The organism is Micromonospora sp. WMMD712, assembly GCF_029581295.1.
GTDB lineage: Bacteria > Actinomycetota > Actinomycetes > Mycobacteriales > Micromonosporaceae > Micromonospora > Micromonospora carbonacea.
The window spans coordinates 1,336,426-1,393,140 of sequence record NZ_CP120743.1 but is presented as its reverse complement, the minus strand read 5'-3'; the positions used below and the strand labels follow the sequence as shown (position 1 = coordinate 1,393,140).

Annotated in this window: 53 protein-coding genes (2 of these 53 cut by a window edge); 31 read left to right on the top strand and 22 right to left on the bottom strand. The window is 75.1% G+C overall.

Annotated elements, in window-relative coordinates; genetic code table 11:
• The 17 genes from O7633_RS05700 to O7633_RS05620 form a co-directional block, all read left to right on the top strand.
• Window positions 1-1,863, top strand: partial view of an FAD-dependent oxidoreductase gene (locus O7633_RS05700; protein ID WP_282326561.1) — the 3' portion only. It extends 147 nt beyond the left edge of the window; 1,863 of the gene's 2,010 nt are visible here — the last part of the coding sequence; its start codon lies off the left edge, out of view; the stop codon is at window positions 1,861-1,863.
• Between the two features lie 94 nt (window positions 1,864-1,957).
• On the top strand, window positions 1,958-3,034 hold the full coding sequence (locus O7633_RS05695) for a class I SAM-dependent methyltransferase (protein ID WP_282326553.1): 1,077 nt from the start codon (window positions 1,958-1,960) through the stop codon (window positions 3,032-3,034).
• Window positions 3,034-3,345, top strand: coding sequence for a hypothetical protein (locus O7633_RS05690; RefSeq protein ID WP_074473163.1), 312 nt, complete (start codon window positions 3,034-3,036; stop codon window positions 3,343-3,345). The genes O7633_RS05695 and O7633_RS05690 overlap by 1 nt, the downstream gene beginning before the upstream one ends.
• Window positions 3,345-3,731 carry a nuclear transport factor 2 family protein gene (locus tag O7633_RS05685; RefSeq protein ID WP_282326550.1) on the top strand — a complete coding sequence of 129 codons (387 nt, stop codon included), beginning with the start codon at window positions 3,345-3,347 and terminating at the stop codon, window positions 3,729-3,731. Before O7633_RS05690 ends, O7633_RS05685 begins: the two co-directional genes overlap by 1 nt.
• A gap of 126 nt (window positions 3,732-3,857) precedes the next feature.
• Window positions 3,858-4,970, top strand: a complete 1,113-nt coding sequence (locus O7633_RS05680; protein WP_282326548.1) for an ABC transporter substrate-binding protein — start codon at window positions 3,858-3,860, stop codon at window positions 4,968-4,970.
• 26 nt (window positions 4,971-4,996) lie between these two features.
• A complete protein-coding gene (locus O7633_RS05675; RefSeq protein WP_282326547.1) occupies window positions 4,997-5,821 on the top strand; it encodes an ABC transporter ATP-binding protein in 825 nt (274 codons plus the stop codon).
• Window positions 5,822-5,833: 12 nt separating this feature from the next.
• The gene (locus tag O7633_RS05670) at window positions 5,834-6,682 is read left to right on the top strand and encodes an ABC transporter permease (protein WP_282326545.1); all 849 of its coding nucleotides are present in this window, start codon (window positions 5,834-5,836) and stop codon (window positions 6,680-6,682) included.
• Window positions 6,679-7,419, top strand: coding sequence for an SDR family NAD(P)-dependent oxidoreductase (locus O7633_RS05665; protein ID WP_282326543.1), 741 nt, complete (start codon window positions 6,679-6,681; stop codon window positions 7,417-7,419). The genes O7633_RS05670 and O7633_RS05665 overlap by 4 nt, the downstream gene beginning before the upstream one ends.
• A gap of 18 nt (window positions 7,420-7,437) precedes the next feature.
• Complete coding sequence (locus O7633_RS05660) at window positions 7,438-8,802, top strand: M20/M25/M40 family metallo-hydrolase (RefSeq protein WP_282326542.1); 1,365 nt, start codon at window positions 7,438-7,440, stop codon at window positions 8,800-8,802.
• Window positions 8,799-9,623 carry an alpha/beta fold hydrolase gene (locus O7633_RS05655; protein ID WP_282326540.1) on the top strand — a complete coding sequence of 275 codons (825 nt, stop codon included), beginning with the start codon at window positions 8,799-8,801 and terminating at the stop codon, window positions 9,621-9,623. The genes O7633_RS05660 and O7633_RS05655 overlap by 4 nt, the downstream gene beginning before the upstream one ends.
• A 51-nt stretch (window positions 9,624-9,674) precedes the next feature.
• Window positions 9,675-10,616 (top strand): EamA family transporter, encoded by a 942-nt coding sequence (locus O7633_RS05650; RefSeq protein WP_282326539.1) that lies wholly within the window; start codon window positions 9,675-9,677, stop codon window positions 10,614-10,616.
• 48 nt (window positions 10,617-10,664) lie between these two features.
• Entirely contained in the window at window positions 10,665-11,477 is an 813-nt protein-coding gene (locus O7633_RS05645; RefSeq protein ID WP_278135923.1) for an IclR family transcriptional regulator, read from the top strand.
• Window positions 11,478-11,482: 5 nt separating this feature from the next.
• Complete coding sequence (locus O7633_RS05640) at window positions 11,483-12,697, top strand: CoA transferase (RefSeq protein ID WP_282326537.1); 1,215 nt, start codon at window positions 11,483-11,485, stop codon at window positions 12,695-12,697.
• A gap of 33 nt (window positions 12,698-12,730) precedes the next feature.
• Complete coding sequence (locus O7633_RS05635; protein ID WP_282326535.1) at window positions 12,731-13,570, top strand: cyclase family protein; 840 nt, start codon at window positions 12,731-12,733, stop codon at window positions 13,568-13,570.
• The gene (locus tag O7633_RS05630) at window positions 13,563-15,011 is read left to right on the top strand and encodes an MmgE/PrpD family protein (RefSeq protein WP_282326533.1); all 1,449 of its coding nucleotides are present in this window, start codon (window positions 13,563-13,565) and stop codon (window positions 15,009-15,011) included. Before O7633_RS05635 ends, O7633_RS05630 begins: the two co-directional genes overlap by 8 nt.
• Complete coding sequence (locus tag O7633_RS05625) at window positions 15,008-16,471, top strand: dihydroorotase family protein (RefSeq protein ID WP_282326530.1); 1,464 nt, start codon at window positions 15,008-15,010, stop codon at window positions 16,469-16,471. The genes O7633_RS05630 and O7633_RS05625 overlap by 4 nt, the downstream gene beginning before the upstream one ends.
• Window positions 16,472-16,475: 4 nt before the next feature.
• Entirely contained in the window at window positions 16,476-17,330 is an 855-nt protein-coding gene (locus O7633_RS05620) for a CoA ester lyase (protein WP_282326528.1), read from the top strand.
• A gap of 13 nt (window positions 17,331-17,343) precedes the next feature.
• On the opposite strand, the gene O7633_RS05615 is transcribed toward O7633_RS05620, so the two are convergent.
• Both O7633_RS05615 and O7633_RS05610 read right to left on the bottom strand, forming a co-directional pair.
• Window positions 17,344-19,668: a glycoside hydrolase family 3 N-terminal domain-containing protein gene (locus O7633_RS05615; protein WP_282326526.1), complete on the bottom strand. Its 2,325-nt coding sequence runs from the start codon at window positions 19,666-19,668 to the stop codon at window positions 17,344-17,346.
• 57 nt (window positions 19,669-19,725) lie between these two features.
• The gene (locus tag O7633_RS05610; protein ID WP_282326524.1) at window positions 19,726-21,765 is read right to left on the bottom strand and encodes a DNA/RNA non-specific endonuclease; all 2,040 of its coding nucleotides are present in this window, start codon (window positions 21,763-21,765) and stop codon (window positions 19,726-19,728) included.
• A 322-nt stretch (window positions 21,766-22,087) separates the two neighbouring features.
• On the opposite strand from O7633_RS05610, the gene O7633_RS05605 reads away from it, so the two are divergent.
• Complete coding sequence (locus tag O7633_RS05605) at window positions 22,088-22,681, top strand: DUF5134 domain-containing protein (RefSeq protein WP_282326521.1); 594 nt, start codon at window positions 22,088-22,090, stop codon at window positions 22,679-22,681.
• A gap of 108 nt (window positions 22,682-22,789) precedes the next feature.
• Here O7633_RS05605 and O7633_RS05600 read toward each other — a convergent pair whose 3' ends face one another.
• Window positions 22,790-22,981: a hypothetical protein gene (locus tag O7633_RS05600; protein ID WP_282326519.1), complete on the bottom strand. Its 192-nt coding sequence runs from the start codon at window positions 22,979-22,981 to the stop codon at window positions 22,790-22,792.
• A 380-nt stretch (window positions 22,982-23,361) separates the two neighbouring features.
• Here O7633_RS05600 and O7633_RS05595 point away from each other — a divergent pair, with 380 nt between their 5' ends.
• Window positions 23,362-23,625, top strand: a complete 264-nt coding sequence (locus O7633_RS05595; RefSeq protein ID WP_282328473.1) for a hypothetical protein — start codon at window positions 23,362-23,364, stop codon at window positions 23,623-23,625.
• A gap of 78 nt (window positions 23,626-23,703) precedes the next feature.
• On the opposite strand, the gene O7633_RS05590 is transcribed toward O7633_RS05595, so the two are convergent.
• Window positions 23,704-24,432 carry a hypothetical protein gene (locus O7633_RS05590; RefSeq protein WP_282326517.1) on the bottom strand — a complete coding sequence of 243 codons (729 nt, stop codon included), beginning with the start codon at window positions 24,430-24,432 and terminating at the stop codon, window positions 23,704-23,706.
• Window positions 24,433-24,776: 344 nt separating this feature from the next.
• Here O7633_RS05590 and O7633_RS05585 point away from each other — a divergent pair, with 344 nt between their 5' ends.
• From O7633_RS05585 to O7633_RS05565, 5 genes are all read left to right on the top strand, one after another.
• Complete coding sequence (locus O7633_RS05585) at window positions 24,777-25,631, top strand: ABC transporter permease subunit (RefSeq protein WP_282326515.1); 855 nt, start codon at window positions 24,777-24,779, stop codon at window positions 25,629-25,631.
• Entirely contained in the window at window positions 25,628-26,350 is a 723-nt protein-coding gene (locus O7633_RS05580; RefSeq protein ID WP_282326514.1) for an ATP-binding cassette domain-containing protein, read from the top strand. The genes O7633_RS05585 and O7633_RS05580 overlap by 4 nt, the downstream gene beginning before the upstream one ends.
• A 115-nt stretch (window positions 26,351-26,465) precedes the next feature.
• A complete protein-coding gene (locus O7633_RS05575; protein ID WP_278135909.1) occupies window positions 26,466-27,488 on the top strand; it encodes an ABC transporter substrate-binding protein in 1,023 nt (340 codons plus the stop codon).
• A gap of 7 nt (window positions 27,489-27,495) precedes the next feature.
• A complete protein-coding gene (locus tag O7633_RS05570) occupies window positions 27,496-28,983 on the top strand; it encodes an MFS transporter (RefSeq protein WP_282326511.1) in 1,488 nt (495 codons plus the stop codon).
• Between the two features lie 32 nt (window positions 28,984-29,015).
• Entirely contained in the window at window positions 29,016-29,918 is a 903-nt protein-coding gene (locus O7633_RS05565; RefSeq protein WP_282326510.1) for an ABC transporter substrate-binding protein, read from the top strand.
• Window positions 29,919-30,010: 92 nt separating this feature from the next.
• Here O7633_RS05565 and O7633_RS05560 read toward each other — a convergent pair whose 3' ends face one another.
• From O7633_RS05560 to O7633_RS05505, 12 genes are all read right to left on the bottom strand, one after another.
• Entirely contained in the window at window positions 30,011-32,077 is a 2,067-nt protein-coding gene (locus tag O7633_RS05560; protein ID WP_282326509.1) for a hypothetical protein, read from the bottom strand.
• A 35-nt stretch (window positions 32,078-32,112) separates the two neighbouring features.
• Window positions 32,113-33,183: a glycosidase gene (locus tag O7633_RS05555; RefSeq protein WP_178065036.1), complete on the bottom strand. Its 1,071-nt coding sequence runs from the start codon at window positions 33,181-33,183 to the stop codon at window positions 32,113-32,115.
• Between the two features lie 2 nt (window positions 33,184-33,185).
• Window positions 33,186-34,031, bottom strand: coding sequence for a carbohydrate ABC transporter permease (locus O7633_RS05550; protein ID WP_282326505.1), 846 nt, complete (start codon window positions 34,029-34,031; stop codon window positions 33,186-33,188).
• A 1-nt stretch (window position 34,032) separates the two neighbouring features.
• Window positions 34,033-34,995, bottom strand: coding sequence for a sugar ABC transporter permease (locus O7633_RS05545; protein WP_074473185.1), 963 nt, complete (start codon window positions 34,993-34,995; stop codon window positions 34,033-34,035).
• Window positions 34,995-36,278, bottom strand: coding sequence for an extracellular solute-binding protein (locus O7633_RS05540; protein ID WP_282326501.1), 1,284 nt, complete (start codon window positions 36,276-36,278; stop codon window positions 34,995-34,997). The genes O7633_RS05545 and O7633_RS05540 overlap by 1 nt, the downstream gene beginning before the upstream one ends.
• A gap of 113 nt (window positions 36,279-36,391) precedes the next feature.
• Entirely contained in the window at window positions 36,392-37,423 is a 1,032-nt protein-coding gene (locus tag O7633_RS05535; protein ID WP_282326500.1) for a LacI family DNA-binding transcriptional regulator, read from the bottom strand.
• A gap of 281 nt (window positions 37,424-37,704) precedes the next feature.
• The gene (locus O7633_RS05530; RefSeq protein ID WP_282326498.1) at window positions 37,705-38,028 is read right to left on the bottom strand and encodes a CU044_2847 family protein; all 324 of its coding nucleotides are present in this window, start codon (window positions 38,026-38,028) and stop codon (window positions 37,705-37,707) included.
• A 20-nt stretch (window positions 38,029-38,048) separates the two neighbouring features.
• Window positions 38,049-39,419, bottom strand: coding sequence for an ABC transporter substrate-binding protein (locus tag O7633_RS05525; RefSeq protein WP_282326496.1), 1,371 nt, complete (start codon window positions 39,417-39,419; stop codon window positions 38,049-38,051).
• On the bottom strand, window positions 39,416-40,531 hold the full coding sequence (locus O7633_RS05520; RefSeq protein ID WP_282326494.1) for a hypothetical protein: 1,116 nt from the start codon (window positions 40,529-40,531) through the stop codon (window positions 39,416-39,418). The genes O7633_RS05525 and O7633_RS05520 overlap by 4 nt, the downstream gene beginning before the upstream one ends.
• A complete protein-coding gene (locus O7633_RS05515) occupies window positions 40,528-41,961 on the bottom strand; it encodes a VWA domain-containing protein (RefSeq protein WP_282326493.1) in 1,434 nt (477 codons plus the stop codon). Before O7633_RS05515 ends, O7633_RS05520 begins: the two co-directional genes overlap by 4 nt.
• Before the next feature lie 11 nt (window positions 41,962-41,972).
• Entirely contained in the window at window positions 41,973-44,189 is a 2,217-nt protein-coding gene (locus O7633_RS05510) for a tetratricopeptide repeat protein (protein ID WP_282326492.1), read from the bottom strand.
• On the bottom strand, window positions 44,189-45,838 hold the full coding sequence (locus O7633_RS05505; protein ID WP_282326491.1) for a serine protease: 1,650 nt from the start codon (window positions 45,836-45,838) through the stop codon (window positions 44,189-44,191). The genes O7633_RS05510 and O7633_RS05505 overlap by 1 nt, the downstream gene beginning before the upstream one ends.
• A 173-nt stretch (window positions 45,839-46,011) precedes the next feature.
• On the opposite strand from O7633_RS05505, the gene O7633_RS05500 reads away from it, so the two are divergent.
• Together O7633_RS05500 and O7633_RS05495 are read left to right on the top strand one after the other, a co-directional pair.
• Entirely contained in the window at window positions 46,012-47,274 is a 1,263-nt protein-coding gene (locus O7633_RS05500) for an MFS transporter (RefSeq protein WP_282326489.1), read from the top strand.
• Window positions 47,275-47,325: 51 nt separating this feature from the next.
• Window positions 47,326-48,273, top strand: coding sequence for an alpha/beta hydrolase (locus O7633_RS05495; protein WP_282326488.1), 948 nt, complete (start codon window positions 47,326-47,328; stop codon window positions 48,271-48,273).
• A gap of 19 nt (window positions 48,274-48,292) precedes the next feature.
• Here O7633_RS05495 and O7633_RS05490 read toward each other — a convergent pair whose 3' ends face one another.
• The gene (locus O7633_RS05490) at window positions 48,293-49,522 is read right to left on the bottom strand and encodes a PucR family transcriptional regulator (protein ID WP_282326486.1); all 1,230 of its coding nucleotides are present in this window, start codon (window positions 49,520-49,522) and stop codon (window positions 48,293-48,295) included.
• An 84-nt stretch (window positions 49,523-49,606) separates the two neighbouring features.
• On the opposite strand from O7633_RS05490, the gene O7633_RS05485 reads away from it, so the two are divergent.
• The 3 genes from O7633_RS05485 (at window position 49,607) to O7633_RS05475 (ending at window position 52,959) form a co-directional block, all read left to right on the top strand.
• Window positions 49,607-50,698 carry a ferredoxin reductase gene (locus tag O7633_RS05485; protein WP_282326484.1) on the top strand — a complete coding sequence of 364 codons (1,092 nt, stop codon included), beginning with the start codon at window positions 49,607-49,609 and terminating at the stop codon, window positions 50,696-50,698.
• 14 nt (window positions 50,699-50,712) lie between these two features.
• Window positions 50,713-51,876 carry an acyl-CoA desaturase gene (locus O7633_RS05480; RefSeq protein ID WP_278135892.1) on the top strand — a complete coding sequence of 388 codons (1,164 nt, stop codon included), beginning with the start codon at window positions 50,713-50,715 and terminating at the stop codon, window positions 51,874-51,876.
• A gap of 333 nt (window positions 51,877-52,209) precedes the next feature.
• Window positions 52,210-52,959 carry a methyltransferase domain-containing protein gene (locus O7633_RS05475; RefSeq protein ID WP_282326481.1) on the top strand — a complete coding sequence of 250 codons (750 nt, stop codon included), beginning with the start codon at window positions 52,210-52,212 and terminating at the stop codon, window positions 52,957-52,959.
• A 17-nt stretch (window positions 52,960-52,976) separates the two neighbouring features.
• On the opposite strand, the gene O7633_RS05470 is transcribed toward O7633_RS05475, so the two are convergent.
• From O7633_RS05470 to O7633_RS05455, 4 genes are all read right to left on the bottom strand, one after another.
• Entirely contained in the window at window positions 52,977-53,156 is a 180-nt protein-coding gene (locus O7633_RS05470) for a hypothetical protein (protein ID WP_074473522.1), read from the bottom strand.
• 268 nt (window positions 53,157-53,424) lie between these two features.
• Window positions 53,425-54,132, bottom strand: coding sequence for a spermidine synthase (locus O7633_RS05465; protein WP_246383886.1), 708 nt, complete (start codon window positions 54,130-54,132; stop codon window positions 53,425-53,427).
• 130 nt (window positions 54,133-54,262) lie between these two features.
• A complete protein-coding gene (locus tag O7633_RS05460; RefSeq protein ID WP_074473198.1) occupies window positions 54,263-54,631 on the bottom strand; it encodes a DUF4180 domain-containing protein in 369 nt (122 codons plus the stop codon).
• A complete protein-coding gene (locus O7633_RS05455; RefSeq protein WP_282326476.1) occupies window positions 54,624-55,085 on the bottom strand; it encodes a helix-turn-helix domain-containing protein in 462 nt (153 codons plus the stop codon). Before O7633_RS05455 ends, O7633_RS05460 begins: the two co-directional genes overlap by 8 nt.
• A 128-nt stretch (window positions 55,086-55,213) precedes the next feature.
• Between O7633_RS05455 and O7633_RS05450 the strand changes: the two genes are divergently transcribed.
• Window positions 55,214-55,771: a histidine phosphatase family protein gene (locus O7633_RS05450; protein ID WP_282326474.1), complete on the top strand. Its 558-nt coding sequence runs from the start codon at window positions 55,214-55,216 to the stop codon at window positions 55,769-55,771.
• Window positions 55,772-55,830: 59 nt separating this feature from the next.
• Here the strand turns inward: O7633_RS05450 and O7633_RS05445 are convergent, their stop codons facing one another.
• The gene (locus O7633_RS05445; protein WP_043968569.1) at window positions 55,831-56,100 is read right to left on the bottom strand and encodes a metal-sensitive transcriptional regulator; all 270 of its coding nucleotides are present in this window, start codon (window positions 56,098-56,100) and stop codon (window positions 55,831-55,833) included.
• Window positions 56,101-56,268: 168 nt separating this feature from the next.
• Here O7633_RS05445 and eccB point away from each other — a divergent pair, with 168 nt between their 5' ends.
• Window positions 56,269-56,715 carry the 5' portion of a type VII secretion protein EccB gene (gene eccB / locus O7633_RS05440; RefSeq protein ID WP_282326469.1) on the top strand. 963 nt of this gene lie beyond the right edge of the window, so 447 of the gene's 1,410 nt are visible here — the first part of the coding sequence; it begins with the start codon at window positions 56,269-56,271; its stop codon lies off the right edge, out of view.

Sequence of the window (56,715 nt, the reverse complement as noted above, 5' to 3'; positions counted from 1 at the left end):
CGGGCCCGCGGCGGCGCCGGGCTGATCATCACCGAGGCGATCCGGGTGCACCCCACCAGCGCCGGACGCAGCATCAGCCTCGGCAGCTTCACCGACGCGAGCGTCCCGGCGTACCAGCGGGTCACCGACGCCGTGCACGAGCACGGCGCACGGATCTTCGCCCAGATCATGCACGCCGGCCGGCAGGCCAACGGCGACGCCACCCGCACCGCCGCCTGGTCGTCCTCGCCGGTGGCCTGGGCCGCCGGGGCGCACGTGCCGCACGCGATGGGCCGCCGCGACCTCGCCACCGTCGTCGACGCGTTCGCCGCCGCCGCCCGCCGGATGCGGCGGGCCGGCTTCGACGGGCTGGAGGTCCACGCCGGACACGGGCACCTGCTCCAGCAGTTCCTCTCCCCGCACACCAACCGCCGCGCCGACGACTACGGCGGCAGCCTGGCCAACCGGATGCGGCTGACCCACGAGGTGCTCGCCGCCGTGCACGCCGCCGTCGCCGACCTGCCGGTCGGGCTGCGGATCAGCGCCGACGAGTTCCTCCCCGGCGGACTCGACCCCGACGCGATGGTGGAGATCGTCGCCCGGCTGCGCGCGGAGCACCCGCTGGCCTACGTCCACGTCAGCCACTCCGCCTACCACGGCAGCTGGTCGCTGGCCACCCAGATGGCCGACATGAGCTTCGGGCACGCGCCCTTCCGCCACCACGCCGCCCGGTTCTCCCGGGAGTTCCCCGACCTGCCGGTGCTGGCCGTCTGCCGGCTCGACAGCCTGCCCGAGGCGGCCGAGCTGATCGCGGCGGGGGAGGCCGACCTGGTCGGCCTGGCCCGCCCGCACATCGCCGACCCGCACCTGGTCCGCAAGGCCGCCGCGGGCCGGCAGCACGAGACGCGCTCCTGCCTGGCCTGCAACCAGGGCTGCATTGCCCGCGTCGAGGCCAGCCTGCCGATCACCTGCGTGGTCAACCCCGAGGTCGGCGTCGAGCGGGAGTGGGCCTCGGCCTGGCGGCGGCCCACCGCGCCCCGCCGGGTCCTGGTGGTCGGCGGCGGACCGGCCGGCCTGGCCGCCGCCACCGCCGCCCGCCGCGCCGGTCACCGGGTCACCCTCGCCGAGGCCGCCGACGACCTCGGCGGCCAGGTCCGCGTCGCGGCCCGGGTGCCCGGCCGGGAGCGGCTCGGCCTGCTCACCCGCGACCTCGCCGCCGAGGCCCGCGCCACCGGCGTCGAGCTCCTCCTCGGCCACCGGGTCACCGCCGCCGGGGCACGCGACGGCGGCTACGACGACGTGGTGGTGGCCACCGGCTCCCGCCCCGCCCGCCGCGCCCTGCCCGGCGGGCCGCCCGTGCTCGACCTGTGGCAGGCGGTCGACCTGCTCGCCGCGCCCGACGCTGGCGCGTACGTCGTCCTCGACGACGACGGCACCTGGGCCGCGTCCTCCGTCGCCGAGGCGCTGGCCCGGCGGGGCGCCCGGGTGCACCTGGTCTCCCCGACGGCGAGCCTCGCCGCCCGGATCACCACCTACTCCCGACTGGCGCTGCTGCGGCGCTTCACCGAACTCGGTGTCGTCGTCCATCCACTGCGGACCGTCCGCGTGGTGGACGGCGGCACGGTCGCCCTGACCGGCCCCCTGGCCGGCGTCGACGTGCCCGTCGACGACGTCACCGCCGTCGTCGACGCCGGCCCGCCGGCCGCCGACGACACCCTGTTCCGCCACCTGGACGCGGCACCCGACGGACCCCGGATCCACCTCGTCGGTGACGCCAACGCACCCCGCACCACGCTGGAAGCGGTCTACGAGGGCCGGTACGCCGGCGCGTTCCTCGGCCGCCACGACAGCCCCGACGCCGCCGCGGTGGCCCTCGCCTACTGACCACGTCGGTGGCGGACCCCCGCCGGCACCGACCCGAGCATCCCCTCACCGAGCCGCCCGCCTCACCGGGCCGGCGCGACGCAAGGAGATCCCCATGCTGGACATCGAGGATCGACTCACCCTCGACGAACGCTCCGCCGTGGACTTCGTCCTCGGCCTGCGCAAGCGCTGGGCGGACACCGTCTACCCCGCCCTGACCCGGGAGTACGCCGCCACCGGCGAACCGGCGGCCACCATCGCCGACGCCGGCGCGACCCTGCGCGACCTGCCGCTCTACCCGTGGTTCAGCCACCTGGAGCGAGTGCAGCAGAAGATGCTGTGGAAGACCGCCGGGGAGGCCGTCCTGGGCCGCCGCGACGAGCTGGCCGCCCAGCTCGCCGAGGTGCCGGCGCAGCCGCTCGGCGCGCTCACCCTCGACCCCGACCTGGACCTGCCCGCCTGGTACACCGACTACGACATCCACATCCAGCCGGGCGGCTTCTTCTCCGACGACATGTCCGCCTACGTCTACGAGTTCGGCGCGCGCATCGTCATGCTGCGCGACAACGACGGCTACAAGTTCCACCGGCTGTTCACCGAGACCGCGCTGCCGGACCTGCCGGCGGCCACCCGGGTCGTCGACATCGGCTGCGGGTTCGGCAAGAGCACCCGCCCGCTGGTCGGCCGCTACCCGTCGGCGCAGGTCGTCGGCGTCGACCTGGCCGCGCCCGGGCTGCGCCTGGCGCACGCCGAGGCCGAGGCGCAGGGGCTGGCCATCGACTACCGGCAGGCCGACGGGCGGGCCACCGGCCTCGACGACGCCTCCTGCGACGTGGTCACCGGCACGATGGTGCTGCACGAGATGCCCGCCGAGGCGATCCGGGAGACGATCGTCGAGGCGGCCCGCCTGCTCAAGCCCGGCGGCGCGCTGCGCTTCCTGGAGTTCCAGCTCACCGGCGACCCGCTGCGCGACGCCACCGTCTACGAGCACGCCGAGCGCAACAACGAGCCGTTCTTCCACGCGCTGTTCGGCTCCGACCTGCTCGCCGTCTGCGCCGAGGCGGGCCTGGTCGACGCGAGCTGGACCCCGTTCGACGAGCGCCGCGACGGCGTACGCCCCGAGGGCTGGGGCGACCGGGTCGAGTGGCACTTCCCCTGGGCCGTGCTGGCCGCGACGAAGCCGGAGGCGTGATGAGCACCGAGTTCGACTACTTCGGCGACCCCCGCCTCGGCAAGCTGCTCGACCTGGTGCTGCAACTCTCCACCGAGCTGCACGTCGACCGGCAGCGGCTGCGGGCGCTGGAACAGCTGCTCGTCCGCCGCGCCGTGCTCGGTCCCGGCGACCTCGACGGCTTCACCGCCGACGCCGACGGGCAGGCCGTGCTCGACCGGGAGCGCGACCTGCTGCTGACCCGGCTGATGCGCATCCTCACCGAGCAGGGCCCGGCCGAGCACCCGCTGCGCGACCAGTGGGAAGCGGCGCTGAGCGGCAAGAGCGGCTGATGGACGCCGCCCGGCTGGTCGACCACTACCTGCAACTCTGCGAGGACCGCGACCTCGACCGGGCCGGCCGGCTGCTCGCCCCGGGGGCGCTGATCGTCTTCCCCGGCGGGCGTCGCTTCGCCTCCCTGCCCGAGCTGGCGTCGGCGGCGACCGGCACCTACCGGTGGGTGCGCAAGCACCGCGACCGGTACCTGGTCGGCGTCGCCGCCGACGACGGCGTCTCGGTGACCTCCCTCGGCCGGCTGTACGGGCAGTGGCCCGACGGCGAGCCGTTCGACGGGATCCGCTACGCCGACGTGTTCGTCCTGCGCGACGGGCTGATCGTCGAACAGCACGTCTACAACGACCTCGCCACCGCCGTGGCGCGGCGGGACCCGTCCCGCTGAACCTCCCCGGGCCGCCCGGCCCACCCGGCCGTGCCACGGCCGGCCCCACCGAACCGTCCCACCCGCCGCGTGGATCCCGCGCGGTCGATCTTCCCTACCCGAAAACCCTGAGGACGAGGTGTCGATATGAAGCAGAAGTGGGGTGTGCTGCCGGCGGTGTTGGTCGCCGCGCTGGCCCTGGCCGGATGTGGGGGCTCCGGCGACGACGCGGCCGCCAAGGACGGGGAACCGGCGAAGCTGACCTTCGCCATCGCCTCCGCGGTCATCGGTCCCAAGGAGGAGGTGGCCGTCTACGCGGTCGCCAAGGAGCTCGGCTACTTCGCCGAGGAGAAGCTCACCGTCGAGACGATCAACACCGACGGCTCCGTCGCCGCCCTCCAGGCGGTCGCCTCCGGCAGCGCCGACCTGACCGCCGCCGACAGCGGTTCCATCCTCGGCGCGGTCGAGAAGAACGTGCCGGTCAAGGCCATCGGCGGCCTGGTGCAGAACTGGCCGTGGGTGATGGCGGTGAAGCCGGACAGCACGCTCACCGGCGGCGCCGACCTCAAGGGCAAGAAGATCGGCGTGATCAGCCTGGCCTCCGGCTCCGCGCCGTACGCCCGGGCCTTCGTCGCCGCCGCCGGCCTCGACCCTGCCAAGGACGTGGAGCTGCTGCCGGTCGGCGTCGGCGCGCCGGCCGCCGCCGCGCTCAACGACGGCAAGGTCGACATGCTGGCCCTCTACACCCAGGCGTACGCGGTGATCGAGAACTCCGGGATCAGCCTGAAGTATCTCGACAACCCCGACGCCTTCGACGGCATCCGGTCGCTGAGCTTCGCCGTCGGCGCCCGCAAGCTCGACGACAACAAGGACGTCTACACCCGGTTCATGCGGGCGGCGTACAAGGCGATGCTGTTCTCCGCGAAGAACCCGGAGGCCGCCATGCGGATCGGCTACCAGGTGTTCCCGCAGATCCTCGCCGGCAAGCAGGCCGCCGACCAGCTGCCGGCCGACACCCGCAGCCTCACCGCCTGGCTCAAGACGGCCACCCCGGCCTCGGGCACGCCCGACCAGTTCGGCGACTGGGGCGCGATCAGCGACCAGGAGTGGACCAAGACCCAGGCGTACACCAAGGAGGCCGGCCAGATCACCGGGGACGTGCAGCTCGGCGACGTGTGGGAGCCGGGCCTGCTCGCCGGGGCCAACGACTTCGACAAGGCCGCGGTGCTCGACAAGGCCGCCAACTACCCCGCCAAGTAGCGGCAGCGGACGCGGAAGGGAATTCGATGGCCATCAAGGCGATGGGTCGCCGGACGCAGCAGCCGGCAACGGTGTCGGAGGACTCCTGGATCGAGGTCGCCGGCCTGGACAAGCAGTACCGGCCGCGCCGGTCGGCGCCGACCCAGGCCCTGCGCGACATCAACCTGACCGTACGCCGGGGCGAGTTCATCTCGGTCGTTGGCCCGTCGGGTTGCGGCAAGACCACCCTGCTCAAGATCCTCGCCGGGTTGAGCCCGAAGACGGCCGGCACGGTGCGGATCGCCGGCACCGAGGTGGTCCGCCCCCTCCGCGAGGTCGGGATGGTGTTCCAGGCCCCCACGCTGCTGCCCTGGCGCACCATCTTCGACAACGTCATGGTGCCGGCGGAGATCCAGAAGCTGGATCCCGCCCGGCACCGGGCCCGCGCCCAGGAGCTGCTGGACATGGTGGGCCTGACCGGCTTCGAGCGGAAGTACCCGCACGAGCTCAGCGGCGGCATGCAGCAGCGCGCCGGCATCTGCCGGGCGCTGGTGCACGACCCCGCCGTGCTGCTCATGGACGAGCCGTTCGGCGCGCTCGACGCGATGACCCGCGAGTACATGAACGTCGAGCTGCTGCGCATCTGGCGGGAGAGCGGGCAGACCGCGGTGCTGGTCACCCACTCCATCCCGGAGGCGGTCTTCCTCTCCGACCGGGTGGTGGTGCTCAGCCCCCGCCCCGGCCGGATCGCCGAGATCCTCACCATCGACCTGGACCGGCCCCGCGACCTGGGCGTCATGTCCTCGGACCGGGCGGGCGTCTACGTCGACCGCATCCGCCGCCACTTCAACGCCGCCGGCGTCATCGACTGAGGAGGTGCCGCCATGGCAGACACCGAGGTAGTGGAGACCACCGCCGCGGCCCCCGGGCCGACGGCCACCCGGCGACGCCGGGTCGACCTGCGCGAACGTCCCCAGCTCTGGCTCGTCCCCACCGTCTTCGTCGTGGTCGTGCTCGCCTGGGAGTACGGCACCCGGCTGCTGGACGTCGACGAGTACGTGCTGCCCCGCCCGTCCCAGATCGTCGAGGCGCTGCACCGGCAGCTCACCGACGAGCAGTTCTGGGGCCACTTCTGGGTCACCACCCAGGAGGCGCTGCTCGGCTTCGCCATCGGCGTCGGCGCGGCCGTGCTGCTGGGCACCTTCATCTCCCAGATCAAGGTGGTCGAGGCGACCCTGATGCCGTACATCGTGGCGTTCCAGACCGTGCCCAAGGTCGCCCTCGCGCCGCTGTTCGTGCTCTGGTTCGGCTTCGGGCTCACCAGCAAGGTGGTCATGGCCGCCGTCATCTCGTTCTTCCCCATGCTGGTCAACGTCATCGAGGGGCTGCGGGCCGCCGACGCCGACCGGATCCAGATGCTCACCGTCTTCGGCGCCAGCCGGGCGCAGATCTTCCGGATGGTGCGGCTGCCCAGCGCGCTGCCGTTCATCTTCGCCGGCCTGGACATCGGCATCGTCTTCGCCATCCTCGGCGCGGTCGTCGGCGAGTTCATCGGCGCGAAGGAGGGCCTGGGCTACCTGCTGCTGCAGACCAACTACAACTTCGACATCGCCGGCATGTTCGCCGTGCTGGTGGTGCTGTCGGTGATGGGCCTGCTCGCGCACTTCCTCATCCGGCTGTTGCAGCGCCGGCTCGCCTTCTGGGCCGAGGACACCAAGGTGATCGGCGCATGAGCGGCACCGGCGACGCCTTCCGCCTCGACGGCCGGGTCGCCCTGGTCACCGGCGCGGCCCGGGGCATCGGCGCGCGGATCGCCGCCACCCTCGCCGCCCGCGGCGCGGTCGTCGCCCACGCCGACCTGGCCGACGTCGACGACCCCGGCGGGCCGCACAGCCGCCACCGGGTCGACATCCGCCAGGCGCGCTCCTGCGCGGGCCTGGTCGCCGGGGTCCTCGACCGGCACGGCCGGCTCGACCTGCTGGTCAACAACGCCGGCGTGGTCCGCCGGGGACCGGCGGCCACGATGACCGAGGAGGACTTCACCACGGTCCTGGACGTCAACCTCACCGGCACGTTCCGGATGTGCCAGGCGGCGTACCCGGCGCTGCGCGCCGCCCGGGGCGCCGTGGTGAACCTCGGCTCGACCAACGGGCAGATCGCCGTGCTGAACACCGTCGGCTACTGCGTCAGCAAGGCCGGCGTGCTGCACCTGACCCGGGTGCTGGCCCTGGAGTGGGCGCGCGACGCCATCCGGGTCAACGCGGTCGGCCCGACCATCGTCCCCACCGACATGACCACCGACGTGCGCGGCGACGCCGCGTACCTCGCCGAGAAGCTGGCCACCATCCCGCTCGGTCGGATGGCGCACCCCGACGACGTCGCCAACGCCGTCGCCTACCTGCTCAGCGACGCCGCCGCGATGGTCACCGGCCAGACCGTCTTCGTCGACGGCGGCGTCACCATCCACTGAGCCCCGCGGAGGAAACCCATGCCCCACCCGGACACCGCCGCCGCGCTCGCCGCGGTGGACACCCACTTCGACGAGTTCGTCGCCGAGCTCCAGCAGCTCTGCCGCATCCGCAGCCGCCGGCAGGAGCCCGACCAGATGGCGGCCACCGCCCGGTTCATCGCCGACTCCGTGCACCGCTGGGGCGGCCAGGCCGAGATCATCGAGTGGGAGCAGTCCCACCCGTACGTGCTGGCCGAGATCCCCGGCGCGGGGCGGCGCAGGCTGCTGCACTTCACCCACTACGACGTCGAGGTCGAACCGGCCGGCGACGACGCCGACTGGATCAGCCCGCCGTACGCGGCCGAGATCCACGACGGCCGCCTCTACGCCCGGGGCGTCGCCGACGACAAGGGCGCGTTGATGTCGCGCCTCCACGCGGTCGCCGCCTGGCGGCTGGCGGGCCTGACCCCGCCGGTCACCAGCCGGTTCATCTTCGAGGGCAAGCAGTGGCTGCACAGCCCCGGCCTCGGCTCGTTCTGCGCGGCGTACGCCGACCGGCTCGACAGCGACGCGGCGCTGTGGGAGAACTCGTGGCGCGACGGGCAGGACCGGCCGCTGCTCAAGCTCGCCGAGAAGGGCGTGCTCTACCTGCGGCTCACCGTCCGCACCCTGCCCCGCGACCTGACCAGCCAGAACACCGCGCTGCTGCCCGCCGCGACGGCCCGGCTCGCCGCCGCCCTGGCGCAGTTGCAGCGCCCCGACGGCACGGTCACCGTGCCCGGCTTCGCCGACGACGTGCGCCCGCTCACCGACGCCGAACGCGACCTGCTCGCCGAGGTGGAGTTCGACGGCGACTTCCTGCGTGAGCGGGCCGGCGTGCGCGGCTTCACCGGCGGGCTGGACGACCGGCAGGCCGCCGTGGCGATCCGCACCGTGCCGACGCTGACCGTCGCCGGCATCGCCGGCGGCGACATGCGCGACGACGTCACCCTCGGCATCCCCGCCACCGCCGCCGCGAAGGTCGAGATCCGGCTGGTGCCCGGCCAGGACCCGCAGCGGGTGCTCGCCGCCGTCCGCGACCATCTCGCCGCCACCGGCTTCGGCGACGTCGACATCGAGGTGATGGCGACCAGCCGGCCGAACATGACCGACCACCGCGACCCGTTCGTGGCCCTGGTCGCCGACGCCGCCCGCCGGGCCTACGGCACCGAGCCCGTGATCGAGCCGTACACCCAGTGGATCGGCAACCAGGGTGCCCTCGCCGCCCGGCCCATCGTCGGCGTCGGCGTGTCCCGCGCCGACTCCGGGGTGGACGGGCCCAACGAGAACATCCGCCTCGACGACTACCGCGACGGCATCAGGCACGTCATCGAGGTCATGGCCGCCCTGGCGGTGACCGGGTGACCCGGGTGCGGGGCCGCGCCGCGCGCGGCTACGTCGACCTGCCCTGGGGCCAGGTCCACTACCGGCACGCCGGGACGCCGGGACACCCGGCCCTGCTCGTCGTGCACCAGTCGCCGCTGTCGTCGGCGACCTACGACCTGGCGCTGGCCCCGCTGGCCCGGCGCGGGCTGCGCGTCGTCGCCGTGGACACCCCCGGCTTCGGGATGTCCGACGCGCCGCCGCAGCCGTGGACCATCCCGCAGTACGCCGCCGCGCTCTGGCAGACCGCCGACGCCCTCGGCCTGGACCGGGTGCACCTGCTCGGCCAGCACACCGGCGCGGTGATCGCCGCGGAGGCCGCCCTGCGGGACCCGCACCGGGTCCACCGGCTCATCCTCCAGGGCCTGCCGCTCTACGACGACGCCGAACGCGCCCGCAAGAAGGCGACCTACGCCCCCGGCTACACGCCGGACCGCGACGGGTCGCACCTGCGGGTGATCTGGGACCGGGTCTGGGGGCTCTACCCCCGGCTCAGCCCCGACGAGGCGGACCGGCAGGTCGCCGAGTACCTGATGACCGGGCCGGACTACGCCACCGCGTACCGGGCCGTCTTCGACCACCGGCTGGACACGGCCGCCCTGGCCGCCGTGCCGACCGTGCTGCTGCACGGCGCCGACGACCTGGTCGACCGGATGACGCCCGTGGTCCGGGCCGCCCTGCCGCACGCCCCGCTGGTCACCATCCCCGGCGGCACCGACTTCGTCTCCGACGAGCAGCCCGAGGCGTTCGCCGACGCCGTCGCCGCCCAGTGCGACCTCGACGCCCCGGCGGTGACCCCGTGACCCGGTCCCATGTCCGGCGCTGAGCCCACCGCCGCGGTGGCGGTCCCGGCGGTGGCAGCCCCGGCACCGGTGGAACCGGCCGCGCTCGCCGCCGGGCTCGGCGCGGTCTACCTGCTGTGGGGCTCCACCTACCTGGGCAACCGGGTGGCCCTGGAGAGCCTGCCGCCGATGGTCTCCACCGCCGGCCGGTTCCTCGCCGCCGGGGCCCTGGTGCTCGCCGTGGTGGCGGCGCGCAGCGGCCCGGCCCGGGTGCGCCTGCCCCGCGACCGGTGGCCCGGCGTGCTGGCCGGCGGCCTGCTCATGGTCGGGGCGGGCAGCGCGCTGCTCGCCGTCGGCCAGCAGTACGTGTCGTCCGGCCTGGCCTCGCTGCTCGTCGCCGCGATGCCGCTGTGGGTGCTGACGATCCGCGTCGGCGGCGGCCAGCGCCCCCGGCCGGCGGCCGTCGTCGGGGTCCTCGGTGGACTCGCCGGGCTGGCCCTGCTGGTGCTCGCCGGGGACCAGCGCCTGCACCTGGCCGGCATCGCCACGATCGTGGCGTCCACGATGGTCTGGGCGGCGGGCTCGACGCTGACCCAGCGGCTGCCCGCCCCGGCCGACCACCTGGTCGGCACCGGCTGGCAGATGCTCGCCGGCGGCGCGGCCGTGGCGGTGGCCGCGTGGCCGGCCGGGGAGTGGCACCGGCTGCGCCCGGCCGAGGTCACCGGCCGATCCTGGGTCGCCTGGACCTACCTGATGCTGGTCTGCACCGTCGTCGGGTTCAGCGTCTACACCTGGCTGCTGCGCCGCGCGCCCCTGCAACTCGTGGCCACGTACGCCTACGTGAACCCGGTGATCGCGGTGCTGCTGGGCATGGTGGTGCTCGACGAGCGGCTCACCGGCCGGCAGGTGCTCGCCGGCGTCGTCGTGCTCGCCTCGGTGGCGCTCGTCGTCGCCGTGGAACGGCAGCGGCAGTTGCGAGGATTGCCGCCGGGCACCCCCGCAACACCCCCGTGACCGGCGGCCCTGCCCTTCCGCCCGCGTCCGCCCACAGTGAGGACAGACATGACCACCACCCCCCTCGTCGCACCCGATGACCGGCGGGTCCGCTCCGGCCTCGGCCGGGCCCTCGACGTCATCAACATCATCGCCGCCCGGGCGCCGGAGACCCTCGGGGTGTCCACCATCGCCCGCGAGCTGGGGCTGCCGAAGGCGGTCGCGTACCGGATCCTGAAGGAACTGGCCGCCGACGAGTTCCTCGACTTCGACGAGGACACCAAGCGCTACCGGCTCGGCGCCGGGGCGCTCGCGGTGGGCCTGGCCGCCCTGCGCGCGCTGGACGTCCCGGAGATCGCCCGCCGTTACCTGGTCCGGCTGGTCCGCCGTACCGGCGAGACCGCCACCCTGTCGGTGCGGCAGGGCTCGATCCGGGTCTACATCGACCAGGTGCTCTCGCCGCACGAGGTCCGCATGTCGGTGTCCCTGGGCACCAGCCACCCGCTGCACTCCGGCTCGTCGTCCAAGGCGATCCTCGCGGCGCTGCCCGCCGTGGAGCTCGACGAGTACCTGGCCCAGCCGCTGGAGCGGGTCACCCCCTCGACCATCACCGACCCGGCCGTGCTGCGCGCCGAGCTCGCCCACATCCGCCGGCAGGGCTACGCGGTGAGCATCGGGGAGCGGCAGAACGGCGCGGGCAGCGTCGCCGCCGCCATCCGGTACGGCACCGGCCAGGTCTTCGGCTCCATCTCCCTGTGCGGGCCGCAGGACCGGTTCACCCGGCAGGTCTGCGCCGACCACGGGGCGCTGGTGGCCGCCGCGGCCGCCGACATCTCCGCCGAGCTGGGCTACCACCCGCCGGCCGACCGGGCAGAGGGGTGATCGCCGTGACCACACCGACCACGCCCGCCGACGGCCCGCTCGCCGGGCTGCGCGTGCTGGACGCCTCCACGATCCTCGCCGGGCCGCTGTGCTGCCAGATCCTCGGCGACTTCGGCGCCGACGTCGTGAAGATCGAGCACCCGACCGCCGGGGACAGCATGCGCGGGCACGGCAAGGCCAGGGACGGCCATCCCCTGTGGTGGAAGGAGATCTCCCGCAACAAGCGCACCGTCGGGCTGAGCCTGTCCGCCCCGGAGGGCGCGGCGCTGCTGCTGCGCCTGGCCGCCCGCGCCGACGTGCTGGTGGAGAACTTCCGCCCCGGCACGCTGGAGCGCTGGGGGATCGGCCCGGCGCAGTTGCACGCGGTCAACCCCGGCCTGGTCATCGCCCGGATCACCGGCTTCGGCCAGACCGGCCCGTACGCCTCCCGCGCCGGCTTCGGCACCCTCGCCGAGGCGATGAGCGGCTTCGCCCACCTCACCGGCGCGGCCGACGGCCCGCCCACCCTGCCCGCGTTCGGCCTGGCCGACAGCATCTGCGGCATCGCCGCCTCCTCGGCGGTGCTGATGGCGCTGCGTCACCGCGACCGCACCGGCGAGGGGCAGGTCGTCGACCTGAGCCTGCTGGAGCCGATCATGGCGGCGGTCGGCCCCGGCCCGACCGTCTACGACCAGCTCGGCGTCGTCGAGCAGCGCAACGGCAACCGGTCGGTCAACAACGCGCCCCGCAACACCTACCGCACCAGCGACGGGGCGTGGGTCGCCGTCTCCACCAGCGCCCAGGCCATCGCCGAACGGGTGCTGCGCCTGGTCGGCCACCCCGAGGTCATCGACGAGCCCTGGTTCCGCACCGGCGCCGGCCGCGCCGGGCACGCCGACGAGCTCGACGCGTACGTCGGCGGGTGGATCGCCGAGCGCACCCGCGACGAGGTCAGCCGCGCGTTCGCCGAGGCCGGTGCGGCCGTCGCCCCCGTCTACAGCGCCCGCGACATCGTCGAGGACCCGCACGTGCGGGCCACCGAGATGCTCACCACCGTCGACGACGCCGACCTCGGGCCGGTGCGGATGCACAACGTGATGTGGCGGATGTCCGCGACCCCCGGACGGATCCGCTTCACCGGGCGCGCCCTCGGGGCCGACACCGAATCCCTGCTGATCGACGAGCTCGGCTGCGACCCGGCCGAGATCGCCGATCTCCGAGCCCGCCACATCGTCGCCTGACGGCGTGGCCGAACCGCTGAAACGTGAGGAACCGTGACGACCACCGCCCGCCACGCCGACCGGCTGCTCGACGCCGTCCGCGCCGGAGTCGAGATCTACGACCTCGGCCGGCTGCTCTCGATCGGCATGCCCCAGTCGCCGAACCACCCGCCGTTCTGGCTGACCATGCCGCGCCGGCACGGTGACATGGTCCGCGCCGACGGCGGCTCGGCGGCCAACGACCTGCTGGTGATGGGCACCCACGTCGGCACGCACGTCGACGCCCTCGCCCACGTCTCCCACGACGGGCTGCTGCACGGCGGCGCGGACGCCGCCGCCGCCCAGTCCGGCGGGCGGTTCACCGAGCTCGGCGTGCACACCGTCGCGCCGATGGTCCGCCGGGGCGTCCTGCTCGACGTGCCCGCCGCCCTCGGCCGGCCCGACTGCCCGGCCGGCTACGAGATCACCCCCGCCGACCTGGACGCCGCCGTCGACCGGCAGGGCACCCCCGTGGAGCCCGGCGACGTGGTGCTCGTCCGCAGCGGCTGGGGCCGGCACTTCGACGACCCCGACCGCACCCGCTACGTCGGCCACGACTCGGGCGTGCCCGGGGTGGGCGCCGACGGCGCGCGGTGGCTCGCCGCGCACGGCGTGCACGCCGCCGGGGCCGACACCATCGCCTTCGAGTGCCTGCGCCCCGGCCAGGGCCACAGCAGCCTGCCCGCGCACCGGATCCTCCTGGTCGAGCACGGCGTCTACCTGATCGAGGCGATGGCGCTGGAGGAGCTCGCCCGCGACGCGGTGCACGAGTTCACCTTCGTGCTGGCCCCGCTGCCCCTGTACGGGGCCACCGGCTCGCCGGTGCGTCCGCTGGCGGTGGTGGGCCGTGGCTGAGCCGACCCTCGGGCGGGCCCTGGCCGCGTTCGCCGCCGACACGCCCGCCGCCGCGCTGCCCGCCGCCGTCGTCGACAGCGTCCGCCAGCGGGTGCTCGACGTCGTCGGGCTCTGCGTGGCCGCCGTCGACCTGCCGAGCAGCCGGGCCGCCCTGGCGTACGTCCGCGAGCAGGGCGGGCGGGGGCAGGCCCGGGCGATCGGGGTCGCCGACCCGGTGCCCGCCGCGCTGGCCGCGTTCGGCAACGGGGTGCTGGCGCACTCGCTGGACTACGACGACACCCACCTGCCGTCGGTGCTGCACCCGAGCGCGTCGGTGGTGCCGGCCGCGCTCGCCGCCGCCGAGCTCACCGGTGCGTCCGGCCGGGAGACCGTCGCCGCCGTCGCGGTGGGCCTGGAGGTGTGCGTGCGGCTCGGCATGGCCGGCTACGACCGCGCCGCCGGCAACTCGGTCTTCTTCGAGCACGGCCAGCACGCCACCTCCATCTGCGGCACCCTCGGCGGGGCGGTTGCCGCCGCCCGGCTGTTCGGGCTGGACGCCGGGCGCACCCTCGACGCGTTGGGCGTGGCCGCCTCGATGGCGGCCGGGCTGATCGAGGCCAACCGCACCGGCGGCACCGTCAAGCGGATCCACTGCGGCTGGGCGGCGCACTCGGCGGTGAGCGCGGCGGCCCTGGCCCGGCACGGCGTCACCGGCCCGCCCACCGTCCTGGAGGGCCGGTTCGGCTTCTTCGAGGCGTTCCTGCGCGGCGAGTACGACCCGGCGGAGATCACCACGGGGCTGGGCGTCGACTGGGCGGTGCCGGACATCTTCTTCAAGCCCTACCCGGCCAACCACTTCACCCACGCGGCCATCGACGCGGCGTTGGCGCTGCGCCGACGCGGCGTGCGCCCGTCCGACGTGGAGGCGGTGACCCTCGGCGTGCCCACCCCGGTCATCCGCACCATCGGGCAGCCCATCGACCGCAAGCGCCGCCCCACCACCGGCTACGAGGCCCAGTTCAGCGGCCCGTACGCGGTCGCCGCCGGCCTGCACGGCGGCGGGGTGCTCGGCGTCGGTCCGGACGACTTCACCGACGCCCTCGCCGTCGAGGAGTCCCGCCGGGCCGTGATGGCCCGCGTCGACGTGGTCCCCGACGAGCGCTGCGACGCGATCTTCCCGCACCAGTTCCCGGCCGTGCTGCGCGTGGTCACCCGCGACGGCCGGGAGTGGACCGAGGAGGTGCTGGCCAACCGGGGCGGCCCGGCCCGCCCGCTGACCACCGCCGAGCTGGCCCTGAAGTTCCGGCACAACGTCGCCGGCCGGCTGCCCGCCGACGTCGCCGAATCCGTCGAGCGGGAGATCGCCGCCCTCGACACCGCCCCCGACGTCCGGCGGCTGGCCGGCCTGCTCGCCGCCGCCGCGGCACCCGACACCCGACACCCGACAGGAGTGAGCGCATGACGACCTTCGACCTGCTGCTGCGCAACGTGCGCCTGGTCCGGCACGACCGGCCCGACACCGAGACGGTGGACATCGGCGTCACCGCCGGCAGGGTCACCCGGGTCGCGCCGGGCCTCGACCCGGCCGACGCCGCGACCGTGCACGACGGGCAGGGGAAGCTGGCCTTCCCCGGCGTCGTCGACGCCCACCAGCACTGGGGCATCTACAACCCGCTCGCCGAGGACACCGCCTCGGAGAGCCGCGCCAGCGCCCAGGGCGGCGTCACCACCGCCCTGACCTACATGCGCACCGGGCAGTACTACCTCAACCGGGGCGGCCGGTACGAGGACTTCTTCCCCGACGTGCTCGCCGCCAGCGCCGGCCGCTCCCACATCGACTACGGCTTCCACCTGGCCCCGATGATGCGCGAGCACATCGACGAGCTGCCCGACCTGGTCGACCGGTTCGGGGTGACCTCCTTCAAGATCTTCATGTTCTACGGCGGGCACGGCCTGCACGGCCGCTCGGCCGACCAGAACTCGTTCCTGATGATCCCCGAGGGCGAACGCTACGACTACGCCCACTTCGAGTTCGTGATGCGCGGCGTGCAGGCGGCCCGGGAACGCTTCCCCGAGCTGGCCGACCAGATCTCCCTGTCGCTGCACTGCGAGACCGCCGAGATCATGAGCGCCTACACCCGGCAGGTGGAGCAGGAGGGCCGGCTGCGCGGGCTGGAGGCGTACCACGCCTCCCGGCCGCCGCACTCCGAGGGGCTCGCCGTCTCCATCGCCTCGTACCTGGCCCACGAGACGGGCCTGCCCACCATCAACCTGCTGCACCTGTCCTCGGCCAAGGCGCTCGACGCGGCCCTGCGGATGGCCGAGGCGTTCCCGCACATCGACTTCCGCCGCGAGGTGACCATCGGGCACCTGCTGGCCGACATCACCACCGCGCACGGTCTCGGCGGCAAGGTCAACCCGCCCCTGCGTCCCCGCGCCGACGTCGAGGCGCTCTGGGGGCACCTGCTCGACGGGCACGTCGACTGGGTGGTCAGCGACCACGCCTGCTGCAAGGACGAGGTCAAGTTCGGTGAGCCCCGCGACGACGTCTTCGTCGCCAAGTCCGGCTTCGGCGGGGCCGAGTACCTGCTGCCCGGCCTGCTCACCGAGGGCCGCCGCCGGGGCCTGCCGCTGTCCCGGGTCGCGGAGCTGACCTCGTGGAACCCGGCCCGTCGCTTCGGCCTGGCCGGCAAGGGCGCGGTCGCCGAGGGCTACGACGCCGACCTCTGCCTGGTCGACGACGACCACACCTGGACGGTCCGGGCCGCGGACTCCGAGTCCACCCAGGAGTACACGCCGTTCGAGGGCTTCGAGCTGACCGCCCGGGTCACCGACACCTTCGTCCGGGGCGAGCACGTCCTCGTCGACGGCAAGGTCACCGGCAGCCCGCAGGGCCGCTACGTGCCCCGGGCCGGGCGGTAGCGCCGTGTCCCCCGTCGCCCGCAGCTACCTCTACGTCCCCGGGGACCGGGAGGAGCTGCTGCGCAAGGCCCCCGGCCGGGGCGCCGACGCGCTCGTGCTCGACCTGGAGGACGCCGTCACCCCGGCACGCAAGGACGAGGCCCGCCGGGCGGTCGCCGCCGCGCTGGCCGCCCCGGCCACCACCGAGACCTGGGTACGGATCAACAGCGACCAGGTCGACGCCGACGTCGCGGTGCTCTCCGCGGCGGCGGCCGGGGTGTGGGTGCCGAAGGCGGAACCGGAGCTGCTGGCCGAGGTCGACCGGGCGCTGGCCGGGGTGGAACGCCGGCTCGGGCTGCCCGGGGCCACCTTCGCGGTCGTCGCCCTGATCGAGACCGCCCGGGGGGTCCTCACCTGCCCGCAGGTCGCCGCCGCCCCGAGGGTGCTCCGGCTCGGGCTCGGCGAGGCGGACCTGGCGGGGGAGCTGGGCCTGCAACCGGGGCCGGACCGGGCCGAACTCGCCCCGATCCGCTCGCAGGTCGTCGTCGCCTCCGCCGGGGCGCGGATCGTCGCGCCCGTCGGCCCCGTCGAGACGACGCTGCGCGACCCGGACCGGCTGGCGGCCGGCACGCGGACGCTGCTGCGCCAGGGGTTCCGGGCGCGCAGCGCCATCCACCCCGGCCAGCTCGCCACCATCAACGCCGTCTTCACGCCCGGCCCGGCGGAGGTGGCCGCCGCCCGGGAGGTGGTCGAGGCGCTGGACCGGGCCGCCCGCGACGGATCCGGCGTGGCGACCGACGCCCAGGGCCGGCTGCTGGACCGGGCGGTGGTCCGCGCCGCCACGGAGGTGCTGCGCCGCGCCGAGCGGCACGCCGGCTAGGCCGCCCCGGCGGTCAGCCCGCCGCCCGGACGGTGAACGGGGCCCGCAGCAGCGTCTCCGCCCGCGACGACGGGCCGACGAGCAGCGTGAAGTCGCCCGGCTCGACCACCCGCACGCCCCGGCCGTCGACGATGGCGCAGTCGGCGACGGGGACGTCGATCCGCACCGTGGCGGCCTGTCCCGGCTCCAGCGCCACCTGCCGGAACGCCTTGAGCTCCTTGTCCGCCCAGCTCACGGAGGTGACGTCGTCGCTGACGTACGCCTGGACGGTCTCCAGGACCGGCCGGGTCCCGGTGTTGCGGACGGTGACCTCGGCGCGGACGGTGTCCGTCGGCGCGAGCTCGCCCGGGGCGACCCGCAGGTCGGCGTACTCGACGGTCGTGTAGGACAGGCCGTCGCCGAAGGCGAAGGCGGGGCGCTGGGTCAGGTCGGCGTAGCGGGAGCCGTGCTGGCCACGGATCTGGTTGTAGTAGGTGGGCTGCTGCCCGACGTGCCGGGCGAACGAGATGGGCAGCCGCCCGGCGGGCTCGACGAGGCCGAGCAGCAGCTCGGCGACCGCCCGGCCGCCCCGCATGCCCGGGTTGGCCGCCCAGAGCAGGGCGGCGGCGTCGAGCGCCGAGTCGGGCAGCACCAGCGGCTTGGACGCGAGCAGCACGACGACCATCGGCGTGCCGGTCGCGGCGAGGGCGTCCAGCAGGGCGATCTGCCCGCCGACCAGGTTGAGCGTCGCGGTGCTGCACCCCTCGCCGACCAGCTCGATGCGGTCGCCGACGACCGCGACGACGTAGTCGGCCCGCTCGGCGGCGGCGACCGCCTCGGCGATCAGCGCCGCGTCCGGCGGGCAGGGCAGGACGACCTGCGGGCGGGGCTGGCCGTCGGGGAACAGCGTCCCCTCGGGGTCGGGGGCCATGGTGAGGATGTCGGCGCCGCGCGCGTGGGTGACCGCCCAGCCGTCGGGCACGTGGTCGCGCAGCCCGTCGAGGACCGTGGTGATCATGTCGCGGGGCTGGCCGTCGCGCATCCAGTCGGCCTGCCCGGAGGAGCCGGCCCAGTCGCCGAGCTGGGTCTGCGCGTCGTCGGCGAGCGGGCCGACGACCGCGACCGTGCGCGGCGGGCCGCCGTCGCCCCGGGCCCGCCCGGCGGCGTCGGCCGCGAACCCGCCCGCGAGCGGGAGCACCCCGTCGTTGCGCAGCAGCACCAGCGACCGGCGGGCGACCTCCAGGTTGAGCGCGGCGTGCGGCGCGCTGCCGATCACCGCCCGCTGCCGGGCGACGTCCGGGCGGCGGGGGTCCTCGAACAGGCCCAGCTCGAACTTCAGGGCCAGGATGCGGGAGACGGCGTCGTCGAGGTCCGACTCGACCAGCAGGCCCCGCGCGACCGCCTCCTGGGCGCCCTGGAAGAACTGCGGGGTCGTCATGATCATGTTGTTGCCGGCCCGCACGGCCGCGGCGGCGGCGTGCGCGTGGTCGGGCTGCACCCGCTGCTCCCAGACCATCCGGCCCACGTTGTCCCAGTCGGTGACCAGCATGCCCGGCCAGCCCCACTCGCCGCGCAGCACGTCGGTCAGGAGCCAGTCGTTGACGGTGATCGGCACGCCGTCGGTGCTCTGGTAACCGAGCATGAACGTGCGGCACCCCTCGCGCGCCACCCGCTCGAACGGCGGCAGGAACCACGCGCGCAGCTTGCGCCGCGACAGGTCCGCCTCGGTGGCGTCCCGGCCGCCCTGGGTCTCCGAGTAGCCGGCGAAGTGCTTGGCGGTGGCCAGCACGGCGGTCGGGTCGGCCAGGTCCGCGCCCTGGTAGCCGCGCACCATCGCGGCGGCCAGCTCGCCGATCAGGAACGGGTCCTCGCCGAACGTCTCGTCGACCCGGCCCCAGCGCAGGTCCCGCGCGATGCACAGCACGGGGGAGAAGGTCCAGTGCACGCCGGTCGGGGCGACCTCGACGGCGGTGGCGCGGGCGACCCGCTCGACGAGCTCCGGCGACCAGCTGGCGGCCATGCCGAGCTGGGTCGGGAAGATCGTCGCGCCGGGGAAGAACGAGTGCCCGTGGATGCAGTCCTCGCCGACCAGCAGCGGGATGCGCAGCCGGGTGCGGGCGGTCAGCTCGTGCGCCTCGACCACCCGCGCGGGGGAGGTGTGCAGGATGGACCCGACGTGCTTGCCGAGGATGTGGTCGGCCAGGTCACCGTGGGAGTCGAGCTGCATCATCTGGCCGACCTTCTCCGCCAGGCTCATCCGCCCGAGCAGGTGGGCCACCCGCTGCGCGGTCGGCCGGGTCGGGTCGAGGTGCGGCAGGTCGGCGCTGATCGGGTCTGCGATGCTCCGGGACGCGGTCACCGCCCGACCGTACACACCCGCGCGCCGTCCCGGGGTCCGCGCCGGTGGCCGCGCGGCTCAGAGCACGATCTGGCGCGGGTCGTCGATCTCCCGGACACCGGTCCCCTCCAGCCGGGCGAGGGGATCGGCGTCGCGCAGGGCCCCGAACGACAACCGGGTGAGGGCCTCGACGCGGTTCACCGGCACCTGGTACGTCCGGTACGCGCCGTACGAGAACGCCGCCGGCACCAGCTCCAGGCCCGCGATCAGGTCCGCCTGGCTGAGCAGGTACGCGGTGGCGGAGAGCGCGCCGTCCGCCCGGACCATCGCGGCGACCTTCCAGAACTGCCGGGGCAGCTGCACGCCCCGGTACGGGTCGTCGTCGTCGGCCAGGACGGGGCCGGTGAAGACGCTGACCCTCAGGTCGAGGTTGTCGGCGTTCTCCAGCAGGTAGTCCTCCAGCCCGGCCCAGGTCGTCTTGTTCTGGTTGAAGTCCTCGTGCTGCGGCGAGCAGTTGGTGAAGTGGAACGTGTCGTCGTTGGCGGCCTTGGCGACGGCGCGCGACGCGCCCCACGCGGGGTCGAGCCGGCGGACGAGGTGGCCGCGGTCGAGCGGGTTGGCGGCATAGACCTCCTCCCCGGTCTGCTCGTCGGCGGCCACCCGGGGGTCGAGCGTCCACCGGTCGGGCTCCCGCCTGAGGCGGACGCTGGTGTTGCCGTCGATGTTGACGGCGGTGAAGAACGCCAGCCGGCGCAGCCGGTGCAGCACGACGCTGAAGTGGTGGTACGGCAGCACGTACCGGGGCCCGGCGGTGGCCTGCCGGTTGACCGCCGCCAGCGGCACCTGGCCGGCGGCCAGGGCCGGCAGCGGCACCGGATGGCCCCCGCCGAGGAAGAGCGGGTCGTAGCCCGCCCGGTCCGTGTAGCCGGGGTCGACGCCGGCGGCCTCGCGCGCGGCGGGCGGGCCCGCCACCAGGCCGGTCGGCCCGCCCGCCGCCGGGCCGACCGGGCGGCGGGCGGCGTGGCCGTCGAACGGCGCGACCGGGCGGCGGGGCGCGTGGCCGTCGAACGGCGCGACCGGGCCGGGCCGGGCGAGACCGGCCGGGCCGGGAAGCTGCTCCGCCGGGCCGGTCGAGGGCAGGGTGCTGCCGGTGGCGAAGAGCCCGTCCAGCAGGAGCTGCCGCGCCGGGGGCAGGGACTGCCGCCGCAGGAAGGCCAGCAGCCGGCTGACGCGCAGCCCCTCGTTGACGATGCCGCCGAGCTCGTCGTGCCCCGGCGCGGGGGTGCTGGCGTGGTGCAGCGCGACGACCTCCCACTGGTCGTTGAACACGGGCGAGCCCGACGAGCCGGGCTGGGTGTCGGTCTCGTAGTGCAGGAAGCTGTCGACCACGTCGACGACCCGGTTCTCGCGCAGCGCCACCTGCTTCTTGCCCCCGCACGGGTGCTGCACGATGCTCACGAAGTCGCCGACGATGGCCTTGCCCTCGGACTCGATCAGCCGGTTGAAGCCGAACGGGCCCAGCTCGGCCGGTGCCCCCGCGACCGCCACCAGCGCGAAGTCCAGCTCGGCGTCGGCGAGGAAGAAGCGCCCCGGGTCCAGGGCGAACGCCCGCAGCGGCAGCGGGGTCCCGTCGGGGCCGTCCTGGTAGTCGAACTCGATGCCGCTCTGCGCGGCGACGTCCTCGTCGGGCAGCACGTGGTGGTTGGTCAGCAGCAGTTCGGCGGTCACCATCGAGCCGGTGCCGTAGCCCGTGAGCCGCCCCCGCCCGTCGCGGATGTTGACCCGGCCCACCGCGCGGGCGGCGACGACCCCGCCTTCGAGGTAGGCCACGCCGAGCAGGTCGTCGGACTGGATGATGCGTTCGAGGGTGACGCCCGCCGCCGTCACCGCGTCGGTGTCACCCGCCCGGATCGCCGCGGGGTTGATCGGGCACACGTCCGGGTGGTAGCGGCTCAGCCGGTCGATGCGGGTCGCCACCCGCTCCGGCTCGTCGGCGCGGGCCAGCCCGCCGGGGCGGCGCAGGATCTCGATCCGCTCCCCGCGCGCGGGGGTCCTGCCGGCCACCCGCGCCGCGACGGCGTCCTGCTGCCGCCCGGCCTGCCTGGTCCTCAGCTCCATGGTCGACCTCACGTCCCCCGTCACCGCAGCGTCGTGCCGCCGCGGGTCGGAGCAGGGGTGCCGCCGGCCGGCACGGGCCAGACTACGGCCGATCCCGGCCGGCGGCGGCCGTTCGCGCAGATCGGCCGGGCCCGCCCGGCCCGATGCCGACGCCGCGCCCCGGTCAGGTCCGACCCGGTGCCGACGCCGCGCCCGACCCGGCCCGGCGGGTGCCGACGGAGAGGGCAACTTCGCGCACAGACGCCGGCGTCCGCGCCGACTAGCGTCGGCCCTGACCCCCTGCCCACGGGCCCGGGACCGGTCGGACGAGGGGAGCGAGCCCATGGTGTTCCCGGCGCTGCAATGGCCGATGACGCTGGCCCTGGTGGCCGTGACGTCCTACCACGGGTTCCGGTTCGTGGGCCTGGCATCGGCGGGGGCGGGCCGGGCCGTCCGGGGCCGGCTCGCCGAGGGCGTCCACCTGCTCATGGGGGTGGCGATGACCGCGATGGTGTGGGCGCTCGGGGTGCCGTCGGCGGTGTGGGCCGTCCTGTTCGTGCCGGCCGGGCTCTGGTTCGCGGCGTTGACGGCCCGCCGCCCGGCGGCACGCGGCTCGCGGGCAGTCACCTTCTACTTCGCCCTCGCGTCGGCGGCGATGGTGTGGATGACCGGCCTGCCGGGCGGCCACGCCGGGCCGCACGGCCAGCACGGCGGGGCCACGTCGGCGGGCTGGTGGCCGCCGCTGGTCAGCCTGGCCCTGGGCGGTTACCTGCTGCTCGCTGCGGGCTGGTGGGCGGCCCGGGGCGTACGCCTGACCCCGGCCTGGCGCGACCACGTGCCCGCCGGCCGGCCGGTGGCGGCCGGGGCGCGGGCCGAGGGCCTCTGCCACGCCACGATGGGCGTCGTCATGGGGCTCATGCTGCTGGCGACGGTGTAGGCGTGCAGTTCTGCGTGGTGTGGGCCGCGTCGGTCGACTCGACGGCAGGTCACGTACGACGCACCCCGCCTCCGAAGCGGGGGAGGGCGCGGCTGCTGATGGTGCCGGTCAGTCCTCGTCGGCTGGGCTGGGGCGGTTGTGCGCAATCCAGGCCCGGACGGCCGCGCCATCCCAGACGCGGCCCATCTTCAAGGTGACGAGGGGGTCGGGGAACCCCTTGCGGCCAACGATGATCGTGGCGCGCTGCTTGCTGATCCCGCCAAGCAAGTCGCGGATCTCATCCAACCCGAGCAGCTCCACGATCTGACGGTATGGCCCCAGGGTAGTGCATCAAGTAGAACTGGGTGAGGCAACGCCTATGGGGGTTGTCTTCGTGCAACTCCTGTGATGCCATGGATTGATGACCGCTCGCGGACCCGCTTCGCCTGTCCGGACCTGCGCGGGGTGTGGCTCGCCCCGGTCTCGTCCCGTATGCCGGCTCCCGATCTCTGGCAGGCCGTGGCTAGGGGTTCGGTGGTGACCGTGCGTCGGCTGCCCCCGCTGATCGTGGATGCCTGGCGTGCCCTCGACTGGCACAAGCATCGGCGGTGTTCCGCCTGCCGCCCGACCGGCGGGTGCCCCGTGCTGGAGTTGGCCCGGACACGGATCAGGGCGTGGCGACGCTTTGGCCTCCGCCGATGATCGAGCTGAGAGCCGGGGACGTCCTCCACATCACGGCCGCGTGCAGCGTCCAGTTCACGAATCCGATGATGTTCCGCCTGATCAAGGTGCGGCACGACCTGGTGACCTACGACCACTGGATCTGGCTCGACGGCTACCAGCTCGACGCTAAAGGTGAGGCGGTGGCCCGACGGGAGATCTTCGTCCTGTGGGCGGGGCTGACGGTCCAGCGACCAGCCGCCCCGACGCAACCGAGGCGGTCCGTATCGGCTGCGCGGGTCTGAAGCCGGTCTCAGAGCGGGATCCGGTGTGAACCTTGGAAGATTCCGGCCCCCACAGGGGCCCGTTGCTTCCAAGATCTCCTAGCGCCGGCCCGCGCCGGCCTGCGTCGGTGCCGGCGTCGGCACGGCGTCGGGTCGCGCGGTCGTACCGGCCAGGGCGGGGCGGTTCTGCCGTCGCCGCAGCACCAGCCACGTGCCGAGGACGACCAGGGAGATCAGCGGCGCCGGGTGGCCGAGCAGCGCGGCGGCGGCGAGGTCGGCGGCCACGCCGACGACGGTGGCCACGAAGACCCAGCGCGGCGCGGTCCCGGCGGCCTGCCGCCGGTCCGCCGGCATCCAGCGGGTCGTCGACCAGGGCTTGGCCACGGACACCCAGGCCTGGAAGGCGATGGCGCCGGCCATCAGCGCCGACCCGACGGCCAGCGGCACGGCGGGTCCCCGCGCGCCCGTGCTGGCCGCCGCGGCGGAGTCGGCCAGCGCCGAGCCGAGGACGAAGATCCCGAGGTGGAGCTGGGCCAGGGTGATCACGAACTTGACCAGCACCCAGCGGTAGCGGAAGAAGCCCCACGGGGTCGCGGCGGCGAGCATGAACCCGGTGAACGCCGAGGCGTTGGCCAGTGGCGCGAGCAGGCGTCCGTCGAGCACCTGCGCCATGGAGGTGGCGGCGACGGCCACCTCCCGGTCGGGCGTGGTGAGGCTGGTGGTGAGCAGCACGCAGAGCGCGAGGGCCTGCGCCATCCAGCCCACCGAGGTCGTCACGTGCAGCCACAGCGCGAGCTGACGCCAGCGCCGTACGGAGAGCGAAGCCATGGGCCCACGCTCGCAGTGGGCCGCCCGGCCGGCCAGGGGAGAAAACCCGGGACCGGCGGGCCGGCCACCCCGGACCCTTCTCGGGGGATCCCCTACGGACGGGCGAGGGGGCGCAGGTCCGCGCCTGGGCGGACAATCGCCGCCGGGGCGCCCGGTCGACAGGCGGTCACGCCGAGTCAACTGTCGGCTACCCGACATTCGTCATCTCGATGGATGGGACGCGTCTTGCTACCCTACTAAACCTACCTGCAGGATAGGAAATCGAAGGCCGGCGCGTACGCGCTGGTCAACGACCTGCCGCAGTCGGGGACGACGCGGCCCCCGTACCGAAGGATGGGATCCCGATGACCGTCGCGCACTCCGTCGCCGCCGAGGAGGTCGCGCTCGGCGGCGGTCGCCCGCCCGCCCCGCCGGGCCGCCCGCCCGCCCGCGACGTCGTGGGACGCCTCACCCGGCCGCTGCCCGCGCTGCTGCTCGTCGGCCTGCTCGCGGCCGGCTGGCAGCTCATGGCCGACGCCTCCGGCAGCGCGTTGATCCCCGGCCTCGGCGACGTCGCCCGCAACCTGGTCGACATCGCCGCCAGCGGCGCGCTGTGGGAGAACGTGCGCGTCACCCTCACCCGGGTCGCGCTGGGCTTCGCGGCGGCGTTCGTCGTGTCCGTCGCCGCCGGCATCGCGATGGGCCGCAGCGAGTGGCTACGCCGCTTCCTGGAGCCCGCCGTCCTCATCGGACTGGCCACCCCCGGCCTGGTCAAGGCCCTGCTGTGCGTCATCTGGTTCGGGGTGAGCCTGCTCAACCCCATCCTCACCGTGGCGCTCGCGGCGGCCCCCGCGCTGACCATCAACGTCGCGCAGGGCGTCCGCTCGGTCGACCCGGCGCTGGGCGAGATGGCCCACGTCTACCGCCTCGACGCGCTGACCCGGCTGCGGTACGTGTGGCTGCCCGCCATCGTCCCCGACCTGTTCACCGGGGCGCGCCTCGGCATCGCGATGGCGTGGAAGGTCATCGTGCTGGTGGAGATCTTCGGCCTCGCCGACGGCGTCGGCTACCAGCTCAACCTGGAGTTCTCCCAGCACAACGTGGCCGGCGTGCTCGCCTGGACCGTCGCCTTCGCCCTCGTCATGGCCGCCATCGAGTACGGGCTGCTGCAGACCCTGGAGCGCCGCGCGGTGCGCTGGCGGCGGGGTGCGCTGCGATGAGCGTCCGGATCAGCCTCGACGGCGTCGACAAGGCGTTCACCGACCGGCGCACCGGCGAGCGGCAGCAGATCCTCCGCGACTTCTCCCTCACCCTCGCGCCCGACGAGCTGGTCGCCGTCGTCGGCGGCTCCGGCACCGGCAAGACGACCCTGATGCACCTGATCGCCGGCCTGGAACGCCCCGACGCGGGCACCGTCTCCACCGGCGGCGGGCGGCCCCGCCTCGGCATGGTGTTCCAGCAGCCCCGCCTGCTGGACTGGACCTCCGTCGAGACCAACGTGCGGCTCGCCGCGACCGCGGCCGGCGTCGACCCCGCCGAGGTCGCGCCGATCCTCGCCGCCGTCGGCCTGACCGACTACGCCCGCTCGTACCCGTCGGTGCTCTCCGGCGGGCAGCGCCAGCGCGTCGCCGTGGCCCGCGCGTTCGTCGTACGCCCGGAGGTGCTGTTGCTCGACGAGCCGTTCAGCGCGCTGGACGAGCTGACCGCCCGCCGCCTGCGGCTGCTGTTGCAGCAGCTCTGGCTGCGCGCCCCGCGCACCGGCCTGCTGGTCACCCACAACGCGCTGGAGGCGGCCTTCCTCGCCGACCGGGTGGTGGTCCTCGGTGGACGCCCCGCCGAGGTGGTGCGGGAGTACCGCATCGACCGCCCGCGTCCCCGCAGCCCCGAGGACCCCGAGCTGTTCGACGTGCACCGCCGCATCGTCGCCGCCCTCACCTGAGCCGGCCTCGCCCCGAGCCGCCCCACCTGAACCCGCCCCACCCCGGCGCGGCCACCGGCCCGCCGCCCTCACCCCGCGAGCCGGGGCACCCCTGAGTCACCTGGAAGGAACCACCGTGTCCACGACACCCCTCACCCGACGATCCCTGCTGCGCGCCGCCGGGCTCCTCGCCGGCGGCGCCGGCGCGGCCACCCTGCTGACCGCCTGCGGCGTCGACGAGCCGGCCGCCGCCGGTGGCGGCGGCACCCGCGGCGCCAAGGTGCAGCCCCGCAGCCCCGGCACGGCGGGGGCGATCCGCGACTCGGTCGCCGAGCAGTTCGGCCTTGAGGCCAAGCACGGGCTCCGCCTCGACCGCAAGGCCGGCGGCGGCCCCGGCGCGGGGCAGGAGCAGCTGCTCACCGGCGTGCTCGACATCTACGCGTTCGGCCCGCTGGGCGCGACCGAGGTGAACACCAGCGGCCACGACGTGGTCATCGTCGGGCCGTCGCTGTGGAACCACGGCCGCTGGATCGTCCCGGCCGACAGCCCGTACCAGAGCATCGCCGACCTCAAGGGCAGGAAGGTCGGCGTGCAGCCGCCCAGCAGCGACACCTACCGGGCGGCGGCGCTCGCCTCGGCGGTCAACGGCATCCGCTTCGACCGCGAGTTCAAGCTGTTCACCGGGCAGCCCATCGCCAACCTCGCGCTCTACGAGCGCGGCGACCTCGACGCGATCATCGCCATCGAGCCCAACGCCACCCGCCTCGTCGCCGCCGGCAACCGGCAGCTCGCCTCCGTCGGCGAGCTGTGGCAGAAGGGCACCGGCGACAGCAGCCCGCTGTTCCTCAACGGCACCGCCGTGCGCCGCGACTGGCTGGCCGCCAACCGGGAGACCGCGAAGGCGTACGTCGACTTCACCCTGGAGGCGTGGCGGCTGATCAAGCAGGACCCGGCCCTGATCGGGAAGTACCACGCCGACTACGGCGTCCCCGCCGGGGAGAAGAAGGCCATCGAGCTGCTGCCCGGCCGGCTCGCCCCCGTCTACGCCGACGGGTGGGACGACACCGTCTTCGCCAACCTGGAGAAGCAGATCGACCTGGCCATCGAGGTCGGCGTGCTGAAGAAGCGGGCCGACAAGCCGGTGTACGAGAAGCTCTGAGCCGGCGATGACCCTCACCTGGCGCAGCCGCGCCGCCCTGCTGGTCTGCTGCGGGACGCTGTTCCTCGGCGTCCTCGACGGCGCGGCGCTGAACCTGGCCCTGCCGTCGGTGCAGCGCGACCTGCGGCTGAGCACGGTCGAGCTCCAGTGGGTGGCGACCAGCAACGCGCTGGTGCGGGCCAGCCTCACCCTGCTGTGCGGGGCGGTCGCCGACCGGTACGGGCGGCGGCGGATGTTCCGGGTCGGGCTGCTGGTGTTCGTCGCGGGGTCGCTGCTGTGCGGGGCGGCCCCGCACGCGCCCGCCCTGACCGCCGCCCGCGGCGTGCAGGGCGTCGGGGGCGCGCTGATGGCCCCGCCCGCCCTCGCCCTCATCGCCAACCTGTTCCCCGACGCGCTGCGGCGCGGCCGGGCGCTGGGCACCTGGAGCGCGACGGCCGGGGTCTCCGCCGCCTGCGGGCCCCTGGTCGGCGGGGTGCTGGTGCAGGCCGCCGGCTGGCGCAGCCTCTTCGCCGTCAGCGTGGCCGGCGCGGCGGTGCTCTACGCGGGCACCCGGCTGCTGCCGCCGGGCGTCGTCGACGGCCCGCCCCGCCGCCTCGACGGGCTGGGCAACACCCTGGCCGCCCTGGTGCTGGTCGGCTTCACGTTCGCGCTGATCGACGGCCCGAGCCGGGGCTGGCTGACCGGGCCCGTCCTGGTCGCGGTGGCCGTGGCGGTGGCGGCCGCCGTCGGGTACGTTCCGGCGGCCCGCCGCCGCCCCGACCCGGTGCTCGACCCGCGCCACCTGGCGATCCCGGCGCTGCGCGGCGCGGTGCTCACCGCGGTCGTGGCCTACCTGGCGCTGGGCGGGTTCACCTTCGTCAACACGTTCTACCTGCAACAGGTGCGCGGGTTCAGCCCGCTGGCCACCGGCCTGCTCACCCTGCCCACCACCCTCGGCACGCTCGTGCTCGCCAACGTCTCCGGCCGGATCGTCGGCCGGCACGGCGGCCGGCTGCCCGCCACCGTCGGGCACCTGTCGTTCGTGGCGTCGATGACCCTGCTCGCCCTGACCGTCACCGCCGACGCGGGCCTGGCCCCGCTGCTCGTCGGCTACCTCCTGCTCGGGGCGGGCATGGGCCTGGTCAACCCGCCGGCCACCAACACGGCCGTGAACAGCCTGCCCCGCGAGCGGGCCGGGGTGGCCAGCGCCATCACCAGCGCCTCCCGGCAGATCGGCACCAACCTCGGCGTCGCCGTCCTCGGCGCGGTGGTGGTCTCGGTGCTGGCCCTGACCGGCCAGCCGACCGACGACATCGCCCGGGTCGCCGCCGAGGCCGGCGACGACTTCACCACCGCCCTGCGCGTCGCGTACGCGCTGGTGGCGGCGACCGCCGCGTACTGCGCGTACGCGACGTGGCGGCTGTTCCGGCCGCCACCCGACCGGCCGGCCGGAGAGGAGGTGGTGGAGATCGAGGACGCGCCGACGGCACCACCGACCGCGACAACCGCCAGCTAACGCACAACAACCAAGCAGAAGGGACCACCCCGGTGACACTCAAGAAGGTCAGGAGCGTCCGCAGCGGCGCCATCTTCACCCTGCCGTACCTCGTCGGCCTGGAACACGGCTACTTCGCCGAGGAGGGCATCGACCTGGAGCTGGTCGCCCCCGGCTCGTACGACGCGGTGCTCAAGCCGATCGAGGAGCACGAGCTGGTCAGCTCGTTCGGCGGCATCTCCACGCCGTTCGAGAGCGGCGACGTCTCCCTCTACCGGGCCTGCGAGTGGGGGCAGATCCGCCGCTCCCACGACAGCACCCGGGGCGGGCAGATCATCGCCAAGCGCGCCTCCGTGGCCAGCCAGGCGATCTTCGTGCGGCCCGACTCCGACATCAAGCACCCGCAGGGCCTGGCCGGCAGGACCGTCGGCGTCAACTTCCACCACGGCTCGCACTACCTGGCCATCCAGTCCCTCGAAGGGTTCCTGGAGTCCGACGAGATCAAGGTGGTGCACGCCGGCGGGCCGGCCGAGCGGTTCCGCAAGCTGCGCGACGGCGAGGTCGACGCCGTGGCCCTGATGGAGCCGTGGACCACCGCCGCCGAGAAGCTCGGCTACGTGCTGGTCACCGAGGCGTTCTACGTCGGCTCGGAGATCGCCAGCGCCGACGTCGACCCGGAGACCTTCGCCGCCGTCGACCGGGCCGTCCGCCGGGCCGTCAAGAAGATCAACGAGGACATCCGGCCGTACCTGCACCACTTCGTCGCCGAGGTCCCCGAGGACCTGGTGAAGCTGGAGCCGGCGGACTTCCGGCTCGGCCGGCTGCGCTACGTCGACCCCGAGCCCTACCCGGAGGCCGAGTTCGCGCGCACCTACCGGTGGATGGTGAAGTGGGGCCTCATCGCGCCCGAGTCGACGTTCGACTCCATCGTGGACAACCGCGTCGTCACGGTCTGACCCGCGTGCGGGGGCCGGCCCGGCCGACGACGTCCGGGCCGGCCCCGCGCCACGATCAGCAGCGCCGCACGACGGGTCAGCGGCTCCGACGGTCAGCGGCGCACGACCGTGAAGCCGCCGGGCAGCACCACCGCCGGCACGGTCGCGCCGGACACCACCGTCCGCGACCGGCGCGCCCCCGCCGAGTCGTACGCCTCGACGACGGCCCGCCCCGCGCCGGGCAGGGTGACCGTGGCCGTGCGCGGCGTGCGGGCGGCGCTGCGCAGCACCGCCGTGGCGTGGCCGCCCCCGGCGACGACGAACCGGGACAGCAGCGGCTCCAGCATGACCGCGTCGACCACCGCGCCGTCCCCGGCGGCCGTGGCCACCAGCGCCGTCGCCCCCGCCGGCAGCTCGCCCGGCCCGGACGGGGTCACCGGCAGCAGCACCCCCGGCGCGGGGGAGGCGCCCTGCGCGCCGGCCCGCCCGTGCCGCACCTGGCCCAGCGGCAGCTCCCGGCCGTCGCCGGACACGCCCGCCCAGCGGGTGACCGCCGACGCGCCGGGGGTCAGGTCGACCACCGGCAGCACCAGCTCCGGCTGGGCCGACGGCGGCAGCTCCCAGCGCACGGTCGACCCGGCGGGCATCCGCACGAGGCTGCCGCCGCTGATCGACGACTCCCCGGTCCACGACGAGGCCGGGGTCACCATGGCGGCCCCGCCGTCGCGCGCGCCCTGCTCCGCCTCGACCACCCGGGTGCCGACCCGCTCGACGATCCGGCCCTGCCGGGCCGCCTGCGCCACCTGCGGCCGGGCTTCCAGGGCGAGCATGCTGAGCAGGCCGTGGATGGTCGACTCGGCCCCGGAGTTGCGGTTGACCGCCCCGTCGCCGGAGATGCCGTCGATCGTGCGCCCCGTCGCCGGGTCGTACGCCGGCACGCCGGCCGCGTTCGCGCCGAAGTACCAGGCGGCGACCACCCCGGCGAGCTGGTCGAAGCCGCCGCGCCCGGTGGCGTCGGCGACGGCGAGCAGCGACTGTAGGCGGGAGTCCACGCCGTAGGCGATCTGGCTGCGGTCCACCGGCGTGGGGATCCGCCCGTTGTCCGGGCCGCCGGAGGTGAGCAGCCACGGGGTGAACGTGGCGGAGTCGGCCACCGCCGGGTCGAGCAGCCGCCGGTCGCCGAGCGCCCTGCCGGCGGCGGCCAGCGCCGCCGGCATCTGCGAGCCCCAGCCGTGCCACATCGACCGCGACAGCGCCCACGGGCGCACCGCCCCGAACGGCCAGTGCCGGGCGTCGCCGCCGGCCAGGGCGGCGATGCCCTCGGCGAAGCGGCGCAGCGCCCGCCGGGCCGCCGCCGGGCCACCGGCCCGCACGTACGCGGCCAGCCCGAGGACCGCCTCGGCGGTGGCGTCGGCCCCGTCGGCGATCAGCCACGCGGGGGCGCGCTCGCCGTCGACGGTCTGGAACGTGCCGTACCGGGACAGCACCTGCCGCTCCAGCGCCCCGACGGCCAGGTCGAGGCGCTCGCGCAGGAAACCGGCGAACCCGGCGTCGGCGGCGCGCCAGGCCGCGTACCCCTCGCCGAGCGCCCACACGGTGCGGGCCAGCCAGTACGACGGGCCGCTGTCGGACGGGTCCGGCAGCTCCACCGGCTCGGCGCTCGGGTGGAGCGTGCCGTCGGGCTGCGCCCACAGCACCACGTTGCCGGCGTGCGGCCCGGTCGTCGTCTGCAGGTAGGTCAGGCCGCGCAGCAGCTCCCGGGAGGCGTCCCGGCTGCCGGTCGCCCCGGTCTGCGCCCAGTGCCGCAGGTAGACCACGGCGGCCCGGGACACGTCGTCGGCGTTGTACGCGCCCTGCCCCCACGTGTCGGTGGCCGCGTCGTACGCGCCGCCGCCGACGCGGCGCAGGTTCCCGTCCGGCCCCGGCTCCGCGTACGTCCACAGCATGCCGACCTCGGGGGACTCGGCGAGCCGGTAGGTGGTGTGCCCGTCCTGGGCGGGCGGGGCGACGGCCTGGCGCAGGAAGTCCAGGTGCGAAAGGTTCGTCAGCGGCCCGCCGGCCGGGCCCGAGGCGGTGGACGGCCCGGCGGCCGGGGCGGCGGGGGCGGCCCCGGCGGGGGAGCCGGCGAACAGGGGGGTGGTCAGGGCGAGCCCGCCCAGCATCAGGGTGCGGCGCTTCACGGTGGCTCCTCGGCGCGGTCGGGGCAGGGGTGTCGTCACGGCAGCCGGTCCAGCCGGGCCACGCCGATGCGGGAGTCGGCCATGCCGTAGAAGACGTAGCGGACGCCGTCGACCTCCTCGATGGCGGTCGGGAAGACCACGTTCGGCACGGTGCCGCTGCGTTCCTCGGCCAGCTCCGGCACGAGGATCGGCTCGGCGGTGCGGGCCAGCACCCGGGCCGGGTCGGCCGGGTCGAGCAGCATCGCCCCGGCGGCGTACTCGACGCGCTGGGTGGTGGGGTCGAAGCCCTCGGGGATCTCGCCGGTGACCCCGTGGTGGATCAGCAGCCAGCCCTCGGGCACCCGCAGCGGCGGCGGGCCCGCGCCGATCTTCAGCTCCTCGTAGGGAAACTCCGACAGCGCCACGCAGCGGTGCCCGCGCAGCCGCACGAGCGCCCCGACGTCGGCGCGCACCTCGTCGACCGGCACGTAGGAGATCCAGATGCCGGGCCGCTCGTCGGTGACGCCGGCCGGCAGGTGCACCCCCTCGCCGGGGCGGAACCAGCCCAGGTCCCACATCGGCCGGTGCAGCATCGCGAAGCAGTCCCGCCCGTCCGGGCCGGGCACCGGCTCGGGGAAGAACACGGCGTCCTTGTTGGGGAACATGTTCAGGTCGGTGTCCAGGTCGGGCTGGTAGCCGAACTGCACCGGCCCGAGCCGCCGCCAGTGCCGCAGGTCCTCCGACACCGCCAGGGCCAGGCGCGGGCCCAGCGGCCCGTACGCGACGTACGTCATCAGGTGCCTGCCGAGGTCCGGCACCCAGGTCGTGCGGGGGTCCTCGACCCCGGCGTTGTTCGTGCCCCGCTCCCAGCCCTCGTCGGGGGCCAGGACGACGCCCGCGCGGCGGACCCCGGCCGGCACGCCGTCGCGCAACTCGACCTCGGCGAGGCCGACCCGGGACACGTTGCCCTCGGCCACGAGGCGGGGCAGCAGGTGCAGCCGCCCGTCGGGGGTGCGACCGCTGGCCGGGTTGAGCACCCCCTCGGCCTCAAGGGGCTGGCCGGGCTCGGGCGTCATCACGACGCCGACCCTGGTCAGGGTGTAGGGGACGGTGGTGGAGACAGTCATCGTCAACCTTTCACGCCGGAACCGATGTCGGTGGAGACGAAGTGCTTCTGGAAGGCCAGGAACAGCCCGACCGCCGGGGCGGCCAGGACGCACGCCCCGGCCAGCACCGCCCCGTACGGGTTGGCGGCGCGGGCCGCCACGTTGCTGATGTAGTTGGCCAGCGAAACCGCCAGCGGCTGCATGTCCGCCTGCTTGGTGACCAGGAACGGCCAGAGGAACTCGTTCCACGGGCCGATGAACGTCAGCAGGACGACGGTCAGCAGCGCCGGGCGCACCAGCGGCAGCGCCACCGACCAGAGCACCCGCAGCTCGCCCGCGCCGTCGACGCGGGCGGCGGCGAACAGCTCGTCGGGCAGTTGCAGGAAGAACTGCCGGAACACGAACACGGCCGTGGTGTTGATCGCGAACGGCAGGATCATCCCGAGGTACGAGTCGGCCAGCCCGTAGCCGCGCACGATCAGCACGTACAGGGGGATCAGCAGGAGCTGGAACGGGATCACCTGCACCAGCAGCACGAGCGCGAACAGCGTGCCCCGGCCGCGGAAGCGCAGCCGCGCCAGCGCGTAGCCGGCGAGGATGCCGAAGACGACCGTGCAGGCGATCACCCCGCCGGTGAAGATCCCCGAGTTGACCAGGGAGCCGAGCAGGTCCACCCGGGCGTTGATGTCCCGGTAGTTGTCCAGGGTCAGCCCCGAGGTGGGGAACGCCCCGGCCGGGGAGGTGTCCGGTTCGGCCTGCAACGAGCCGACGAACATGTAGTAGAAGGGGAACAGGAAGACCAGCGCGCCGCCGAACAGCGCGACGGCGCGCAGCGCCGTGACGGGTCGCTTCCCGGGTGTGCGTGGCATGTCAGTCCCTCTCCAGCAGCCGCCGGTTGATCGCCGAGACCACCAGTACGCCGATCACCAGCAGCACGCCGATGGCGGCGGCGACGTCGGGCTGGCCCTGCTGGATGCCGCGCTGGTACATCACCAGCACCGGCGACGCCGACGACCCGTTCGGGCCGCCGCCGCCGGTGAGCAGGTACGGCTCGGTGAACAGGTTCGCGCCGGTGATGGTGGCCAGGATGACCACCAGGGCGGTCGCCGGGCGCACCGCCGGCACGGTCACCGAGCGGAACCGGGCCCACGCCGACGCCCCGTCGACGGCCGCCGACTCGTAGAGCTCCTTCGGCACGTTCTGCAGCGCGGCGAGGTAGAGCAGGATGAAGAAGCCGAGCTGCTTCCAGGCCACGAACACCGCGATGACCGGCATCGCGAGGCCCTCGTTGACCAGCCAGGACGGGTCGGGCGCGAGTGGACCGAGCACCCGGTTGACCAGCCCGTCGGAGTTGAACAGGAACAGCCACACCCCGACGACGGCGACGCTCGCGGTGACGTACGGGACGTAGAAGGCGACCCGCAGGAACGTCCGTGCCCGCACCACCCTGTTCAGCGCCACCGCCAGCAGCAGCGCCAGCCCGGCGGTGAGCGGCACGTTGATGACGAGGAAGACGCCGATGTTGCCGAACGCCTGGCGCACCTGCGGGTCGGTCAGCACCGCGCGGTAGTTGTCCAGCCCGACGAAGGGCCGGTCCACCACCGCGCCGGGGGCGGCGAAGAAGTAGTCGTGGAAGCTCATCCAGACCGCGAACCCGAGCGGATAGGCGAAGACCGCGGCGACGAACACGGCGTACGGCGCGGCCAGGAGCAGGCCCACCGGGTGACGGCCGAGCACCGCCGCCACCCGGCCGCGCGGGGCGCGGCGTCCGGCGCCGTCGCCGCCGGCCACCGGCCCGGCCGTGGCGGCGGCTGCGGCGTGGGCGGCGGCCATCAGGAGGCGGCGAGCTGCTCGGCCTTCTCCGCGGCGGCGGAGAGGGCGTCGGGCACCGGCTTCTTGCCGAAGATCACCGATTCGGTGTACGCGTCGCGGAACGCCTGCCAGATGGCCACGGAGTTGGGCACGTTGGGCACCTCGACGGTGCGCGCGGCCTGCTGGGCGAAGCCCTGGTAGGCCGGGTTCTTCGCGAAGTGGTCGGGGTACGCGGCCGGCAGGTCGGCGCGCAGCGGCATCTGGCCGGTGGCGGTGAGCAGCGCGCCGTCCTGTTCCTTGCTGGTGGCGAACTTCAGCACGTCCCAGGCGGTGGCCCGGTTCTGGCAGGCCGAGTACATGGCGACGTTCTTGGCGTCGCTGAACGTCCGCACCTGGTCGGCGGGGACGCCGGTGGAGGTGGGCACCGGCACGGCGCCCCAGGAGACCTTGTCCCGGTAGACCGAGATGGCCCACGGGCCGACGATGGCCATGGCGGCCTTGCCGTCGGCGAAGGAGTCGCCGTTGTACTTCTCCTTGGGGGCCAGGCCCTCGGCGTAGAGGGTCTTCCAGAACTCGGCGACCCGCTGCCCCTCGGGGGAGGCGAACTGCGGCTTGCCGCCGTCGAGGAGCTGCCTGCCGCCGGTCTCGGCGGCGAACAGCGGGTAGAAGTCGAACCAGGACTGGAAGAACTCGCTGGTCGGCGCGGGGTAGATCGCGGCCGGCGCGGCGCCGGACGACTTGATCTTGCGGGCGGCGGCGAGGAACTGGTCGTACGTGGCCAGCTGCGGCTTCTCCGGGTCGAGGCCCGCCCTGGCGAAGACCTTCTTGTTGTAGAAGATCATCACCGGGTTCGACTTCCACGGGAGCTGGTAGAACCTGCCGTCCGGCGACTTGTACTGCTCGGCCGTCGCGCCCGTGCGCGCGGTGATGTAGTCGGTGGCGTCGGCGAAGGAGTCGAGCGCGACGAGGCCGCCCTGCTTCTGGAACTGCGGCACGGCGGCGGGAGCGGTGTTGAAGATCAGGCACGGGGCGTTGCCGGCGGTGATGGCCGCCCCGATGACCTCCTCGGAGCTGGTGCCCGCCGGGATCTCCTGGGCGGTGATCGTCTGGTCGGCGTGCTGGGCGTTCCACGCCTGCACCATCGCCTTGCCCCAGGCGACCTCCTCGGCGTTGTTGGACAGCCAGATCGTGATCGGGCCGCGGGCGGCGTTGGCCTTGCCGGCGTCGCCGCCGCCGGAGCCGCCGCAGCCGGCGGTGGCGGCCAGGGCGACGGTCAGCAGGGCGGCGGGAAGGGTCCGTCTCATGTCTTCTCCGATCCGGGACGGGGTCAGGTTCGTCCGCCCGCCGGGCCGGTGGCCGTCGGCGGTGCGGGTGAGGCGGTGCTGCGGGTGCTGTGGTCGGGTGTGGCGGGCTCGGGTCAGGGGCGTCGGGTGGGTGGTGGCGCCGTCGATCCGCGCACGACCAGTGGCGCGGGTGGGGTGGGGAGGTCCGCGCCGGGCCGGCCGTCGATGAGGTCGAGCAGGGCGTCGGCGGCGGCCCGGCCCCAGCCGAAGGGGTCGGTGCGGACGGTGGTGAGGGTGGGGGTGACGTAGCCGGCGAGCTCCGTGTCGTCGAAGCCGGTGATCGACAACTCGTCGGGCACCTTGATGCCGAGCTGGACGGCGACCGAGAGGCCGGCGATCGCCATCAGGTCGTTGCCGTAGACGATCGCGGTGGGTGGGTCGCCGGTGGCGAGCAGCGCGCGGGTGGCCTGCGCGCCGCCGGCCGCCGAGAAGTCCGACTCGACGCACGGGCCGGGGGTCAGGCCGGCGTCGGCGAGGGCCTGCTCCCACGCCTGGCGGCGCACGGCGCCGTGCAGGAAGTGCAGCGGCCCCGAGACGTGGGCGATGCGGCGGTGCCCGAGCCCCGCCAGGTGGGTCACGGCCGCCGTGACCCCGGGCCGGTCGTCGACCAGCAGCGCGGGATGCTTGCTGGGCACGTCCGGCCGGCCGATGGTGACCGCCGGCAGCCCCAGCTCGGCCAGCAGGGCGATCCGCGGGTCGCCGAGCCGCAGGTCGAGCACGAACACCCCGTCGACCCGTTCGGCCGTGGCGAGCCGGCGGTAGCTGGCCTCCTCCGCGGACAGGTCCGGCACCACCTGGAGCACCAGGGACTGCCCCCGGTCGGACAGGGTCCGCTCCACGCCGGCGATGAACGACGGGTAGAACGGGTCGGCCCCGAGCAGCTCGGGCGGCCGTGCGATCACCATGCCGACGCTGAACGCCCGCGACGCGGACAGGGCCCGGGCCCGGTGGCTCGGGGCCCAGCCCAGCGACGCGGCCACGGCCAGGATGCGGGCCCGGGTCTCCTCGGCCACCCCGGGACGCCCGTTGAGTGCGAAGGACACCGCGCCCTTGGACACCCCGGCCGCCTTCGCGACGTCGGTGATGGTCGGTCGGCTCGGTCCCACGCGCGGCATCCTCTCGGCCCTGTTCCGGCAACGTTCGGTTCACACCGATGCAACAAACGACCCCCGTTGGAGAGGGACGCTAGACCGGTTTAGTAGCCCGCGCAAGCCCAGCGCCGACCCCGTTCGCCCGGTCCCGGCGCGCTCACGCAGCGTGGCGGGGGCGGGGTCCGCGCGCACGAAGGGCCGCCCGGCGGTTCGCCGGGCGGCCCGATGTCGTCGCGTACGAGCAGGTCAGGACAGGGTGCGGGTGCCGGCAGGGCCGGGCGCCCCCGACCGCGTCGTCAGACGCCCGGCTCCCGGTGCCAGCGCACCGTCACCTGGAGTTGCCCCTGCACGCCGGTGCGGGCGATCAGCGCCCCCGCGTCGGCCGTCAGCTGGATCCCGAAGCTGATCTCCACTTCGTCCGGCCGGTCCACCATGGACCGGAACTCGGTGAGCGCGGCCGACGCGGCGTCCCGCGCCTGGCCGATCGCCCTGTTGAAGCTCACGCCGGCCCGGCGGAGCACCTCGTCGGCGGCGGACGCCGGGGCGATCCCCGGCGTCTCGTCCACGGCCACGAGCACGGTCCCCCCGCCGTCGAGGGCGAACTCGACCACCTCGCTCATCCACTGTCCCTTCTCGATGGCTACCCCGGCGGGCTGAGACACGGCAGCCCCAGCCACTCCTGCGGCGGCGTCCGGTCCCGCACGCTATCCAACTCCTTCAACAGGCTGTCCAGCAGCGCGGGATCGGCCAGGTACTGCAGGACGGCCGAGTGGAACGCGGCGGTCATCGCCGCCGGCATCATGTCCGAGGCGTCCCGGCACAGCGTGCCGGTGGCGAGGGTCCGCGCGATGCGGCGCGGCAGACCGTCCGGGTACGCCGCCGCGTCGGTCGCCGCGTTCAGGGTGAACGCCAGGTGGCCGCTCGCCTCCCGCCACACCTGGCGGGCCCGCTCGCCGGCCAGGAAGCGGATCAGCGCCCGCGCCTGCGGCGAGTCGGCGAACATGCCCACCACGTCCTCCGAGACCTCCCGCACTGGCGCGTCCGTCGTGCCGAACGCCGGGGCGGGGAAGAAGTCGAACTCCGGTGGCCGGCCCGGAGCCCACTTCCCGGGGTGCTCGACGAGGAACCTCTGGTAGGACCCGACGATGAACGAGGCTTGATGGTCGAGGAAGCACGTCGGGGGCGAGACGAGCATGCCCGGCCCCGCCACGTCGAAGTTGGTCAGCAACGGGTTGGGCGTGCCCCGCCCGGCCCCCACCAGCGCGCCCCACGCCTGCCAGGCCCCCCGCACCTCCGGCGACGTCCACGCCTGCTGCCCCGCCGCCCACCGCTGGTAGACGGTCTGCCCGGAGCGGTGCAGCAGGATGTCCTCGATCCAGTCGGTGCCCGGCCACCCGGACTGCGGCTGCGACCCCATCCCGAGGCACCACGGCGCGCCGCCCCGGTCGTCGAGCGCGCGGGTCAGCGCCACCAGCTCCGCCCACGTCGCCGGTGGCGACGACACCGTGGGGCCGCCCGGCGCGTTCGTGCGGTGCCAGATCAGGCTCTTGGCGTGCACGGCGACGGAGAGCCCGTACACCCGGGCGGTCGCGGCCCCCGGCGGCGGCAGCCGCAGCAACTGCGGGGCGAGGCCCGCCTCGCCGGCCGGGACGACGTCGTCGAGCGGGAACAGGTCGCCGCTGCGCACGTACGCCTTCAGGTCGTTGAGCCGGGGCAGCACCGCCACGTCGGGCGGCCGGCCCCGGTCGACCCCGGACCGCAGCACCTGGCTGACGTCCCGGGTGCCCTGGTAGGTGTACGTGATCCCGGTCTCCGCCGTGAAGGCGTCCAGCACCGCCAGGAAGGGCCAGGCCTCGCTGTTGCGCCGCCGCTCCTCGTCGGTGGCGCCCCCGCCGTCCTCCGACCAGGACGCGACGACGCTCAGGGCCCGCGGCCGTGGGGGATCGGCGCAGGCGGCCGGACCGATGCCGACGAGCAGGACCGGGATCAGGGCGAGCGCACCGCGTCTCATCGTTGCCGATACCTGTATTCCTCTAGTCGGGGCAGGAAACCGACGACCACCAGCGCGGCGGCGAGCAGGGCCGCCGCCGGCAGGACGACCTCGCCGCCGCGGCTGTTCGCGGCCCGCGCCGCGAGCCCGGTGGCGTCCTGGCCGTGCCGCCACGCCGTGCTGCCGGCCGCGTCGATCTCGTTCGCCGACCCGGCCGACGTCGGATCGCCGTCGCGCTGGTCGAGGACCTGCTCGATCGTGTCCGCGCACGGCGTCGGCGCGCAGGCGGTGCGGAGCAGGGCGGCCAACTGCGTGGCGTTGCGGTCGGCCAGCGCCGTCAGCTGGGCCCTCCGGGCGGCGGCGGCCCGGTCCGTCGCGGCCCGCGCGTCGCCGAGCTGGCCGGTCGAGTGCAGGCTCGTCGCCGTGGTGCCGCCCAGCGCCAGCACCGCGAGCGTGGCCAGCAGCAGCGGCGCGTTCAGGGCCCGCCGGAACCGGCGGCGCAGGAACAGCTGGGCGGCGACCAGCAGCGCGCCGAGGGCGAGCACCGGCAGCAGCCAGAGCAGGATCGTCGCCCGGCCCGTCCAGGCCCCGTCGACCTGCCGGTCCAGCGCCGCGTCCTGCTTCTCCTCCAGCCGGTCGAGGCGCAGCAGGATCTCCTCCAGCAGGCCCGACGCGTCGCGCAGCGCGGCGGTGCCCAGCGCCCTGCCGTCGGGCTGGGCGAAGTGCGCGTGGGCCCGCTCGATCAAACCGGCGTAGGTGACCAGCGACGCCTCGACGACCTGGATGTCGCGGCTGCCGTCGTCGCCGGCGGCGTTGTCCTCCGCGATCTCGGCGAGGTGCTGGCCCGCGCGGGCGATCTGGTTCTGGTAGTCCTCGCCCGGCCCGGCGAGCAGCCGGGTGCCGGCGGCGAAGCTGGCCACCGCCGCGCCGTGGGCCTCCCGCAGGGCGACCTGGGTGTCGTACACGGCCAGGATCGCCGGCACGGAACGGTCGTAGGCGGCCTCCGTGGTGCGCTGCACCCCGAGGAAGGCCGCGAGGCAGCCGGCCAGCGCGACCGCGTTCGCGGCGAGCAGCGCCCACAGCAGCCGCAGCAGCGTCCGCCGGGTGGTGCTGGTCAGCGCCGTGCCGCTCACGCCGGCACCGGGCCGGCGTCGGCGGGGTCGGTGAACTCGTGGCGGCACCGCTGGCAGAACCGGGCGCCCGGCGGCGAGCGGTGGCCGGCCGGGCAGACCCGGGGCGGGGCGTCGGCGGCCGGCCCGGGCCCCGACGCCGGCCGGGGGGCCGGGCCCGGCACCGTGACCGACGACCGCACGGCCACGCTGATCACGTCGAGCCGGGGCAGGTCCTCGCGCAGCCGCACCGGGGCGGCGTCGACGTCCTCGACGAGCAGCCGCAACTGTTCCAGGTGGAACGCGTCGCCGGCGGCGGTGGCCAGCGCGACCGCGCGGCCGAGCAGCCGGGCGGCCGTCTCCCGGTCGCCCGCGTCGTACGCGTCGCAGCCGTCGGCGATGAGCCGGCTCAGCTCCTCCTGCCCGGTGTAGTGGGCGACCCGCGGGTCGATCCGGCTGGACAGGGCCAGGTCCTCCGTCCAGTGCGCCAGGAGGTTCACCGGCCCGGTGGCCGGCACCTCGTCCAGCAGCAGGTCGACGCGGGCGACCCGCAGGTCCTCGCCCGTCGGCCGGCCCGCCGGGTCCACCTCGAGGCACAGGTGGTATTCCCGACTCTCCACCCCCCACGAGCCGGTCGGGCAGGTCACGGAGCGGTCGTCGAGCGGCGTCACGGGCAGCTCCATGATCGTGGGATGCACCTGCCGGCAGGACAGCACCCGCGCCGGCGGCACCACGGCGATCCGCAGGCCGGCCCGGGCCACCCGCTTGGCCATCGTGGCCCGCATGGTCGCCCGGAAGTCGGCCTCCAGCTCCTCGGGCCGGCGGACCGCGTCGGCGGTGCCGTGCAGCGCCTCGGCGACGCGGGTCAGCTCGCGGGGCTCCCAGGCGTCGCCGACGCCCCGGGCGTCGCAGACGAACTGGCCCGCGCAGGCCGCCAGCACCTCCGCCAGCCGCTGCGGCGTCTCGTGCTCGTTGCGCCCGTCGGTGAGCAGCAGGGCGTGCCGGATCGCCTCGGGGTGCCCGGCCAGCAGCTCCCGGGCCAGCTCCAGCCAGGCGCCGATCGCCGTGCCGCCGGCCGCGGCGAGCCGGCCCAGCTCGCGCCGGGCCGCGTCCCGGGTGGCCGGTGCGGCGACGGCCAGGCCCCGGTGGGCGGGGTAGACCATCCGGGCCTCGTGGGTGCCCTCCACGACGGCGAAGCGGACCCCGTCCGGCAGCATCTCGACGGCTGCGGCGGTGGCCCGCCGGGCCGCGCCGAGCTTCGTCGGCGGGTGCGCCATGGACCCGGAGCAGTCGACGACGACCACCTCCGCGTAGCCGGAGCCGTCGACCTCGGGCGGGGCGTCGCCCGCGCCGGCCCGCGCGGTGACGGTGAGGATCGCGTGCAGCTGGCGGTCCCTCGTGGACAGGAACCGGTCGTGGTCGATCCGCAGGTCGAAGTCGAGCGCGCTGGACACCGGGTCGCTCCTCACCGTGCTCGCAGGAAGGTCAGTGGCCGGACCGCGTTCGCCCGGTCGACGAGGACACCGTGGTCGTTGGCCGTGCGCGCCTGCCGGGCCAGGTCCCGCAGGGACCGCTCCAGCAGCCGCCGCAGGGACCGCTCCGCCGGCGCGTCGCCCAGCGTCCCGCCGGCGGTCAGGCCGGCGGCGCCGTGCGCGAGGACCCGGTCCAGGGCGGCCTGCCGGAGCACCGCCGTCATCCGGTCGCGCGCCTCGCCGTGCCGGGCGCCCCCGTCCAGCCGCAGGCGGTCGAGGCGGCGCACCGCCTCGTTGAGGTGCTCCGCGCCGGGCGGGTCGTCGCCGAGCCGGGTGGCCAGCACCCGCACGGCCGCGACCTGGGCGGCGTCGTAGTGCCGGGAGACGCGGGGGACGCCGTCGAGGAACTGCACCGCCGCCTCCCGGTCGCCGTCGGCCAGCCGCAGCCGGGCCAGCCCGAACGCGGCGCTGGCGGCCGACCGGTCCCGACGCCACACCGCCCGGTAGTAGCGGGTCGCCTCGCCGGCGTCGCCCCGCTGCTCCGCGCAGTAGCCGAGCGCCAGCTTCGGGGCCACCTCGCCCGGCAGCTCCGCGTACGCCCGGTCGAACCGCTCGCCCGCCTCGGCCACGTCGGACCGGGCGAGCGCCAGCAGGCCGTGGTGCCAGACCAGCCGCCAGTCGGCGGCCGCGTCCTCCCGCAGCAGCCCGGCCGCGATCTCCAGGGCCTCCAGGGCCTCCTGGGCCGGCCCCGGCCCGGCCAGCTCCAGGTGCGCCCGGCAGCGCGACAGCTCGACCTCGACCGAGGCCGTCTCGAACGCCGCGAGCCGGGCCAGCAGGCTGCCGGGGTCGAGCGCGCCGATCAGGTGCAGGGCGGCGGTGGCCGGGTCGCCGGCCGCGGGGCGGGGCACCGGCAGGCCGGTGGCCACCGAGGGCGGTGCCGGGCGGCCGTGGTGCGGCGCCTCGGCGGCGGCCGGGTCCGTCCAGGCCGCCAGCGCCGGCACCGCGCCGAGCCCCGCGTCGAGCAGCGCCGCCGTGGGGGCGAACACGGTGGAGGGCTCCTGGGCGCGGTCGGCCGGGGGCGCCGGCAGCAGCTCCCGCAGCACGCCCTTGAGCTGCTCGGACATCTCCGACGCGGACGCGAAGCGGCGACGCCACTCGGGGTGGGCGGCCCGGGTGACCAGCCGCCCGAACGACTCCGCACCGAGGGCGGTGTCGCGGCCGGGGGAGTCGAGCGGGGGGCGGCTCAGCTCCCGCAGCATGACCCCGACCGCGTAGAGGTCCGAGCGCACCGTGAACCCGTGCGCCGCCAGCTCGGTCGGGCTCACCCCGTAGGTCTCGGTGCGCACCTTCGGGCTGTGCCGGTCGTCGGCCCGGCGCACCCCGCCGAGGTCGATCAGCTTGACCCGGTCGGCGGTGCGGACGACGTTGCCCGGGTGCAGGTCGGTGTAGAGCAGCCCCTTGCCGTGCAGGTGGTCCAGCGCGGTCAGGATCTCGTGACCGTAGGCGAGGATCTCCACCAGGGGCAGCGTGACCGCCGGCCGGGTCGGGTCGACCGCCGCCTGCCAGAGCTCGTGCAGCGGCATCCCCTCCAGGTATTCCATCACGATGTAGCTGGTCTGCCCGCCGAAGAGCCGGTCCGGCGCGCTGACGAAGTTGAAGATCCGGACGATGTTCGGGTGGTCCAGGGTGGTCAGGAACTGCCGCTCGGAGACCTCGATCGCCAGGGCGTCGGGCTCGGTCTTGCTGATCAGCCGCTTCAGGGCCATGGGCTTGCGGTCGAGGTGCACGTCCTCGGCGAGGTAGACCTGCCCGAGGCCGCCCCGGGCCAGGTAGCCGACCACTTCGTACTGCCCGGCCACCAGGTCGCCGGGCGCGAGGGCGGAGACGAACGCGAAGGGCGTGCCGCAGTGCGGGCAGTAGCCGTGGTCGAGCCGCTCGGCCCCGCCCCGGCCGACCTCCCGCCGGCACGCGGGGTTGGCGCAGAACCGCTCGTGCTCGGGCACCGTCAGGCCTGCCGTGGTGCGCCGGTGGCCGGTGAAGTCGCGCACCGGCAGGGACACCAGCCCCGCCACCGGCCAGGTCTCGGCCCCGACCGGCGCCCCGGCCGTCGGCCTCGTGGCCCGTGCCGGCCGGGGCGCGAGGCCGCAGACCTCGCAGAAGCCGTCGGCGTCGACGACGCCCGGACAACCCGGGGTACGCGCACAGCGCATCAGGACGTCGCCCCTTCCCGCCGGTCGTCGAGGGCGCCCCGGACCGCCTCGGCGTAGGCGTGCACGGCGTCGGCGGCCTCGGTGAGGTCGCAGGGGCCGGCCCAGAGCAGGTCGTGGGCCTGCCGGTAGGACCGCCCGATGCCCCGGTGCTCGGTCAGCCCGCCGGCGACGGCGCGGGCCCGGTGCGCGTCCAGCAGCCCTCGCAGCTGCTGGTGCTCGGCGGCCCGCGCGGTCAGCTCGCGCCGCAGCGCCGTCGCCTCGTGCAGGGCCCGGTCGGTGCCCTGCTCCGTGGCGGCCAGGTGCTCCAGCAACGGGCCGGGGTCGGGCTCCCGGGCCGCGGCCCGCAGCGCCGTGAGCCGGATTCGCAGCAGGGTGGCCCGCGGCTTCTCCGGTGGCAGCCCGCGCACGCGCGCCCCGAGCCGGCGGCGGTGCTCGCGGGCCAGGTGCTCGGCCTCGTGCAGCCCGGCGATCCGGCGGGCCAACAGCGCGAGCCGCAGGCCGACCGCGGGGCTGCGGAAGCCCACCAGGATCCGCAGGTCGCGGTCGGCGGCGCGGTCGACGATCGGGCCGACCACGTCGTTAACCAGCGCCTCGGGGGCGCTCGACTCGTCCACGCCGTCGATCAGCAGCGACCGGGGCGCCGCGTCGCCGAGCAGGTCGCCCGCCGGGGGCCCGGTGCTGCCGACGAAGCCCAGGATCCGGGCGGCCAGCTCCCGTGGTGGCTTGCCGGCGGCGTCCAGCGCCAGGTCGATGCTGCCCAGCGGCGGCAGCGACGGGTCCCGTTCGGCGGCGGCCGGATCGACCGACGACGGCCGGAGCTGCCGGTTGGACAGCACCACGGCCCGGCGCACGGTGGCCGAGGACGCCGACGTGGGCGGGCCGGTGACGACCACCAGGACGTTCTGCGCGAAGCGGCGGGCGAAGAAGTCGGCCGTGCGCCGGGCGACCTCGCCGTCCTCCCGGCCGCCGCCCACCGACGTCAACTCCCGGTCGACGGAGGAGTCGCCGACCACCCACGCCTGGAGCAGGGGCAGATGGTGGAGCAGGGTCTCCACGGGGATCATGAACGACCGGCCGGAGGCGGGGCCGCTGTAGTAGGAGACCACCATGCCCACCACGTAGCCGGTCGCGTTGTCGACCGCCGCCGCGCCGCTGAACCCGCTGCGTACCCGGAGCCCGGGGGTCGCCGGGCTCGGGTCCATCTGCATCCACTCGTTGGCCGGGCCCGTGCCCCCGTGCAGGACGGCGTGGACGGTCTCGCCGTCGCGGAACTCCTTGGGGAACCCGAAGGCGTAGACGTGTTTCTCCCACAGTGGCAGCCGCCGCAGCTCGGCGCCCGGGCGGCCGGGGACCGGTTCGGAGAGTTCGAGCAGGGCGATGTCGCCCTGGCCCTCCCTGCCCGCCGGCACCCAGCCGCCGGCCACGACCCCGGCGGACCGGGCGGGCAGCCGGGGCAGGCGGACCAGCTCGACCTGGACCCGGTCTGCGGGCGGGGTGGCCCCCGCCGTCGCGCGGCCGACCGCGCGGTCGACGACGTGGGCGCAGGTGAGGACGTGCCGGTCGCCCAGCAGCGTCCCGCTGCCGAAGATCACGCCGCGGGCGTCACGGATGCGCACCACCCATGGCTGACGGCCGTGATTCTCCCTCACCTGTGCATGGTATTCGCAGATCCTTTCGGGGATGGGGCGCGGAATTGACCATTGTAAGAAAGACGACTCGGCCGCGAAACGCGAAAGAGGCGGCGGTCGAAGCATTCGTGAATGGATTTCGCCGCGATTCCTGTGCCCCGCGCGGCCCGCTGCGGTGGGCTACCCTCTGCCCGGTGAGCGTGACCACGTCGACGCCTGTCGCGCCCGCGCCGCACGGGCGCGGCCGGGGCTTCCGCGCGCTCTGGGCGGCCCAGGTCCTCTCCGTGCTCGGCGACTCGTTCTCCCAGCTCGCCGTGCCGCTGCTGGTGCTCGACGCGACCGGTTCGATCGCCACCGCCGGCCTGCTCACCGGCGCGTCCGGAGTGGCCGCGGTGGTCGCCGGCCTGTTCGCCGGCGTCGTCGTGGACCGCTTCGACCGGCGGGCGCTGCTGGTCGGCGCGGACGTGGCGCGGATGCTGCTGCTCGCGGCGGCCCCGCTGGTGTGGTGGCTGGCCCCGACCCCGCCGATCTGGCCGCTGTTCGTGCTGCTGCCGCTCGCCGCGGCGATCGGCATGGTGTTCCAGGTCGCCGCCGTCACGGTGGTGCGCGGCCTGGTCGACGGCCCGGAGCTGACCCGGGCGAACGGCCGGCTGTACGCCGGCACCGCGCTCGCGGCGGTCGCCGGCCCCGCGTTGGCCGGTGCCGTGTCCGGCTGGTGGGGCCCGGCCGGCGCGCTCGCCGTCGACGCCGCCAGCTTCGGCGTCTCCGGGGCGCTGCTGACGCTGGTCCGGCTTCCCGCGCGCAGCGCCGCGCCCGCCGACGCGGCGGGCCGCGCCGGGCCGTGGACGGAGTTCCTCGCCGGGGCGCGGTTCCTGTGGCGTCACCGGGTGCTGCGCCCGCTGACCGCGCTGCTGACCGTCTTCCTGCTGTTCACCTACGGCATGGACGACGTGGTCGTCTACCACCTCAAGCACGGCCTGCACCAGCCCGACGGCGCGGTCGGCCTGGTGCTCGCCGCCGGCGCCGCGGGCACGGTCACCGGGTCGCTGGTCGTCGCGCGGCTGCGCCGGCGGTTCGGGTTCGGGGCGTGCTGGATCGGCGCGACCGCGGCCACCGGCGGCGCGGTCGCGGCCCTCGCGTCGACCCGCCGGCCCGCCGAGGTCGGCGCGCTCGTGGCCGTCTACTTCGGTTGCCTCAGCGTCGGCGGCATCTGCTCAATGTCGCTGCGCCAGGAGGTGACGCCGGAGCACCTGCTCGGCCGGGTCACCGCCGCGTTCTGGACGATCCACTTCTCCCTCGGTGGGATCGGCGCGGCGGCGTTCACCTGGCTGGCCCAGCGCCACGGCGCGCCGGTGACCTTCGTCGTGGCCGGTGCCGGCGGGGTCGCGATCGCGGTCGCCGCCCTGGGCACCGCCGTGCGCCGGGCCGGCCCCGCCGCCGGTCACCCGATCGGGTGACCTCCCGCGGTACCGTCTTCGGCCCGGCCCGTCGCTGTCAGAATCGGCCGCATGTCCAGCACCGGGGAGATGATCACGCTCAGGGACGGCCGCCGGATGGCGGTGCACCGCTCCGGTGCGGACACCGGCCGTCGGGTGGTGGTGTTCTGTCACCCGGCCCCGGGCTCCGGGGCCTTCGACCCCGACCCCGCGGCCACGCGCCTCGCCGGGGTGACCCTCCTCGCCCCGGACCGGCCCGGTTACGGCAGCTCCGAGGCGGCCACCGGCTGGTCCGACGTGCCGGCCGCCGCCGACGACCTCGCCGAGCTGATCGACCAGCGCGGCCTCGGGCGGGTCGCCGTCGCCGGCTGGTCGGCCGGCGGGCGGGTCGCGCTCGCCCTCGCGGCCCGCCGGCCCGACCTGGTCCGCCGGGTGGCCGTGCTGGCCACCCCCGCCCCCGACGAGGAGGTGCCCTGGCTCGACCCCGGGCAGCGGGACATGCTCGCGGCGCTGCGCGACCGGCCCGTCGCCGACGTCCGCGCCGCGCTGGACGCCGCGCTGACCCCCCTGGTGCCCGCCGACCCTCGGGACCCGGCCGCGGCGCGGCTGCTCGGCGCGAACCGGGCCGACGAGGCCGCGTTGGCCGACCCGGCCACGGCGGCGCGGATCGGCGACCTGCTGGCCGAGGCGTTCGCCCAGGGCACGCGGGGCCTGGCGGACGACGTCGCCGGCTACTCGCTGCGCCCCTGGGGCTTCACGCCCGACCAGGTGCGGGCGGACACCCTGCTGCTCTACGGGGCCGGGGACGCCCTCGCCGGCCCCGAGCACGGCCGCTGGTGGCGCGACGCGCTGCCCGACGCCCGGCTGGAGGTCGTGCCGGACGCCGGTCACCTGGTGGTGGCGCAGTCCTGGCGCAGGGCCCTCGACCACCTGGTCGGTCCGCCCGCGCGGGCCACCTCCGCCCGGGAGGCGGTCGCGCTCATCCTCCGCGCGTCGAGCCCGCCGCGTCCGGTGCGCTAGCGGTGACGCGCGATCCCGTTCAGCCGCCCTCCTCGGGCGGCAGCACCGCCAGGGCGAGCGTCAGGTCCAGCACGGTCTGCGGGTCGAGCAGCCGGTCGCCGTACAGCTCCCGCACCTGCGCCATCCGGTAGCGCACGGTCTGCGGGTGCACGAACAGGGCCGCCGCCACGTCGTCGCGGCGGCCCTGGTGCAGCAGCCAGGCCCGCAGCGTCTCGGCGAGCCGGTGGGCGGTGGCCGGCGGCAGCGCGGCGAAGGGCTCCAGCACCTGCGCGCGCAGGTCGGCCAGGGCCTCCGGGTCCGTGCTGAGCAGCAGCCGCGCCAGGTGCCGCTCGGTGTCCAGGGGCGCGTCGGCGTCGTCGCGCGGCAGCCCGAGCGACAGCGCGCGGGCGGCCCGCTCGTACGACCCGGCCACCCGGTGCCACGGCCGGGCCGGGCCCAGCACCGCCCGGTGCCCGCGCAGCATGCGGGCCAGCTGCCGCCGCCGGCCGCCGTGGACGTCGGGCACCAGCAGCACGGCCAGCTCCTCGGCCGGTTCCGTCCCCGGCACGTCCTCCCCGCTCTCCAGCGTCTGCGGGCTCAGCGCGGTCAGCACCGTGCGGAGGCCGCTGCGGGGCAGCAGCACGACGGTCAGCGTCTGCGGCGGGGGCCAGTCCGCCCGGGTGGCGCTGCGGCGCAGCACGTCCTCGGCCTCGCCGGCCAGCAGCTGCTGGGCGAGTCGCTCCAGGTAGCGCTGCCGGGCCCGGCCCACGCTGGCCAGCTCGTCGGCGTGCCCCGCCACGCTGGCGGCGGAGAGCTCGTCGATGTAGGCGAACATCAGCTCGGCGAACTCGGCGACCGTCGTCGCCGCGAGCCCGGCGCGCACGGTGGTGGTGGAGACCTCCCGCCAGGCCACCCGCGCCCCCACCCGGTACGCCGCCAGCAGCGCGTCCATGCTGCGGCCGGAGCGGGCCTCGCCGCTGCCGAGGGCGTACGCCGCCTCCAGCGCGGGGGCCAGCGGGGTGCTCGGGTCGGCTGCGGCCTGGGGACGGCCGACGAGCTGGAGGAACGTGCCCAACGCGATGCGTACCGCGTTTTCGATCTTGGCCCGCATCTGCCCGGTGAGGGTGCCCGAGTAGGCCGGGACCTCGGCCGTGATCGCGGTGACCGTGCGCTCGGCGACCGCCGGCAGCACGGCGAGCAGCCGGGCGGCCGTCGGCGCGTCCAGCGCGAGGTGGGCCGCGCGGCGACCGGTCCCGGACTCATCCGACATCTTGTTCTCCCGGAACAAAACCATGCAGGGCTTTCATCTTTCTTGGCCAAGATGTTATGCGATCGTGTCCGCCACCCTGGTCCTATGACCACCACCGTCCCGCGCCCGTCCGGCCGCCGCACCGTCCGGGACAGGCTGTTCCGGCTCGCCGAGACGGTCACCACGCCGCTGCTGCCCGACGACTACCTCGACCTGGTCGCCCCGCTGCGCTCCGGCGCCGCCCTGCGCGGGCGGATCCTCGGCGTCCGGCCGGAGACCCGGGACGCCGCGACGGTGACCATCCGGCCCGGCCGGGGCTGGCGCGGGCACACCCCCGGGCAGTACGTCCGCCTCGGCGTGGACGTCGACGGGGTCCGCCAGTGGCGGGCCTACTCGCTGACCTCAGCCCCCGACCGCCGCGACGGGCTGATCTCGGTCACCGTGAAGGCGATCCCGGACGGCCGGGTCAGCAACCACCTGGTCCGCCGGGTCCGGCCCGGCACCCTGGTCCAGCTCGACCAGGCCCAGGGCGACTTCGTCGCGCCCGCGACCGCGCCGCGGCAGGTCCTCTTCCTCACCGCCGGCAGCGGCATCACCCCGGTCATGGGGATGCTGCGCGCCGGCGTGCCCGCCTCGCGGGACGTCGTGCTGGTGCACTCCGCGCCCACCGCCGACGACGTGATCTTCGCCGCCGAGCTGCGCGGGCTCGCCGCGCGGGGCGCGATCCGCCTCGTCGAGCGGCACACCGAGACCGACGGCGTGCTCGGCGTGGCCGACCTGGCCGACCTGGTGCCCGACCACCTCGACCGGCAGACCTGGGCGTGCGGCCCGGTCGGCCTGCTCGACGCGGTCGAGGCACACTGGGCCGCCCACGGGGCGGCCGACCGGCTGCACACCGAGCGGTTCCGGCCCACGGTGATCTCCCCGGGCACGGGTGGCGACGTCACCTTCACCCGCGCCGGGGTCACCGTCGCCGCCGACGGCGGCACCCCCCTGCTCGACGCGGGGGAGGACGCGGGGGTGCTCATGCCGTCCGGGTGCCGGATGGGCATCTGCTTCGGCTGCGTGGTGCCGCTGCGCCAGGGCGCGGTCCGGGACCTGCGCAACGGGGAGATCACCACCGCCGTCCCCGGCGACGGCGTGCTCATCCAGACCTGCGTGTCGGCGGCGGCCGGTACCTGCGACATCGACCTCTGACAGGAGAACCGGACGTGACCGCCATCCAGAAGAAGGCCCACAACCCGATCGCCCACCTCACCGCCGCCGACATCGAGGAGCTGGGCCGGGAGCTCGACGCCATCCGCGACCGGGTGCTCGCCAGCCGCGGCGAGGCCGACGCGGCCTACATCCGCAAGGTGATCTCCACCCAGCGCCGGCTGGAGCTGGGCAGCCGGGCGGTGCTGCTGTTCTCGCTGTTCCCGCCGGCCTGGGTCGTCGGCACCCTCGGCCTCGCCGTGGCCAAGATCCTGGAGAACATGGAGATCGGCCACAACGTCCTGCACGGCCAGTACGACTTCATGCGCGACCCGAAGATCCACTCGACGACCTGGGAGTGGGACCACGTCTCCCCGGCAGAGCAGTGGAAGCACTCGCACAACCAGCTGCACCACACGTACACCAACGTGCTCGGCAAGGACAACGACCTCGGGTACGGCATCATGCGCGTCGACGAGGACCAGCCCTGGCACCCCGTCCACCTCGGCCAGCCGCTGTGGAACCTGGTCAACGCCTGCTTCTTCGAGTACGGCATCGCCGCGTACGACCTGGAGCTGGGCCACAACCTGCGCAAGGGTCGGCACAAGGCCCCCGAGTTCCGGGCCCGCGCCCGGGCGGTCGGCCGCAAGATCCGCCGCCAGTTCCTCAAGGACTACGTCATCCACCCGCTGCTGTCGGGGCCGTCGTTCCTCAGCACCCTCGCGGCCACGTTCACCGCGAACCTGATCCGCAACCTGTGGAGCCACTCCGTGATCATGTGCGGGCACTTCCCGGAGGGGGTGGAGACCTTCGAGAAGACCTCCATCGAGGGGGAGACCCGGGGGGAGTGGTACCTGCGGCAGATGCTCGGCTCGGCCAACATCAGCGGTAGCCGGCTGCTGCACATCATGACCGGCAACCTGTCGTTCCAGATCGAGCACCACCTCTTCCCCGACCTGCCGAGCTGCCGCTACCAGGAGGTGGCCCCCGAGGTGCGGGCGCTGTTCGCCAGGTACGGGCTGACGTACACCACCGGGGCGCTGCCGAAGCAGGTCGCCTCCGCCTGGTGGAAGGTCATCCGGCTCTCGCTGCCCAACCGGGCGACCGAGCCCCCCGCCGCCACCCCGCCGGCCGCCGCGCCGCAGGAGCGGCAGGACGCCCTGGCGACCTCGTCGGCCTGAGCGGCCGGTCCGGCCGGCGGGCTCCGGAACCAGGCCGGGTGGGCAAGGGCTCCCGAACCCGGCCGGTCCGGGCGCGGGCTGCCGGCGCGCTGCTCCGGGGCGTCCGACGCCGCGGGTGTTTTGCCATTCGGCAAGAATCTTTGTCACCGCGTCGGCGTACTCCGCATGCTCGACGGGCCGGGTGCCGAAGGCAGCCGGGCTCTCGACGGGAGGTCAGCCAGTGGCAGATGAGACGAGCGCCGGTCGCGGCGCGGTCGCGGCGGGAGGCGGCGCGGCCCGGCCGGGTGCCGCCGTGACCGCGACCCGGGCGCCTCGCGCGGAGGACGGGGCCCGATGACGCACGCGTTCGACAAGGGGTACTGGGAGCAGATCTGGCAGGGCGACCGGGCCCCGGCCATGGCCGCCGCCGGGGCCAACCCGCATCTGGTGCGGGAGGTCGACGACCTGACGCCCGGCACGGCCCTGGAGGCGGGGTGCGGGGCGGGAGCCGAGGCGATCTGGCTGGCCGCCCGCGGCTGGCGGGTCACCGCGGCCGACGTCGCCGCCGGGGCGCTGGCGCGCGCGGCCGACCGGGCCGCCGCCGCCGGCGTGGCCGGCAGGGTGCGCTGGGTCGAGGCGGACCTGTCCACCTGGCAGCCGCCCGGCCGGTACGACCTGGTGACCACGCACTACGCGCATCCCGCGATGCCGCAGTTGGACTTCTACGAGCGCATCGCGTCCTGGGTCGCCCCCGGCGGCACCCTGTTCATCGTCGGCCACCTCCAGCACCACGGCCAGCACGCCGCGGCGGGCCACGGCCACGGTCACGGGCCCGGCGGCCACGGCCACGGGCACGGTCACGGCCACGGGCATGGCCACGGTCACGGCGGCGGCTCTGGTCACGGGCCCGGTGACAGCCCCGGGTCGGGCGAGACCGGGCCGCCCGCCGCGGCGTCCGTGACCGCCGCCGACATCACCGCGCGTCTCGACCCGGCCGAGTGGGACATCGTGACCGCGCAGGAGCCGCGCCGGACCGTGACCGGCCCCGGCGGCCACCCGATGACCCTGCACGACGTCGTCGTCAGGGCCCGCCGTCGGCGCTGATCCCCGGCTCGTCGTGCTCAGCGGCGCGCCGAGTGCCGGTGCTGCACCGTCTGGCGGCCCTTGACGAACGCGAACACGATCACCGCGAGCAGCGCGATCACCCCGATGATCACCAGCCAGCGGACCGCTTCGAGCAGCAGCCCCAGCAGGACGAGCGCGCCGGCGACGACGCCGACGACCCAGAGCATGGCGCGCATGTCCACCTCCCGTTGACCGGAGGGCCCCGTCGGTCGGACGCCCCGGACGCCCCGGCCCACCGGGGCGTCCGCCGCGCGAGCGGCCCAGACGCCTTTCCCGGTTCGGCCGGGACCATGCCCGCCGGGACCGCGCCCGCCGACTCTCGCCGACGCCCCGCCCGGCGGGCCGGGCCCGCCCGACGCCTGCCCGTCCGCCCGCCGCCGTGGCGTCGTCGGACCGGACCGCGCCGGTCGGCGCCGGGCGGTCGGCCGGCGTCGGCCGGTCGGGCTAGCGACGGGCGACGTAGACGGTGTTGGCCGACTCCCGGCCCTGCAACGGGTTGGGGAAGCGGACGACGTGGGCCAGGGAGGTCGGGAACACCCCGGTGAGCACCCGCTGGAAGTCCGGGTCCGGCGGGTCGTTGGACCAGAGCGCGAAGACCCCGTCGGGGTGCAGCAGGCCGGCGAGGCGGCGCAGGCCCTCGTCGGTGTAGAACGGGGCGTGGCTCGGGTGCAGCACGTGCCGGGGCGAGTGGTCCACGTCGAGCAGGATGGCGTCGAACCGGCGGCCGGGCGAGTCCGGGTCGAAGCCCGCCCCGTCGGCCACGGCCGCGAAGAAGTCCGCCCGGACGAACCGGGTGCGCGGGTCGTCGGCCAGCCCCGCCGCGAACGGCAGCAGCCCGCGCCGGTGCCAGTCGATGACGTCCTCGATCGCCTCCACCACCAGCAGCGAGGCCACCCGGGGGTCCTCCAGGGCGGTGCGGGCCGTGTAGCCGAGGCCGAGGCCGCCCACCACGACGTCGAGCCCCGTGCCGCGCAGCGGGGCCAGCCCGAGCCGGGCCAGCTCGATCTCCGCGACGGGGAAGAGGCTGGACATCAGGAACTCGTCGTCGAGCTTGACCTCGTAGACCTCGCGGTCCAGCGCGGGGTCGTGCCGACGGCGCAGGCTGATCTCGCCGATCGGGGTCTCCCGCCAGGCCAGTTCCTCGAATCGCACGCCCACGCGGTTCCTCACTTCGGCCGGGTCCGAGCGGATGTTACCGCCCGCGCGGGCCCGGCCGCCGCAACAACGGCCATCCGGTACGCGGCGCGCCCGCGCCCGCCGGCCCGGGGTGGGCCGGGACCGCTCAGGAGGCGGCGCGCAGCCGGGCGTCGAGCGCGTCGAGGTCGGGCAGGAACCACACGTGGTCGGCCCGGTTGGACTCGTGCACCAGGGCGCGCAGCGCCGGGCTGCGCGCCAGCCGCTCGGAGATGTCGCCGATGACGGCCAGGCGCAGCCGGTAGTTGACGAACTTCTGCATGACGTCGCCGGCGAACCGGGTGCCGAGCGAGAAGAACCCCTCGGGCAGCCGGTTCGCGGGCACGGCCACCACCTGCGCGCCGAGGAAGGCCGCGCCGATCAGGTCGAGCGCGTCCTGCTCGGTGGCGACCAGCGGGCCGTCGGGGTCGCACACCAGCACCGGCACCCCGGCCAGCTCCCGCACCTCGTCAGGCATCTCCCACCTTCCCTTCTTCGCGGCCGAGCAGGCCGCTGTCGGCGTCGAGCACGGCGTCGAGCAGGCGCAGCAGGTCCGCAGTGGCGGCGCCGCCGCCCAGGATCACGATCTTCATCCGGTTCCGTTCCGCGTCGTGGACCACCTGCACCCGCAGCGGGCGCGCGAGGTCGTAGCCGTTGTTCGCCCCGGCCAGCACGACCGTGCCGAGCCGGTCGGCCGTGGCCCGGTCGACGCCGTCGACCTGCACGATGCTCGACACCTCCAGCGCGGCGCTCCCGGCCGCCGGGGTCGACGGGCGGCCGGTGAGCGCGTCGAGGTCGGCGCGGGCGATCCGGTACTGCTTGCCGATCCGGGTCGCCCGCAGCCGGCCGGCGCGGATGTAACCACGCACGGTGCGCACGTGCAGGCCGAGGAGGTCGGCGACCTGCTCGACCGAGTACATTTCCTCACTCATCGCTCCCTAGCGTATCCCGAACAGGGAAGGATAGGGAACTTTTATTCCGCCGACCGACGGTCGGCTTCGCTCACATGGCTGTCACTTGACGGCAACCTCTGCCGCTGTCGGGCCCCTAGCCTTGATCCATGTCGACGCGGATCGTCTTCGAGACCCATTCCTGGAGTGAGGACAACGACCGGGGGGTGGCGACCGGCTGGCTGCCGGGGCGGCTGTCCGCGCACGGCCGGGCGTTGGCCGCCGAGCTGGGCGAGCGCAGACGGGCCGACGGCATCGCGGCCGTCTTCACCTCGGACCTGCGCCGGGCGGTGGAGACCGCCGAGGTGGCCTTCGGCGGCGTCGGCATCCCGATCCTGCACGACTGGCGGCTGCGCGAGTGCGACTACGGCGACCGCAACGGCACGTCCGCCGTGGAGCTGCACCAGGGCCGGGCCCGCCACCTCGACTCGCCCTACCCGGGCGGCGAGAGCTGGCGGCAGGCCGTGCTGCGGGCCGGGCGCTTCCTCGACGACGTCCCGCTGCGCTGGCGCGGGCGTCGGATCCTGGTGATCGGGCACGTCGCGACCCGGTGGGCGCTGGACCACCTGCTCGACGGCGTGCCGCTGGAGGAGTTGATCGCGGAGGACTTCGCCTGGCGCGAGGGCTGGGAGTACGACACCGGCAGCCGCCACCCCGCCCGCGCCTGACCCGCGCCCAGGGGGCGGCCCGCCGGGCGCGGGGGATCAGGGCAGGGCCGGCGGGGGAGTCAGGACAGGGCCAGGAAGAGCTTCTCCAGCTCCTCCTCGGTCATCTCCGGGTCCTCGCCCCGATCGCGGGCGGCGTTGCAGTGCCGCATCCCGGACGCGATCAGCTTGTAGCCGGCCCGGTCGAGGGCCTTGGAGACCGCGGCGAGCTGGGTCAGCGTGGCGCGGCAGTCCTCCCCCGACTCGATCATGTCGATCACGGCGTTGAGCTGGCCCCGGGCCCGCTTCAGGCGGGTCAGGGCGTCGGCGGTCATCTCCGGTCGCAGCTTCACCTTGCGTCACCTCCGCGGAGAAGGGTACCCCGGGGGGTACGAGGCGGCCACCGTTTCGCGGCCCGCCAGACGATCTTCCCGCGTGGCCGGCACCCGGTGGCGGAGGGTCTCCGGGGTGTCGACGCAGCGTCTATCCTGTGCCCCGACCGACCCGTCGGAGGGGACCGCATGCCGTCGCGGCAGGACCAGCTTCACTCGTACCAGTTCACCGTGCAGCGGGCGGTCGCCGCCCTGGTGATGCGGGAGACCGACCCGGCGCGGTCGCCGTTTCGGCGGCTGGCCGGGGCCGGGCTGGCCAGTGTCCTGGTCGCGGCGATCGCCCTCGGCGGCTTCGCCCTCTACGGTCTGTTCGCCGGCGGCGGCACCCGGTGGCGCGACGCCGGCGCGGTGATCGTGGAGAAGGAGTCCGGCGCCCGGTTCGTCTACCGCGAGCAGAAGCTGCACCCGGTGCTCAACTACGCCTCCGCCCTGCTGATCATCGGTGCCGAGCGGGCGAAGACCGTGCTGGTCTCCCGCCGCTCGATCGAGGGCGTGCCGCGCGGCCTGCCGCTGGGCATCCCCGACGCGCCCGACTCGCTGCCCGACCGGGCCCGGCTGTCCACCGCCGGGTGGACG

Bases quoted from the DNA above. Each gene is read 5' to 3' on its own strand.
- O7633_RS05570 (WP_282326511.1), top strand. From the start codon at position 27,496: ATGACCCTCACCTGGCGCAGCCGCGCCGCCCTGCTGGTCTGCTGCGGG.
- O7633_RS05585 (WP_282326515.1), top strand. From the start codon at position 24,777: ATGACCGTCGCGCACTCCGTCGCCGCCGAGGAGGTCGCGCTCGGCGGC.
- O7633_RS05665 (WP_282326543.1), top strand. From the start codon at position 6,679: ATGAGCGGCACCGGCGACGCCTTCCGCCTCGACGGCCGGGTCGCCCTG.
- O7633_RS05580 (WP_282326514.1), top strand. From the start codon at position 25,628: ATGAGCGTCCGGATCAGCCTCGACGGCGTCGACAAGGCGTTCACCGAC.
- O7633_RS05460 (WP_074473198.1), bottom strand. From the start codon at position 54,631: ATGCCTGACGAGGTGCGGGAGCTGGCCGGGGTGCCGGTGCTGGTGTGC.
- O7633_RS05555 (WP_178065036.1), bottom strand. From the start codon at position 33,183: ATGACTGTCTCCACCACCGTCCCCTACACCCTGACCAGGGTCGGCGTC.
- O7633_RS05510 (WP_282326492.1), bottom strand. From the start codon at position 44,189: ATGCGCTGTGCGCGTACCCCGGGTTGTCCGGGCGTCGTCGACGCCGAC.
- O7633_RS05525 (WP_282326496.1), bottom strand. From the start codon at position 39,419: ATGAGACGCGGTGCGCTCGCCCTGATCCCGGTCCTGCTCGTCGGCATC.
- O7633_RS05605 (WP_282326521.1), top strand. From the start codon at position 22,088: ATGGTGTTCCCGGCGCTGCAATGGCCGATGACGCTGGCCCTGGTGGCC.
- O7633_RS05495 (WP_282326488.1), top strand. From the start codon at position 47,326: ATGTCCAGCACCGGGGAGATGATCACGCTCAGGGACGGCCGCCGGATG.
- O7633_RS05675 (WP_282326547.1), top strand. From the start codon at position 4,997: ATGGCCATCAAGGCGATGGGTCGCCGGACGCAGCAGCCGGCAACGGTG.
- O7633_RS05645 (WP_278135923.1), top strand. From the start codon at position 10,665: ATGACCACCACCCCCCTCGTCGCACCCGATGACCGGCGGGTCCGCTCC.
- O7633_RS05685 (WP_282326550.1), top strand. From the start codon at position 3,345: ATGGACGCCGCCCGGCTGGTCGACCACTACCTGCAACTCTGCGAGGAC.
- O7633_RS05475 (WP_282326481.1), top strand. From the start codon at position 52,210: ATGACGCACGCGTTCGACAAGGGGTACTGGGAGCAGATCTGGCAGGGC.
- O7633_RS05670 (WP_282326545.1), top strand. From the start codon at position 5,834: ATGGCAGACACCGAGGTAGTGGAGACCACCGCCGCGGCCCCCGGGCCG.
- O7633_RS05625 (WP_282326530.1), top strand. From the start codon at position 15,008: ATGACGACCTTCGACCTGCTGCTGCGCAACGTGCGCCTGGTCCGGCAC.
- O7633_RS05545 (WP_074473185.1), bottom strand. From the start codon at position 34,995: ATGGCCGCCGCCCACGCCGCAGCCGCCGCCACGGCCGGGCCGGTGGCC.
- O7633_RS05680 (WP_282326548.1), top strand. From the start codon at position 3,858: ATGAAGCAGAAGTGGGGTGTGCTGCCGGCGGTGTTGGTCGCCGCGCTG.
- O7633_RS05470 (WP_074473522.1), bottom strand. From the start codon at position 53,156: ATGCGCGCCATGCTCTGGGTCGTCGGCGTCGTCGCCGGCGCGCTCGTC.
- O7633_RS05610 (WP_282326524.1), bottom strand. From the start codon at position 21,765: ATGGAGCTGAGGACCAGGCAGGCCGGGCGGCAGCAGGACGCCGTCGCG.
- O7633_RS05690 (WP_074473163.1), top strand. From the start codon at position 3,034: ATGAGCACCGAGTTCGACTACTTCGGCGACCCCCGCCTCGGCAAGCTG.
- O7633_RS05455 (WP_282326476.1), bottom strand. From the start codon at position 55,085: ATGAGTGAGGAAATGTACTCGGTCGAGCAGGTCGCCGACCTCCTCGGC.
- O7633_RS05695 (WP_282326553.1), top strand. From the start codon at position 1,958: ATGCTGGACATCGAGGATCGACTCACCCTCGACGAACGCTCCGCCGTG.
- O7633_RS05660 (WP_282326542.1), top strand. From the start codon at position 7,438: ATGCCCCACCCGGACACCGCCGCCGCGCTCGCCGCGGTGGACACCCAC.
- O7633_RS05450 (WP_282326474.1), top strand. From the start codon at position 55,214: ATGTCGACGCGGATCGTCTTCGAGACCCATTCCTGGAGTGAGGACAAC.
- O7633_RS05490 (WP_282326486.1), bottom strand. From the start codon at position 49,522: ATGTCGGATGAGTCCGGGACCGGTCGCCGCGCGGCCCACCTCGCGCTG.
- O7633_RS05485 (WP_282326484.1), top strand. From the start codon at position 49,607: ATGACCACCACCGTCCCGCGCCCGTCCGGCCGCCGCACCGTCCGGGAC.
- O7633_RS05530 (WP_282326498.1), bottom strand. From the start codon at position 38,028: ATGAGCGAGGTGGTCGAGTTCGCCCTCGACGGCGGGGGGACCGTGCTC.
- O7633_RS05550 (WP_282326505.1), bottom strand. From the start codon at position 34,031: ATGCCACGCACACCCGGGAAGCGACCCGTCACGGCGCTGCGCGCCGTC.
- O7633_RS05540 (WP_282326501.1), bottom strand. From the start codon at position 36,278: ATGAGACGGACCCTTCCCGCCGCCCTGCTGACCGTCGCCCTGGCCGCC.
- O7633_RS05590 (WP_282326517.1), bottom strand. From the start codon at position 24,432: ATGGCTTCGCTCTCCGTACGGCGCTGGCGTCAGCTCGCGCTGTGGCTG.